The organism is Dyella halodurans, assembly GCF_026283925.1.
Taxonomy (GTDB): Bacteria; Pseudomonadota; Gammaproteobacteria; order Xanthomonadales; family Rhodanobacteraceae; genus Dyella; species Dyella halodurans.
This window is the reverse complement of the sequence record NZ_JAPDPF010000015.1, coordinates 1-56837: the sequence shown is the minus strand read 5'-3', so window position 1 is coordinate 56837 and position 56837 is coordinate 1. Positions and strand designations below refer to the sequence as shown.

At 63.5% G+C, this 56837-nt stretch carries 56 protein-coding genes and 1 tRNA gene; 20 read left to right on the top strand and 37 right to left on the bottom strand.

From position 1 onward, the window contains the following. Positions 1–29: 29 nt before the first annotated feature. The 25 genes from fliJ to OUZ49_RS20305 all read right to left on the bottom strand — a co-directional run bounded on the left by fliJ (position 30) and on the right by OUZ49_RS20305 (position 26548). Complete coding sequence (fliJ, locus tag OUZ49_RS20425) at positions 30–464, bottom strand: flagellar export protein FliJ (RefSeq protein WP_266152466.1); 435 nt, start codon at positions 462–464, stop codon at positions 30–32. Further along, on the bottom strand, positions 461–1825 hold the full coding sequence (fliI, locus tag OUZ49_RS20420; RefSeq protein WP_266152465.1) for a flagellar protein export ATPase FliI: 1365 nt from the start codon (positions 1823–1825) through the stop codon (positions 461–463). The genes fliJ and fliI overlap by 4 nt, the downstream gene beginning before the upstream one ends. Further along, positions 1822–2472: a flagellar assembly protein FliH gene (locus OUZ49_RS20415; RefSeq protein ID WP_266152464.1), complete on the bottom strand. Its 651-nt coding sequence runs from the start codon at positions 2470–2472 to the stop codon at positions 1822–1824. Before OUZ49_RS20415 ends, fliI begins: the two co-directional genes overlap by 4 nt. Beyond that, complete coding sequence (gene fliG, locus OUZ49_RS20410) at positions 2469–3461, bottom strand: flagellar motor switch protein FliG (protein ID WP_266152470.1); 993 nt, start codon at positions 3459–3461, stop codon at positions 2469–2471. The genes OUZ49_RS20415 and fliG overlap by 4 nt, the downstream gene beginning before the upstream one ends. Before the next feature lie 165 nt (positions 3462–3626). Continuing rightward, complete coding sequence (gene fliF / locus OUZ49_RS20405; RefSeq protein ID WP_266152463.1) at positions 3627–5321, bottom strand: flagellar basal-body MS-ring/collar protein FliF; 1695 nt, start codon at positions 5319–5321, stop codon at positions 3627–3629. Positions 5322–5369: 48 nt separating this feature from the next. Further along, positions 5370–5693, bottom strand: coding sequence for a flagellar hook-basal body complex protein FliE (gene fliE / locus OUZ49_RS20400; protein WP_266152462.1), 324 nt, complete (start codon positions 5691–5693; stop codon positions 5370–5372). A gap of 73 nt (positions 5694–5766) precedes the next feature. Continuing rightward, on the bottom strand, positions 5767–7191 hold the full coding sequence (locus OUZ49_RS20395; protein WP_266152461.1) for a sigma-54 dependent transcriptional regulator: 1425 nt from the start codon (positions 7189–7191) through the stop codon (positions 5767–5769). Between the two features lie 374 nt (positions 7192–7565). Further along, on the bottom strand, positions 7566–8123 hold the full coding sequence (locus OUZ49_RS20390) for a PilZ domain-containing protein (RefSeq protein ID WP_266152460.1): 558 nt from the start codon (positions 8121–8123) through the stop codon (positions 7566–7568). Between the two features lie 98 nt (positions 8124–8221). Further along, the gene (locus tag OUZ49_RS20385) at positions 8222–8518 is read right to left on the bottom strand and encodes a flagellar protein FliT (RefSeq protein ID WP_266152459.1); all 297 of its coding nucleotides are present in this window, start codon (positions 8516–8518) and stop codon (positions 8222–8224) included. Then, positions 8518–8946, bottom strand: coding sequence for a flagellar export chaperone FliS (gene fliS / locus OUZ49_RS20380; RefSeq protein WP_266152455.1), 429 nt, complete (start codon positions 8944–8946; stop codon positions 8518–8520). The genes OUZ49_RS20385 and fliS overlap by 1 nt, the downstream gene beginning before the upstream one ends. A gap of 16 nt (positions 8947–8962) precedes the next feature. After that, a complete protein-coding gene (fliD, locus tag OUZ49_RS20375; protein ID WP_266152454.1) occupies positions 8963–10468 on the bottom strand; it encodes a flagellar filament capping protein FliD in 1506 nt (501 codons plus the stop codon). A 196-nt stretch (positions 10469–10664) separates the two neighbouring features. Then, a complete protein-coding gene (locus tag OUZ49_RS20370; protein ID WP_266152453.1) occupies positions 10665–12104 on the bottom strand; it encodes a flagellin N-terminal helical domain-containing protein in 1440 nt (479 codons plus the stop codon). Between the two features lie 470 nt (positions 12105–12574). Beyond that, positions 12575–13975 carry a flagellin N-terminal helical domain-containing protein gene (locus OUZ49_RS20365; RefSeq protein ID WP_266152452.1) on the bottom strand — a complete coding sequence of 467 codons (1401 nt, stop codon included), beginning with the start codon at positions 13973–13975 and terminating at the stop codon, positions 12575–12577. 257 nt (positions 13976–14232) lie between these two features. Beyond that, on the bottom strand, positions 14233–15459 hold the full coding sequence (flgL, locus tag OUZ49_RS20360; protein ID WP_266152451.1) for a flagellar hook-associated protein FlgL: 1227 nt from the start codon (positions 15457–15459) through the stop codon (positions 14233–14235). Positions 15460–15470: 11 nt separating this feature from the next. Further along, the gene (gene flgK, locus OUZ49_RS20355) at positions 15471–17348 is read right to left on the bottom strand and encodes a flagellar hook-associated protein FlgK (protein ID WP_266152450.1); all 1878 of its coding nucleotides are present in this window, start codon (positions 17346–17348) and stop codon (positions 15471–15473) included. Between the two features lie 18 nt (positions 17349–17366). Continuing rightward, positions 17367–18290: a flagellar assembly peptidoglycan hydrolase FlgJ gene (gene flgJ, locus OUZ49_RS20350; protein ID WP_266152449.1), complete on the bottom strand. Its 924-nt coding sequence runs from the start codon at positions 18288–18290 to the stop codon at positions 17367–17369. 20 nt (positions 18291–18310) lie between these two features. After that, on the bottom strand, positions 18311–19468 hold the full coding sequence (locus OUZ49_RS20345; protein WP_266152448.1) for a flagellar basal body P-ring protein FlgI: 1158 nt from the start codon (positions 19466–19468) through the stop codon (positions 18311–18313). Then, positions 19468–20151, bottom strand: coding sequence for a flagellar basal body L-ring protein FlgH (gene flgH, locus OUZ49_RS20340; protein WP_266152447.1), 684 nt, complete (start codon positions 20149–20151; stop codon positions 19468–19470). Before flgH ends, OUZ49_RS20345 begins: the two co-directional genes overlap by 1 nt. An 8-nt stretch (positions 20152–20159) precedes the next feature. After that, complete coding sequence (flgG, locus tag OUZ49_RS20335) at positions 20160–20945, bottom strand: flagellar basal-body rod protein FlgG (RefSeq protein WP_266152446.1); 786 nt, start codon at positions 20943–20945, stop codon at positions 20160–20162. A 25-nt stretch (positions 20946–20970) separates the two neighbouring features. Continuing rightward, positions 20971–21711, bottom strand: coding sequence for a flagellar basal-body rod protein FlgF (gene flgF / locus OUZ49_RS20330; protein ID WP_266152445.1), 741 nt, complete (start codon positions 21709–21711; stop codon positions 20971–20973). 9 nt (positions 21712–21720) lie between these two features. Beyond that, positions 21721–22938 carry a flagellar hook protein FlgE gene (gene flgE / locus OUZ49_RS20325; protein ID WP_266152444.1) on the bottom strand — a complete coding sequence of 406 codons (1218 nt, stop codon included), beginning with the start codon at positions 22936–22938 and terminating at the stop codon, positions 21721–21723. Positions 22939–22973: 35 nt separating this feature from the next. After that, positions 22974–23651, bottom strand: a complete 678-nt coding sequence (locus tag OUZ49_RS20320) for a flagellar hook assembly protein FlgD (protein WP_266152443.1) — start codon at positions 23649–23651, stop codon at positions 22974–22976. Positions 23652–23667: 16 nt separating this feature from the next. Continuing rightward, a complete protein-coding gene (flgC, locus tag OUZ49_RS20315) occupies positions 23668–24096 on the bottom strand; it encodes a flagellar basal body rod protein FlgC (RefSeq protein WP_266152442.1) in 429 nt (142 codons plus the stop codon). Continuing rightward, positions 24096–24494 carry a flagellar basal body rod protein FlgB gene (gene flgB, locus OUZ49_RS20310; protein ID WP_266152441.1) on the bottom strand — a complete coding sequence of 133 codons (399 nt, stop codon included), beginning with the start codon at positions 24492–24494 and terminating at the stop codon, positions 24096–24098. Before flgB ends, flgC begins: the two co-directional genes overlap by 1 nt. Positions 24495–25615: 1121 nt before the next feature. After that, positions 25616–26548, bottom strand: a complete 933-nt coding sequence (locus OUZ49_RS20305; protein ID WP_266152440.1) for a chemotaxis protein — start codon at positions 26546–26548, stop codon at positions 25616–25618. Positions 26549–26717: 169 nt separating this feature from the next. On the opposite strand from OUZ49_RS20305, the gene OUZ49_RS20300 reads away from it, so the two are divergent. The 5 genes from OUZ49_RS20300 to OUZ49_RS20280 all read left to right on the top strand — a co-directional run bounded on the left by OUZ49_RS20300 (position 26718) and on the right by OUZ49_RS20280 (position 30910). Then, positions 26718–28025: a methyl-accepting chemotaxis protein gene (locus OUZ49_RS20300; RefSeq protein ID WP_323134954.1), complete on the top strand. Its 1308-nt coding sequence runs from the start codon at positions 26718–26720 to the stop codon at positions 28023–28025. Further along, positions 28022–28711 (top strand): flagellar basal body P-ring formation chaperone FlgA, encoded by a 690-nt coding sequence (gene flgA / locus OUZ49_RS20295; RefSeq protein ID WP_266152439.1) that lies wholly within the window; start codon positions 28022–28024, stop codon positions 28709–28711. Before OUZ49_RS20300 ends, flgA begins: the two co-directional genes overlap by 4 nt. Positions 28712–28789: 78 nt before the next feature. Further along, on the top strand, positions 28790–29110 hold the full coding sequence (flgM, locus tag OUZ49_RS20290; protein WP_266152438.1) for a flagellar biosynthesis anti-sigma factor FlgM: 321 nt from the start codon (positions 28790–28792) through the stop codon (positions 29108–29110). Further along, a complete protein-coding gene (locus OUZ49_RS20285; RefSeq protein WP_266152437.1) occupies positions 29107–29553 on the top strand; it encodes a flagella synthesis protein FlgN in 447 nt (148 codons plus the stop codon). Before flgM ends, OUZ49_RS20285 begins: the two co-directional genes overlap by 4 nt. A 94-nt stretch (positions 29554–29647) precedes the next feature. After that, the gene (locus OUZ49_RS20280) at positions 29648–30910 is read left to right on the top strand and encodes an EAL and HDOD domain-containing protein (protein WP_266152436.1); all 1263 of its coding nucleotides are present in this window, start codon (positions 29648–29650) and stop codon (positions 30908–30910) included. Positions 30911–31181: 271 nt separating this feature from the next. Here the strand turns inward: OUZ49_RS20280 and OUZ49_RS20275 are convergent, their stop codons facing one another. The 7 genes from OUZ49_RS20275 to rsmD form a co-directional block, all read right to left on the bottom strand. Further along, positions 31182–32198 carry a TMEM43 family protein gene (locus OUZ49_RS20275; RefSeq protein WP_323134953.1) on the bottom strand — a complete coding sequence of 339 codons (1017 nt, stop codon included), beginning with the start codon at positions 32196–32198 and terminating at the stop codon, positions 31182–31184. Between the two features lie 35 nt (positions 32199–32233). Beyond that, on the bottom strand, positions 32234–33076 hold the full coding sequence (locus tag OUZ49_RS20270) for an MBL fold metallo-hydrolase (protein ID WP_266152435.1): 843 nt from the start codon (positions 33074–33076) through the stop codon (positions 32234–32236). 2 nt (positions 33077–33078) lie between these two features. Beyond that, positions 33079–34809: a gamma-glutamyltransferase gene (gene ggt / locus OUZ49_RS20265; RefSeq protein WP_266152434.1), complete on the bottom strand. Its 1731-nt coding sequence runs from the start codon at positions 34807–34809 to the stop codon at positions 33079–33081. Beyond that, positions 34806–35066, bottom strand: coding sequence for a YfhL family 4Fe-4S dicluster ferredoxin (locus OUZ49_RS20260; RefSeq protein WP_266152433.1), 261 nt, complete (start codon positions 35064–35066; stop codon positions 34806–34808). The genes ggt and OUZ49_RS20260 overlap by 4 nt, the downstream gene beginning before the upstream one ends. 684 nt (positions 35067–35750) lie before the next feature. Continuing rightward, positions 35751–36251, bottom strand: a complete 501-nt coding sequence (locus OUZ49_RS20255) for a hypothetical protein (RefSeq protein WP_266152432.1) — start codon at positions 36249–36251, stop codon at positions 35751–35753. A 390-nt stretch (positions 36252–36641) separates the two neighbouring features. After that, positions 36642–37145: a pantetheine-phosphate adenylyltransferase gene (gene coaD / locus OUZ49_RS20250; RefSeq protein ID WP_266152431.1), complete on the bottom strand. Its 504-nt coding sequence runs from the start codon at positions 37143–37145 to the stop codon at positions 36642–36644. A gap of 98 nt (positions 37146–37243) precedes the next feature. Continuing rightward, positions 37244–37825, bottom strand: coding sequence for a 16S rRNA (guanine(966)-N(2))-methyltransferase RsmD (rsmD, locus tag OUZ49_RS20245; RefSeq protein ID WP_266152430.1), 582 nt, complete (start codon positions 37823–37825; stop codon positions 37244–37246). Positions 37826–37890: 65 nt separating this feature from the next. On the opposite strand from rsmD, the gene ftsY reads away from it, so the two are divergent. The 10 genes from ftsY (at position 37891) to OUZ49_RS20195 (ending at position 46561) form a co-directional block, all read left to right on the top strand. Beyond that, positions 37891–39036, top strand: a complete 1146-nt coding sequence (gene ftsY / locus OUZ49_RS20240) for a signal recognition particle-docking protein FtsY (RefSeq protein ID WP_266152429.1) — start codon at positions 37891–37893, stop codon at positions 39034–39036. Between the two features lie 12 nt (positions 39037–39048). Further along, positions 39049–40170, top strand: a complete 1122-nt coding sequence (locus OUZ49_RS20235; RefSeq protein ID WP_266152428.1) for an AsmA family protein — start codon at positions 39049–39051, stop codon at positions 40168–40170. Next, a complete protein-coding gene (gene mutY, locus OUZ49_RS20230) occupies positions 40167–41198 on the top strand; it encodes an A/G-specific adenine glycosylase (protein ID WP_266152427.1) in 1032 nt (343 codons plus the stop codon). Before OUZ49_RS20235 ends, mutY begins: the two co-directional genes overlap by 4 nt. Positions 41199–41223: 25 nt before the next feature. After that, the gene (locus OUZ49_RS20225; RefSeq protein ID WP_266152426.1) at positions 41224–41502 is read left to right on the top strand and encodes an oxidative damage protection protein; all 279 of its coding nucleotides are present in this window, start codon (positions 41224–41226) and stop codon (positions 41500–41502) included. A 47-nt stretch (positions 41503–41549) separates the two neighbouring features. Then, positions 41550–41625, top strand: a tRNA-Phe gene (locus OUZ49_RS20220). Positions 41626–41907: 282 nt separating this feature from the next. Beyond that, positions 41908–43182 (top strand): hypothetical protein, encoded by a 1275-nt coding sequence (locus tag OUZ49_RS20215; RefSeq protein ID WP_266152425.1) that lies wholly within the window; start codon positions 41908–41910, stop codon positions 43180–43182. Positions 43183–43412: 230 nt separating this feature from the next. Then, positions 43413–43850, top strand: a complete 438-nt coding sequence (locus OUZ49_RS20210) for a hypothetical protein (RefSeq protein WP_266152424.1) — start codon at positions 43413–43415, stop codon at positions 43848–43850. Between the two features lie 399 nt (positions 43851–44249). Next, the gene (locus OUZ49_RS20205) at positions 44250–44600 is read left to right on the top strand and encodes a hypothetical protein (RefSeq protein ID WP_266152423.1); all 351 of its coding nucleotides are present in this window, start codon (positions 44250–44252) and stop codon (positions 44598–44600) included. Positions 44601–44862: 262 nt separating this feature from the next. Beyond that, a complete protein-coding gene (locus OUZ49_RS20200) occupies positions 44863–45459 on the top strand; it encodes a hypothetical protein (protein ID WP_266152422.1) in 597 nt (198 codons plus the stop codon). Between the two features lie 190 nt (positions 45460–45649). Beyond that, positions 45650–46561: a carbonic anhydrase gene (locus tag OUZ49_RS20195; RefSeq protein WP_266152421.1), complete on the top strand. Its 912-nt coding sequence runs from the start codon at positions 45650–45652 to the stop codon at positions 46559–46561. A 129-nt stretch (positions 46562–46690) separates the two neighbouring features. On the opposite strand, the gene OUZ49_RS20190 is transcribed toward OUZ49_RS20195, so the two are convergent. Both OUZ49_RS20190 and OUZ49_RS20185 read right to left on the bottom strand, forming a co-directional pair. After that, a complete protein-coding gene (locus OUZ49_RS20190; protein ID WP_266152420.1) occupies positions 46691–47119 on the bottom strand; it encodes a DUF1801 domain-containing protein in 429 nt (142 codons plus the stop codon). Next, complete coding sequence (locus OUZ49_RS20185; protein WP_266152419.1) at positions 47116–47823, bottom strand: DUF4386 domain-containing protein; 708 nt, start codon at positions 47821–47823, stop codon at positions 47116–47118. The genes OUZ49_RS20190 and OUZ49_RS20185 overlap by 4 nt, the downstream gene beginning before the upstream one ends. 239 nt (positions 47824–48062) lie before the next feature. Here OUZ49_RS20185 and OUZ49_RS20180 point away from each other — a divergent pair, with 239 nt between their 5' ends. The 3 genes from OUZ49_RS20180 (at position 48063) to OUZ49_RS20170 (ending at position 51171) form a co-directional block, all read left to right on the top strand. Continuing rightward, positions 48063–49163: a sensor histidine kinase gene (locus OUZ49_RS20180; RefSeq protein ID WP_266152418.1), complete on the top strand. Its 1101-nt coding sequence runs from the start codon at positions 48063–48065 to the stop codon at positions 49161–49163. Positions 49164–49171: 8 nt separating this feature from the next. Further along, positions 49172–49900, top strand: a complete 729-nt coding sequence (locus OUZ49_RS20175) for a LytR/AlgR family response regulator transcription factor (protein ID WP_266152417.1) — start codon at positions 49172–49174, stop codon at positions 49898–49900. 104 nt (positions 49901–50004) lie between these two features. Continuing rightward, on the top strand, positions 50005–51171 hold the full coding sequence (locus OUZ49_RS20170; RefSeq protein WP_266152416.1) for an acyltransferase family protein: 1167 nt from the start codon (positions 50005–50007) through the stop codon (positions 51169–51171). Positions 51172–51299: 128 nt separating this feature from the next. On the opposite strand, the gene OUZ49_RS20165 is transcribed toward OUZ49_RS20170, so the two are convergent. Continuing rightward, a complete protein-coding gene (locus OUZ49_RS20165) occupies positions 51300–51986 on the bottom strand; it encodes a lysozyme inhibitor LprI family protein (RefSeq protein WP_266152415.1) in 687 nt (228 codons plus the stop codon). Between the two features lie 287 nt (positions 51987–52273). Here OUZ49_RS20165 and murI point away from each other — a divergent pair, with 287 nt between their 5' ends. Beyond that, entirely contained in the window at positions 52274–53071 is a 798-nt protein-coding gene (gene murI / locus OUZ49_RS20160) for a glutamate racemase (RefSeq protein ID WP_266152414.1), read from the top strand. Positions 53072–53416: 345 nt separating this feature from the next. Next, entirely contained in the window at positions 53417–53872 is a 456-nt protein-coding gene (locus OUZ49_RS20155) for a hypothetical protein (protein ID WP_266152413.1), read from the top strand. 3 nt (positions 53873–53875) lie between these two features. On the opposite strand, the gene OUZ49_RS20150 is transcribed toward OUZ49_RS20155, so the two are convergent. Both OUZ49_RS20150 and OUZ49_RS20145 read right to left on the bottom strand, forming a co-directional pair. Beyond that, a complete protein-coding gene (locus OUZ49_RS20150; protein WP_266152412.1) occupies positions 53876–55486 on the bottom strand; it encodes an MASE1 domain-containing protein in 1611 nt (536 codons plus the stop codon). 457 nt (positions 55487–55943) lie between these two features. Beyond that, the gene (locus OUZ49_RS20145; RefSeq protein ID WP_266152411.1) at positions 55944–56654 is read right to left on the bottom strand and encodes a hypothetical protein; all 711 of its coding nucleotides are present in this window, start codon (positions 56652–56654) and stop codon (positions 55944–55946) included. Positions 56655–56837 lie beyond the last annotated feature (183 nt).

The following is a 56837-nucleotide window of genomic DNA, read 5'->3' as shown; positions in this document are numbered from 1 at the left end:
CAATAAAGCATGGGGATGCGGTGTCATCATCATGACCATCCCCCAGTGGGCCGACGATGCTGCATGCGCTCGTCGATCTCGGCTTGTTCGCGGCGTTCCTCGCTCTTGCGCTCCTGCTCGCGATAGCGATCGATCACGCTGCCCAGCGCGCGTTCGCGGGAGTGTGCGTCATGCCACTGGTTGCGCACGTGGTCGAGTTGCCGGTGCTGTCGGGCCACCTCGAGGGCCTGCTGGGCGATCACCTGATCGATGCGTTCGACGAACTGGCGACGGTTGAGCAGCGCAGTCACACTGACACCACCCGACGTGTCGGCATATTCCTCGCGGTAGCGACGCAGCTCCGCGAGCTGCTGCTCGGCCTTGGCGACGCGTTGCTGCTGCTCGGCCAGTCGCTGCATCGCCGTTTCCTGGCGTTCGCGCGCGAGGTCGGCAGCGGGTTGCAGGCGATTCGCGCGCGATGTCACGGCGCGCCGCCGGCGGTGAGCAGTTCGAGCCCGGCAATGGCGTCGCCAAGCGTCGTCGGCGCGTCCACCTCTTGCTGCAGGAAATCGCGTAGGCGCGGCCACATGGAGATGGCGTGATCGACCTGGGGGTCGGAACCCTTTTGGTAGGCACCGACGGCAATCAGGTCGCGTTGCTGGCGATACGCCGAATAGACCTGGCGGAAGCGCTGGGCCGCGCGCAAATGCTCACGTGTCACCACCGCAGGCATCACGCGGCTGATCGACGCCTCGATATCGATGGCCGGGTAATGCCCTGCCTCGGCCAGATCGCGAGACAGCACGATATGGCCGTCGAGAATCGCGCGCGAGGCATCGGCAATCGGGTCGTGGCGGTAGTCGTCGCCTTCGGTCAGCACGGTATAGAACGCGGTGATCGATCCGCGGCCATCGGCATCATTGCCCGCGCGCTCGACCAGGGCCGGAAGCATCGCAAACACCGACGGCGGGTAGCCCTTGGTCGCCGGCGGCTCGCCGATGGCCAGGGCGATCTCACGCTGCGCCTGCGCATAACGGGTGATCGAATCCATCAACAGCAGGACGCGCTGGCCACGGTCACGGAACCACTCCGCAATCGCGGTGGCGTACTGCGCGCCACGTAGACGCTTGAGTGGCGGCGCATCGGCAGGAGCCGCCACGATGACCGCACGTGCCCGCCCTTCGGCACCGAGCGTGTGCTCGACGAATTCCTTGACCTCACGGCCGCGCTCGCCAATCAATCCGACCACCACCACATCGGCATCGGTATAGCGCGTCATCATGCCCAGCAGGGTCGATTTGCCGACGCCGGAGCCGGCGAACAGGCCCAGGCGCTGGCCGCGACCGACGCTCAGCAAGGCGTTGATGGCGCGTACGCCGGTATCCAGCGGCGTATCGATGGGCTTACGCGCCATCGGATTGATCGGCTCGCGCTTGAGCGAGGCATGTTCATCCACGTCGAGCGGGCCCATGCCATCGAGCGGTACGCCATCGGCGCCGATCACCCGGCCAAGCAAGGCCATGCCGACAGGCAGACCGCTGCTATGTGCGCAGGGCCGCACGCGCGCGTTCGGCAGCACGCCGTGCATCTCGGTGACCGGCATCAGCAGCAAGCGTTCGTCCGCAAAGCCGACCACCTCGGTATCCAGTTCGTTGCCGTCAGCCGTGGCGACCATGCAGCGCGCGCCCAGCGGCGCCTCGCATCCTTCGGCCTCCAGGGTCAGGCCGACCACCCGGCGCAGGCGACCTTCGACGGTGAGCATGCGGGTGCCCACGGCGCGTTGACGACGGCGCGCCAAACGCTCCTGCCACAGGCTTGCCGGCGAGTGGCCGGGCGGCGGATTCATCCGCGCACCTCGTCGGCATCCGCATCGATGTCTTCCGCCTCGGCGCCAAGCACGGCATCGACCACGGCGGCCATGCGTGTATCCACGCGTGAATCCAGGCGCGAGCGCTCGCTTTCCAGCATGCAATCACCGCGCTCCAACGTGCCGTCGGCGACCAGCACCCAGTCGGGCTCGGCCATGTGCAGCGAGCGCAGCAGGGCAAGATCGTCCGGATGCAGGCGCACACGCAATTTCGCGGTGGCGGATGGCATGGCCAGCACGGCCTGGCGCACGGCCTCGACCACCAGGTCGGGCGAGGTACGCAACTCGTGCGCAACGACCTGGCGCGCCACGGTCATGGCCAGGCGTGCCAGTTCCAGTTCCACCAGTTCATCCATGGAACGCAATGGCCGCGCCGCCGCTTCCAGGATCCGGTCGAGTCGCGCAATGCGCTCATTCAGCACATCGCGCGCCGCGGCCAGGCCCTCCGCGTGCCCGGCAGCGTAGCCTTCATCGCGCGCCTGCTGTTCCAGTGCCTCGAGGTCACGCACGGTAGGCTGTGCCACCGGCTCGACGGGCACCACCTCCTCGACCGGCGGCGCACCCATCTCGGGTGGCAGCCAGCGCTGGAAGCTGATGACGTTGTCGCGATCGAGGACGGCGCTCATGCCACCAACTCGTCACTGCTGCCGGAGAGATTGATCGCGCCCGAATCGGCGAGCTTGCGCGCGATGGCGAGCACTTCCTTCTGCGCGGAATCGACTTCGCTCAGGCGCACCGGACCGGACACTTCCAGGTCGTCGCGCAGCATGTCGGCGGCGCGCTTGGACATGTTGGCGAAGATCTTTTCGCGCACACCGGGCTCGGCGCCCTTCAGCGCGGTGACCAGGCGTGCCGTCGGCACTTCGCGCAGCAGCGTCTGCATGCTGCGGTCGTCCAGGTCGCCGAGATCCTCGAACACGAACATCAGTTCTTCGATCCGCCCACCCAAGCTCGAATCATGCGTGCGGATGGCCGCCATCAGCTCGTTCTCGCGCGTGGTTTCCATCGCGTTGAGGATATTGGCCGCGGCCTTGAGGCCACCGACGCTGGCGGACTTGAGCTTCTTGGTATTGCCGGAGAACTGGCGCTCCATGATCTCGTCCAGCTCGTTGAGCGCGTGCGGCTGCACGCCATCGAGCGTGGCGATGCGCATCACCGCATCGCTGCGCACGCGCGGCGGCAGGTAGCCAATGACTTCGGCGGCCTGGTCGGGCTCGAGATGCGCCAGCACCAGGGCGATGATCTGCGGATGCTCCTGGCTGATCATTTCGGCGATGGCACGGCTCTCCATCCACTTGAGCGACTCCAGGCCCTTGCTGGAGCGGCCCAGCAGGATGCGGTCGATCAGGCCCCCGGCCTTGCTCTCGCCCAGCGCGTTGACCAGGATCTTGCGGATGTATTCCTCAGTGCCGACACCCAGCGAGGTGTGGCGGCCCATGTCGTCATTGAGGCGATCGAGCACTTGCTCCACCTGCTCGCGCGACACATTGGTGAGGCTGGCCATGGCCGAGCCCACCGCCTGCACATCACGCGCACTGAGGTGCTTGAGCACCTCGGCTGCGTCCTGCTCGCCCAAGGTGAGCAGCAGGATGGCCGCGCGCTGCGCGCCGCCGATTTGCATGTCTGCCTTCATAGTCCGTTCCGCCCGCTTGATGGGGTGCCCTTACCGGGTCGATGTGCCGCGGCGATGCGCGCGGCGTTCCTAGGGCATATCGACCATGCGGGCGCTTTCCGAAGCCACGCCATGCCAGCGGCACGCGATGGCGTGATGCGCGAGTCATCAGCCACCATCTTCGATCACCCAATTCTTGACGACCTGCGCCACATGTTTTGGATTCTCGCTGACCATGCGGCGCGCCAGCCCGATGCGCTGTTCGTAGGCGATCGCCGGCGGCACGGCGAGGCGTGCCATATCATCGTCTTCGTCGTCCACGCGCACGGAAATCGTCGACGGCGCCGGCTGCTGGGCCAGCGCGAGGCCCTGCCCCGGTGCCGGTGCACGGTTCAGGCCACGCAGCAGTGGCCGCAGCAGGCCAAACGCCACCAGCAACGCAATCAGCACGCCGATGCCCTGCTTGATCAGGTCGAGCATGCCGGGCCGTTCCCAGAACGCCATCGGCGGCGGCGCGGCATCGCCGGCGACATCCTGATGGAACGGCTGGTTGATCACGCTGACGTTGTCGCCGCGAGCCTCGTTGTAACCCACGGCATTGCGCGCCAGCGTGGTCAGGTGTTCCAGTTCCTGCGGGGTGAACGGCACGCTCTTGTTGCCCTTCTCGCCCGGCACGCTCTTGTTGTCGACCACCACCGCCACGGTGAGGCGGGCCAGCCGGCCGGCCGGATCGCTGACGTGGCTGATGGTGCGATCCAGTTCGTAGTTGCGCGTGGCGCTGCTGGTGGTCTCGCCCGGTCCATTGGACTGCTCTGCGGTCGTCGCAGCACCGGCCTTGCCGGGCGCCTTGCCCGCGGCTGGGCGCGCAGCCGTCGGCTGCGCCACCGCATTCGGCGGCTGGTTGCTCAGTGCCCCGGCAATGCCGCCATCGCTGGCGCTGCCGGTGCGCTGCTCGCTGCTGGTCTGTTCACTGCGCAAGGCGGGGTGTTCGTGACCATAGGTTTCGGTGGCCTTCTCGGTCTCGCTGAAATCCAGGTCTGCATAGACCTGCGCGCGCACCTTGCCCGGCCCAACCAGGGGCGTCAGCAGTTCTTCGATGCGTTGCGCATAGGTGTTCTCGATGCGCGTCGCCAGGCGCAGGCGCGTATCGCCCACCGCGCTGGCGCCACCTGGATCCGTGCTGGTCAGCAGCTGGCCTTGCTGGTCGACCACCGACACCTGTTTGGGATCGAGATTGGGAACGCTGGAGGCAACCAGGTGCACGATTGCCGCCACCTGGCTCGCATCGAGCTGGCGCCCCGGATACAGCGTGACCAGCACCGACGCGCTGGCCTCGTGACTGTCGCGAATGAACGCCGATGGCTTCGGCAGCGCCAGATGCACCCTGGCCGCGCGTACCGACTGCAGGCCAGCAATGGTGTTGCCCAGGTCCGTCTCCAGCATCTGCTGGTAGCGCGTGCGCTCGGCCAAGTCGCTCATGCCAAACGGGGAATCGCTACCCGGCACGGTCGTGCTGGCAGCACTGCCCTGCGGCAAACCCTGCGCGGCGAGCTTCAGGCGAATCGCCGCCAGGTCGGAGGCCGGCACCATGATCGAATTGCCATCAGGACCCAGCGTGTACGGCGTGTTGGACGCCTGCAGCGACTGCGTGACGGCAGCCGCATCCTTCTGTTCGAGGCCGGCATACAGCAGACCGTAATTCGGGCCACGCGACCACAGCACCACGGCCACGCCAAGCGCGACCGCGCCCGCGACACCGAAAAGCAGCAACAGCTGACGCGTTGCCGGCGTGCGGGCAAGCTGTTTGAGATCCAGGCGAGCACCGGCCTTTTCGTCGGTGGTCGCTAGGGCGTTATCGGCCATGAAGACTGCTCGTGCTCTGGGGAAGGGAGGGCGGCGTCATGGAATCGGTCAGACCGGCATATTCATGATGTTGTTGTAGGCGTCGACGAGCTTGTTGCGCACCTGGGTCAGCGTGTTCAACGACAGATCGGCCTTTTGCACGGCGACCATGGTGCGACCGAGATCGGCCCCCGGCTCGCCGCGCTCGAAACTGGCGGCCAGGCGGCCGGCTTCCATCTGCGTGTCACTGACCGAGGAAATGGATTGCTTCAGCAGGCTGGAAAAATCCGTTTGTGCGGGCGTCGCCGCCGTGAACGATTGCTCGGCTGAAGTCGCTTGCGAAGACAACTGGCGCATCTGCGACAGCAGGCTGTTGACGTCGATCTGGGTCATGACGGAATTCCAACGCGTGACGGGAAACTGAGCTGTAAATGCACAAGCCGTGCCATGCCTGAACCTTGCGTCATCAGGCCTGCAAGCTCGGCTGCAAGCCGTACTTGCGCAGCTTCTCCACCAGGGTCGTGCGCTGCATGCGCAACAATTTCGCCGCGTGCGCGACGACGCCACCGGTGACGTCAAGCGCTTGACGGATCAAGCCCACTTCGATGTCCGCCAGGTGATCCTTCAGATCGAGCCCGCCTTCCGGCAACATCACCAGCGAATCGGACTGCACCACCGCCATCGGCTCGGACATCACGCTCGACTGCCCCACCATCAGCGACAGCAAGGCAGTGCCGCGCACTTCCTCGATGATTTGCTGGCCGCGATATTTTTCCGGCAGATCGCTTACCCGGACCTCGCTGTGCGGGTACAGGATGGAGAGGCGTTCGACCAGGTTGTAGAGCTCGCGCACGTTGCCCGGCCAGGTGTAACCGTGCAGCGCATGCATGGCGCCCGCGCTGAAGCGAACACCGGAGAGGCCGCGACGCGACAGGCGCTGGTTGAACTCGGCCACCAGTTCCGGCAAATCGTCCAGATGCTCGCGCAGCGCCGGCATCTCCAGCGGAAACACGCTCAGGCGATAAAACAGATCCTCGCGGAACCGACCATCGGCTATGGCCGCCTCCAGGTTGCGATGCGTCGCCGCAATGATGCGGACGTCGCAGCGCTGGGTGCGGTTGCTGCCGACGCGTTCGAAGGCACGCTCCTGCAGCACGCGCAACAGCTTGACCTGCATCGGCAGGCTCATGTCGCCGATTTCGTCGAGGAACAGGGTGCCGCCCTCGGCCATCTCGAAGCGACCCTTGCGGGTGCTGATGGCGCCGGTGAACGCGCCCTTCTCGTGGCCAAACAATTCACTTTCAAGCAGTTCGGCCGGAATCGCGCCGCAATTGATCGCGACGAACGGTTGGTCGCGGCGGGACGAACACTCATGGATACTGCGCGCCACCATCTCCTTGCCGGTACCCGATTCCCCCAGCACCAGCACGCTGGAATCGAACGGCGCCACCTGGCGAACCAGCGCATTCACGCTGGCCATGGGACCCGAGCTGCCGACCAGGCGCACTTCGCTGCGACGGGCGCCGGCCTGCGCCTGCGGGCCGCGCAAGGCATCGGTAAGCTGTTCATAGCGAAGAGGAAATTCGATGACGCCCACGCGCGCCGCGAACGGCGATGAATTCGCGGCCAGCCGCGACGCCCATTCGGAATCGGCGGCCAGCAGTACCTGCGCATGCCCTGCATCGCCACCCAGCAAGGCGAACTGGCGCTCGGCTTCCACAGCGTCGGCGACATTGCCCACATAAACCGCGCGCCACGCATGGGTCGCCTGCTCCACTTCGGCACAATCTTCACCACGCTGCGGGCGATAGCCGAGGAATTGCAGCGCCGAAACGACCGACTCCGCCCTGCGGTGATCGGATTCGATCACCAGTACGTCGAACTTGCCCATGTATGACTCTCGTGCGTGCTGCTTCATCGGTAGGACCCCTAACCCTCGACTGCGCGACTCGCATGTCGATATTCCGCCGCCGGCTACTGCGGCTCTCAGGAGTCATTCAGCAAGAAGAAGGCCAGCACAGGGCGGAATTTCGTCGTCCGATGGTCAGCGCTCGTGCCGGTCTGCGTCACATGTGCGCGCAAGGCCCTGCGGAATGCGCAAAGGTATGCCGCATGCCACTGAATCCATTGGGCAATTGGCGCGCATGCAAGCGCGTGAAAAGTGACCGGAAGCGGCACCCGACCGAGATCTGCGTCAAAGAATTTTCGCGCCGACTTTTCGTAACGTGATAGCGGTCACATAAAGCAGTCGTCGTAAGAAAGCACTTACACGGAGGCCTGACGACTTTCTGCCACTTTGCGTCGGTGATGGCGAAACACGAGCCGCTCAAGTGCGTCACACGTCGCGTCACCCAGGGATTCGAAGGCCACGAAAACGTGATCACCATCACGTTCTTGCACGAGTCGTGCCGGAAGCTCCAGTGGCAAGGCCATGCATCCGTCGAAGTGCAGCTTCAACCATCCGCTCGCCGCATGGGCCGGCCACAGCGTGGTCGGCAACAGGGCGCCGACCGCGTTGAATCGAATGAACTGGCGCGGCGGCAACTCGGCGCCTCGCTGGAGCAACTGGTCGAGCATGGCCATCATGACGTTGAGCTTGTTGTCCAGGCGCAGCATTTCCTGCGTCATCGGGCTCTCGTCGTCGCTGGATTCACTGCGCCGCTCGCCAAACGCGGCCAGCGTGCCGAGCACGTTCAGGTTGCGCTCGCGCAAGGCGATCAGCTGCAAGTCTCCGATCGGGGAGGATGTGGCCACGCAGCTCGCGTGCAGGCCATCTTCATAGGTGACCCGCTCGGAAAACGCCTGCCAGGAATCGTCTTGCATATGCCCCTCGATCGGTGCGGCTCACGGGCAACCATGCTGGCCGCCCTGCCTAAGGAAATTATGCGCGCTTCTGCCAGGGTTGCCGCAACAACCCCGCGTCAATCGATGGCGGCATGCCAATAGGCATTGAGGGCGCGGTGCGAATGCCGATGCTGGCCAAGCGCCTCGCCAAGGTCATCGCGCGCCTTGGCCACCAGGCTCTTGACCTCCTCGTTGTGCGCCAACAAGGTCTTCATCGTTTCCGCGGCAGACGCGTCGGCCAATGGCAGGAGGCGCAGCAGGCGATCGCGCTCCGCGCTCTGCGTCGTCACCTGATCCCAGGCACCTGCGCGCGCCGAGGCCAGCATGTGCGCACTGACGTCGAGGACATCACCGGGTTCGACCGCGCCGGCCATCACGCTGCCGTACCCGTGCTGGCCTGCGATGCCAGGTAGGTGTCACGGATTTGTCGCCACGCGTCGCGCACCGGGTTGATCAGGTCGATGACTTCGTCCAGCGCCCGTTCGTCGTCGTTGAGCTGCGCTTGCAGCAGGCGGCGGGCGATGTAGTCGTACAGCGAATCAAGACGCGTGGCCAAGGCCCCGCCAGCCTCGTGATCCAGGCTGCCGCGCAACTCGCCCAGGATCGCGAAGGCACGTGCGAAATGGGTGCCCTTGGCGGGCACGTCGCCGCGGCGCATGGCGCCGCGCGCCTGATTGATGCGGTCGACCATGCCGTCGTACAGCATGGTGGTCAGCTGGTGGCGATCGGCGCCTTCGACGCTACCGCGTGCACTGGTGTCCTGGTAGGCCGCGCTGGCGTTGCGCATGTATCCGTAGCTCATCGTCGCTATCCTTGGCTTAGTTCTTCGAGCTGCTGGAGTTGGTCAGCTGCGCAAGCGCCGTGGTCAGGTAGCTGCTGGTGTTGTTGAGCTGGGACATCATGGTGTCCAGTGCGGTGTACTGGGTTTGCAGCTGTTTCTGATACGTCGCCATGCGGGCATTCAGCGCGGTTTGCTGGGTACCGAGCTGAGTCAACTGGCCGTTGAGACTGGTAACCCGTGCGCCGATGACGCCGTTGCTCTGCGTATAGGCAGTGAGGGCCGTATTTAAGGTGGTCGCGTATCCGGTGGTGCCATTGAACAGATTCTGCACGGCACTGGAATTCGTGGACAAAGCGGCATTCAGCTTCGTCGAATCGACGCTCAACGTACCATCCGCCTGCCGCGTAATACCCAGATTCGCCAGCGTGCCAATGCTATTGCCCTTGACCGAGTTGCTCAGCACCGAGGCAATCTGGCGTTGCACTGACGTCAACGTGGCGTCGCCAAGCAGGACGCCGGCCGAGCCACTGGTGGTGTCGTAGCTGGACAGCGAAGACGCCGTGCTTACATAGCTGTTGTAAGCGGTGACAAAACCCTGGATCGCGCTTTGCGCCGCGGTATTGTCCCGCGACACCGTCAAGGTGTTGGTGCCGGTGGAAGTCAGGTTGAGCGTGACGCCATCCATCGCTCCCGACACGGCATTGGTTGGGCTGTCGACGGCGATGCCGTTGATCGTCAACTTCGCATCGACCGCTTCGTTGCTTCCTGCGGTATTCAGCGTCGTGGCCAGGGACTGCAGACCGCTGTCGCTGCCGCTGCTGGCGCTGATCGAAAATGCGTTGGCCACGCCGGTCTTGCTCGAGCTGAGCATCAACTGCTGGCCATTCACGCCATTGATGATCGTGGCCGTCACGCCAGGATTCGAGGACGAACTGTTGATGGCCGAGGCGATGTCCGACAAGGTGTTGGTGGCCGACACGCTGATATTCATCGTGCTCGAACCGACGGTGACGTTCAGCGTACCGGCGCCGACGGCGGCCGTGGACGAGAACGTGCCGCTCGCGCGCTGCTGCGCGGTGGCCAGCTGGCTCACGGCAACCGTGTAGGTTCCGGGCTGCGCGCTGGACATGGTGGTCGCGGCACCAATGCTCGCGCTGCCACCGGTCGGGGTCAGCGTGGCGTTGTAGCTGCTGAACGTGTTGATCGAGGTCAGCGTCGCCAGCGAGCTCTGCAACTGGCTCAGCACCGAGCTGAGCGAGTTGAGTCCGCCCAGGGTGCTGTTGATCTGGTTCGTCTGGTCGGTGATCTGCTGCTGCGGCGCCGCCTGGCGTGCATTCACCAGGGCGGTGACGATGGAGTTCACGTCCAGGCCCGAGCCGATACCCAGCGAAGTGATGGTGCCGCCGGCTGAGCTAGTCGAGGACGAGCTGCTGGAAGAACTGCTTGACGAACTGCTGGAGCTGGAACCGGTGCTCGTGCTGCCGGTGAGCTGACTGAGCAGCGAACTCAAGCTGCTGCCGGATGTGGCGCTGGACGTGGTCATCGCACTGCCTTATCAATTTCCCGAATAGGCCCCGTCGTCTGACGGGGGGCTCCGAGCCCCCGGCAAAACCCTCGTTACCCAAGGACTTTGCCGGTGGCTCCCGTAGCAGCGGGCGGTTGGGATAGCCAACCGCCCGCCGGTAGAACCGGTCGCGCGACGCTGCGACCCGGGAGAGTCGCAGCGTCGCTTGCGTCCGTTACTGCAACAGCTTCAGCACCTGCTGCGGGTTCGAGTTGGCCTGCGCCAGCACCGAGATGCCCGCCTGCTGCAACACATTGGCCTTGCTCATGTTCGCCGTCTCGGCCGCGAAGTCCGCGTCCTGGATGGTCGACTGCGAGGCCTGCAGGTTGGTGGTCTGCGCCGCCACCGTGGAGATGGTGGACTGGAAGCGGTTCTGCACCGCGCCCAGCTGCGCCGCGAAGTTGCTGACCGTCTGCAAGGCCACGTCGACGCGCGAGATCAGGTCGTTCGCACTGTCCACCGTCTGCACGTTACCCGTCGCCAGCGAACCGCCGGTGGCAGCCGTGTTGGTGGACGCGAAGGCCGCACCCGTGTTTGCGTTCGTCGCGTTGGCGCCGATGATCGAGCCAGCCACGTTCGAGGTACCCACGGTATCGCTGATTGTCAGCGCAGAGGACGAATAGAAATTCAGGCCATTGCCGTTGCCGTTCACTGCGGCGCTGACGCCCGAAATACCGGCCGCATTGATCGCGTCGGACACATCCTGCAGGCTCTGCGCGCCGGCCAGGCTGACCTTCGTGCCGTTGATGGTGAGGGTCTCGTTGGACGGATCGCCGGTGGAGGCTACAGCCGTCGTCGATGCGCCCGTGCCTGCAGCGGCAATGTTGGCCGACGGCAGACCCAAGGTCGCCTGAGCGGCACCAGCGAACGTCACACCACCGGTGGGACCGGTAACCTTGAGCTCGCCCGTGGTGGCATCGACTGCCGCGATATTGCTGCCGGCCGCCGTATTGATGGCAGACGCCAAGCTGGCCACGGTCTTGTAGGTGCCGGCGGCGACGCTGACCGGGCCGGTACCGTTGACGTTCACGGTCAGGGCGCCGGAAGCCAGGGTGAAGCCGGTACCGGTGTTGATGCTGCCGGTCGACACTTCCGCCACCTGGCCCACGGCGCTGGCCTTCACGCTGGTGCCCAGGCTCACGCTGATGGTCTGACCGACGGAGGCGCCGATCTGGAAGCTCTTGGTCTTCATCGAGCCGTCCAGCACGTTCGAACCGTTGAACGTGGTCTGGTTGGCGATACGGGTGATTTCCGCCAGGCGCTGCTGCACTTCCTGGTCGATCGACGCGCGGTCGGTGGCCGTGTAGGTGCCGTTGGCCGACTGCACGGCCAGGTCACGGATCGCCTGCAGGTTAGAGGTGACCTGGTCGAGCGCCGAACCGGCGGTCTGCGCCAGGTTGATGGCGTCGCTGGCGTTCGCGCTGGCCTGGGTCAGGCCGCCAATCTGCGTGGTATAGCGCTGCGAAATGGCGAAGCCGGCCGCGTTGTCGGCCGCGCTGTTGATCTTCAGGCCCGACGACAGGCGCTGAGTGGCCGAAGACAAGGCACTCTGCGACTTGGTCAGGTTGTTCTGCGCCATCAGCGACGAGATGTTGGTATTGATAACGAGTGACATGGATTTCTCCTACGGAACCGTTAACCGGTTTGTTGGCTTTGTATATGCCGGCGGCAAGGTTTTCCGTGTGGAATGCCATCCGCCTCAAGGAGTTTTTCGGCCTCTGCTGCGATTACTTGAACCATTCGACGCCACTTCGTGATGCATCTCACCTTACGCACGCGTCGAACGCGTTCCACCTGCGGCGCATCCACCGCCCACGCCCCGCTTTCACAGCCATCATCCATTCACTACTGCGACGCACCGTCGTCGAACGTGACGACGAAGCGCCCTCGATCCAACGCTGCTGCAGAGACCGCATGGCCTTCACGCAACGGCGAAACGTTTGAGCACCCGGCGAAATCCTCGTCTGCCAAGGACTTTGCCGGTGGCTCCCGTAGCAGCAGGCGGTTGGGATAGCCAACCGCCCGCCGGTAGAACCGGTCGCGCGACGCCGCGACCCGAGGGAATCGCGGCGTCGCTTGCGTCCGTTACTGCAACAGCTTCAGCACCTGCTGCGGGTTCGAGTTGGCCTGCGCCAGCACCGAGATGCCCGCCTGCTGCAACACGTTGGCCTTGCTCATGTTCGCCGTCTCGGCCGCGAAGTCCGCGTCCTGGATGGTCGACTGCGAGGCCTGCAGGTTGGTGGTCTGCGCCGCCACCGTGGAGATGGTGGACTGGAAGCGGTTCTGCACCGCGCCCAGCTGCGCCGCGAAGTTGCTGACCGTCTGCAAGGCCACGTCAACGCGCGAGATCAGGTCGTTCGCGCTGTCCACCGTCTGCACATTGCCGGTCGCCAGCGAACCGCCATTGCTCGCCGACGTCGCCACCGTATAGAGGGCACCGGTATTGGCGTCTGTGGCGTTGGTGTTGATGACGTTGCCGCCGGTGTCGCCGACGTTCAGCGCGCCGCTCGAGTAGAAGTTGATGCCATTGCCGTTGCCATTGACGGCAGCACTGACACCCGAGATACCGGCGGCGTTGATCGCATCGGACAGACCCTGCAGGCTCGTTACGCCCGTAGTGCTGATGGCGGTGCCATTAATGCTGAGGCCTTCAGCGCCGAAGTTCGGCAACGCCGAAGTAGCGGCTGCGGCACCCGTGGAATCTAACGTAGCGCCACTTGCAACCGTGCCGGCCAAACCCAGTGCCGTCGCGCCAGCGCCCGCGAGGGTGGTGCCACCAGCTGCACCGGTGATCTTGATTTCGCCGTTGGTGTCCACCGAGGCAACCGAGGTGCCAGCCGCCGTATTGATCGCAGCCGCCAAGCTGCCCGCGCTGCTATAGGTGCCCGTGGCGACACTGGTGCCGCCCACGGTCAACGAGCCCGCCGTCACCTTGAAGCCGATGATATTGCCCGTGTTTACTTCCGCCACCTGGCCCATGGCACTGGCCTTCACGCTGGTGCCCAGGCTCACACTGATGGTCTGACCGACCGAGGCGCCGATCTGGAAGCTCTTGGTCTTCATCGAGCCGTCCAGCACGTTCGAACCATTGAACGTGGTCTGGTTGGCGATACGGGTGATTTCCGCCAGGCGCTGCTGCACTTCCTGGTCGATCGACGCGCGGTCGGTGGCCGTGTACGTGCCGTTGGCCGACTGCACGGCCAGGTCACGGATCGCCTGCAGGTTGGAGGTGACCTGGTCCAGCGCCGAACCGGCGGTCTGGGCCAGGTTGATGGCGTCGCTGGCGTTCGCGCTGGCCTGGGTCAGGCCGCCGATCTGGGTGGTATAGCGCTGCGAAATCGCGAAGCCGGCCGCGTTGTCGGCCGCGCTGTTGATCTTCAGGCCCGACGACAGGCGCTGAGTGGCCGAAGACAAGGCACTCTGCGACTTGGTCAGGTTGTTCTGCGCCATCAGCGACGAGATGTTGGTATTGATAACGAGTGACATGGATTTCTCCTACGGAACCGTTGGCCGGTTTGTTGGCTCTTTAGCTACCGGCGGCAAGGTGCCCTGTGGGGAATGCCATCCGCCTCGGTCAGCTTTTCGACCCATCGTGCGATTACTTGAGCAAACGACCGCCATTTCGTGATGCCGCTCGCTTTTCCCCGCCGACGGATCGATGCCCTGGCACGGCGCCTTCATCGCAAAAACCAACGCTTCGTAGCCCTCCTTCGTCGTCGCCTGGGTGTGATCCGCCTGGTCGGTTACTTGATGTAGTTGAACAGGCTCATCGACTTCACCTGCGCGAACACCTGCTGCGATGCCTGCAGCGCCGTGGATTGCAGTGAGAGGTTGCTGATCGCGGTGTACGCGTCCACGTTCTGCACATCCGACAACGCAGACTGGTAGGTGACGTTGAGATCCTGGTAGGAGCTCTGCTGTGCCTGCAGCGTGTCGAGGCGGCCGCCAATGGCGACCTGTGCCGCACTCAGGGTGGATTGCGTCTGGTCGATCGACTCGACCTGGCGACTCATCACATTGGTCAGCTGGGTATCGCTGCCACCGCTCTGCAGTGCATTGATCATGTTGCTGAGCGTGGTGAAGATGTCCTGCTGGCCACCCGCCTTCACCGACACCGTATCGCCTGCGGCCGGCGTGCCGCTCATGGAAATCGACATGCCATTGAAGCTGATCGCGCCGCCATCCTGGTAGGTGCCGCCCACCGGGTTGCCGCTGCTGTCGAGCACCGGATTGCCGGTGGCATCGGTCGCCGCCCAGGTATTGCCCGCGCCAAACGTGATCGTATAGCCGCCGCCACTGGTGGCTGCGCCTGCGGTCCAGGCCGCCTGATCGGTCACGCTGTTTGCGCCCACCACCAGCGTCCCCGTATTGGCTGCGCCCGCGCTCGCCACGAAGCTACCGTTGCCGGTGGGAATATTCATGAACAGGCCGGCGCCCGAATCGTTGGTGGCGATCTGCAGGCCGGAGCCGACCGCGGCGCGCTGCTGCCCATTATTGCCCTGATAGCTCACCGTGCCGTTCACGCCAACCTGGAACGGCGTCGTGGCGCTGCTGGTGCCAGCGAACAGCGCATTGCCGTTGCTGTCGGTGCTGTTGGCCTGCTGAACCAACTGGTCGCGCATCTGGCTGAGCTGGCTCGCGATGCTGTTGCGATCGGTGTTGGAAAGCGTGCCGTTGATGGCCTGCAAGGCCAGCGTGCGCGCGCTATCCAGCACGCTGTTCACCGAGCTGAGCGTGCTGGCCTCGGTGTTCAGCGACGTCGTCGCGCTATTGATGCTGTCGGAATACTGCGAGTTTGCGGCGATGATGTGGTTGAGGTTCACCACCTGGCCGGCACCCGCGGGATCGTCCGAAGCCACGTTGATGCGCGAGCCGGTGGAGACCTGGTTCTGCGTCGTCGCCAACGCGCTCTGCTGGTTGAGCATGTTGCTGAGCGACTGCTGGTACATCCAGCTGGTAGAAAGGCGCATGGCGTTTATTCCTAGGCGGTCTGGATGGCAGTGAGCAAGCTGGAGAAGATTGTCTGCGAGGCGGAGATCACCTGCGCCGAGGCCTGGTAGGCCTGCTGGTAGCGCACGAGGTCGGCGGCCTCTTCATCGAGGTTGACGCCGGACACGCTCTGCTGCGACGACACCGCCTGGTTGTAAAGCGCGGTCTGCGTGGTGAGATTGGTCTGCGCCTGGCTGCCCACGGTACCGACATTGGTGGTGAGCTGGGCATAGGATGCGATGACCGACTGGCTGCCACCGCTGAGCACACCCACGTTGGACAGCGCAGCCAGCGACAACGCGTTGCTGGTGTCCTTCAAGCCATTGCTGTTCAGCCCGATGGTGAAGCTATCGTTGGCGGCCGGCGTACCCGACGGCGTGACGCTCCAGCCATTGGCGCTGATCGTCTGCCCTACGGCATAGCTGCCACTCGACAGCACGTTGCCCGAGCTGTCGGTGACCTGATAGGTGCTCGCCGAGGGAAAGCTCACCGTGGCATTGCTGGTCAGTGCCGCGTTGGAGGCGTCCTGCACGGTTACCGAGCCGATCTGGCCGGTGCCGGTATTGCCACTGGCTGCCGTCGACGTGAGCAGTGCCGCCGCCGCAATACCGTTCGGGTCGGTCATCGTCACCGCTAGGCTGGTGGCGGCCTGACGCGTCGGCAGGATCTGGAAGCTGTCGCCTGCCTGCGCCGTGGCAGGCACGCTGAAGGTAAGCCCGGCCGCCGACAGCGTGCCGTCAGCATTGGTCGTCAGCGGCACGGCCTGGCCGCTGGTCGTCTGCAGGTTCCACTGGCTGCCGTCGTAACTCATCACGTAGTCGGACGAGGTCAACTGCGACACGTCCGTGATGCTGGCCGACACGCTGCCGCTGCCCTTGTTGGCGCTGCTCGGCTGCACGGTGGGCGACGGCATGTTGAAGATCGCCCCACCCTGCTTGCCGTTGAGATCCATGCCCTTGGCCTGCTGGGCATTGACGCTGCTGGCTAGCGCCACTGCCGACTGGCCAAGCTGGTTCTGCACGCTGTCGAGCACGCTGCTGCGATAGTTCAGCAGGGCGCCAAGGTTGCCGCCACTGAGCTTGTTGCTGATATCGGTGCCGGTCGCGTCGTAAACATCGGTGCGCGTGGGATCGTACGCGGTGCCGCCGGTCGATAGCGCATAGGACTTGTCGCCACTGACCAGGGCCTGCCCATTGGAGGCATACACGCTGATGCTGCCATTCGACTCGCTGACGGTGGACACGCCAACGTAGCCCGACAGCGTCTGGATCATGGCATCGCGTTGATCGAGCAGGTCGTTCGGCGGGTTGTTTCCTGCCTGGCTGATCTGCGCATTCAGCGCCGCGATGCTGCTGGCGGTGGAGTTGATGCTGTTGACCGTACCACTGATCTGGCTGTTCACCTGGCTCTGCTGGGCGCTCAACTGCTGGCCCAGGGTGTTGAATACGGTGACGGCGGCCGTGGCGCTACCCAGCAGGGACTGCCGGCTCGACGCCACACCCGGCGTGTTCGCCACGGTGCTGAAAGCGCCGTAGAAGCTGTCCAGGGCGGTTTGCAGGTTGCCGCTGGCGCTCAAGGTGCTGTTCAAGGTGGAGGCGAGGCTGTTGTAGGTCGTCGCGCCCTGCATGCTGGCATTGCTGCTCCACACCGCACTGGTGAGGAACTGGCTGTACGCACGTTGCACCGAGTCCACATTGACGCCGCTGCCGATGGTGTAGCGACCGCCCGGTGCGGAGATGTTTTCGGTCTGCAGCACCGTCTGCCGGTTATACCCCGGCGTATTGACGTTGGTGATGTTGTTGCCGACGGTGTTGAGCGCGACCTGGGCTGCATTGAGCCCCGAGATACCGGTGGACAGTAGGTTAGCCATGAGTCATTCCTGGACACTTCACTCGGAGGAAGTCGGCCCGCCGGCCAATTTCTTGAGCGCATCGAGCGCATCACGCATGGCGGGGCTGTTGGCGATGGTCGCGATTTTTTGCGCGTAGGCCGGGTCCGTGGCGTAACCACCATCGACCAGGCCGCGGGCGAAGCCGACCACGTCGTCGCCATGATTGAGCGCGCGGGCATAACGCGGGTTGTCGGCAATCAGCTGGGCATAGTCGTCAAACGACTGCGCCGGGTTGGCATAGGAGCGGAACTGGGCGTTGCGCCGTACGGCGACGCCATCCTCGAACTCCAGCGTGGGCACGCTCACCTTGGCGCCGTCCCAGCTGCTGCCTGCCTTCATGCCAAACAGGTTGTTGCTGCTGTTGCCGTCGGCGTGCGTCGGCAGGTGCTGACCCCATTGGGTTTCCAGTGCCGCCTGGGCCAGCACGGCGCGTACCGATACGCCAAGCTTGTCGGCAGCCTTTTGCGCATACGGGGCCAGTTGCTGCACAAAATCCTGCGCATCCTTGGGCAATGACTTCAGCGCCTGCGAGCCCACCGCGCGCGCTGCGCCGGCCACGGATCGCAGCCGCTGCCGCCAATCGTCATCGACAGCAGCAACCGTGCCGGCGTCGGCACCATTGGTATCGGCCATGCCGCCAAGCTGTCGCGTCAGCATCTGCGCGATGCCCAGTCCATTGCCGTGCTGCGACAGCTCGATCGACAACTGCTGATCGAACATGTCGCGCCAGGCGTCGCCTCCCTGGCTGTCGAACAGGCCGTCGCCCGCGCTCGCATCGCGCATGGACTTCAGCATCATCTGGGTAAAGATCGACTCGAACTGCTTGGCTACCACCGGCAGCGCCGACTTGGCGTCGGCTTGCGCACTCTGCCGCAGTGCCGAGAACCCGGACAGGTCGGTCCAGGTGCTCACGCTCTTCATGGCGTCGCCAGGCAGCGCCATCAGATCACTACCAGTTCCGCATGCAGCGCACCGGCCTGCTTGAGTGCCTGCAGGATCGAGATGAGGTCGCTGGGCGAGGCGCCGACCTGGTTCACCGCGCGCACGATGGTGTCCAGGTTCGCGCCCGGGCCAAACTTGAACATATGGCCGCCGTCCTCGCTGACCTGCACATTGCTGCTGGGCACGACGGCGGTCTGGCCCTTGCTGAAGGGCTCGGGCTGACTGACCAGGGGTTGTTCGGAAATGGTGACCTGGATGGAGCCGTGTGCGACCGCCGCCGGCGTCACGCGCACTTCCGAGCCGATCACCACGGTGCCGGTACGGGAATTCACCACCACGCGTGCCGGCGCATCGCCTGGCGTCACCTCGATACCTTGAATCGCGCCCAGCCAGGCCACCCGCTGGCTCGCATCGACCGGACCGCGCACGCTGACCGAGCCGCCATCAATCGCGCTGGCCGTGCCCACGCCGTAGGTGCGGTTCACCGCCTCGGCGATATGCGCTGCAGTGGTGAAGTCCGGCGTATTGAGATTTAACACCAGGTCGCCGCCGCTGTTCGCGAACGACGACGCCACGCTGCGCTCCACCGTCGCGCCATTGGGAATGCGACCGCTGGCCGAAATATTCACCTGCACGCTGGAACCGCTCTTGCCCTGCGCACTGACGCCACCGACCACCACGCTGCCTTGCGCCATCGCATAGACGTTGCCATCGGCACCGCGCAGCGGCGTCATCAGCAGTTCACCGCCGCGGATGCTGCGGGCGTTGCCGATCGAGGACACGGTGATGTCGATGGGCTGGCCCGGCTTGGCGAACGGCGGCAATTCGGCCGTGACGGTGACCGCGGCCGCATTCTTGAGCTGGGGTCGTGCCGTGGCCGGCACCGTGATGCCGAACTGCACCAGCATGTTTTCCAGGCTCTGCGTGGTGAACGGCGTCTGCGTGGTCTGGTCGCCGCTGCCATCGAGGCCGACCACCAGGCCATAACCGATCAACTGGTTGCTGCGCACGCCCGCCACCTGGGCGAGGTCGCGAATCTTGTCGGCGTGTACAGGCGGCGCAAGCGCACCACAGGCACACAGCGAGATCGCCACTCCCTGCAGTACCGAGAGCAGACGACGGGTCCAGCTCGAAGAGGAACAGGTCGGAGCGTTCATCAGTAGGGCATCCACTTGGAGCTGAAGAAGCGCGACAGCCAGCCCTGCGTATTCGCATCGGCCAGCGAACCCTTGCCGGTGTAGCCAATCTGCGCATCCGCCACGCGCGTGGACGGCACGCTGTTGTCCTGGCCGATGTCCTGAGGACGCACGATGCCGGAGATGCGAATCTGTTCCTGACCCTGGTTGATGGTCAGCATCTTCTCGCCGCGCACCAACAGGTTGCCGTTGGACAGGCGCTGCGCCACCGTGACCGTGATGGAGCCGGTCAACTGGTTGCTCTGGCTGCTGTCGCCGCTGCCATCGAAAGCGCGATTGGCGTTGAGCGATGTATCCGCGGTCTGGCCGGCCACCCGAAGCGTCTGGCCGAGAATGCTGGGCGCGCTGATGGTGCTGGCGTCCTTCTTGCTCGTGCTCGTGCTGGCCTTCTTGGACGCCTGCGTGCTCTCCACCAGCGCGATGGTGAGGATGTCGCCCACGCGATGCGCGCGGGCGTCATTGAACAGCTCCATGCCCTGCTCGGAGTGATAGATCGAGCCATCGGTCGGCGGCGCCGACGCCGGCTCCTGCGGCAACGTGGCCGCCCACTGATGATCGTCGCGCGGCGGCTGCATGAGGCAGCCCGCCAACGGGACAAACGCGAGCGCGATGGCGAATCGGGATAGCAGGCGTGGTAGCGACATGGCAGTGCTCACATCTTGTCGGTGAGATCCTGCAGCATCTGGTCGGTGCTGCTGATCGCCTTGGAATTCATTTCGTAGGTGCGCTGCGTCTCGATCATGTTGACCATCTCGGCCACCACGTTGACGTTGGACGACTCCAGCGATCCCTGCATCAGCGAACCCATGCCGTTGAGCGACGGCTGCCCGGTCTGCGGCGCGCCGCTGGAGGCCGTTTCCACATAGAGGTTTTGCCCCGTCGGCTGCAGGCCGGCAGGGTTGACGAAGTCGGCGAGCTGCAGGGTGCCGATGGTGGTCGGCGTTGCCGATGCGGTGGTGGTGGCCGATACGGTGCCGTCGGTGCCAATGGTGATGCTCTGCACGCTGGCCGGCACGGTGATGGCGGGCTCGAGCGGGTAGCCGTCCGAGGTCACCAGCTGGCCATTGGCATCGGTGTGCAGCGAGCCGTCACGGGTGTAGGCCACGCTGCCGTCGGGCATGCTCACCTGCAGGAAGCCACGGCCCTGGATGGCGACGTCGAGCGAACTGCCGGTCTGGGTGATGCTGCCTTCGGTGAACAGCTTCTCGTTGCCCACCACGCGCACGCCGGTACCCAGCATCAGACCCGACGGCGACAGCGTCTGCTCGGTGGTCTGGCCGCCGGGCTGGCCCTTGTTCTGGTACATCAGGTCCTGGAACGCGGCACGCGAACTCTTGAACGCCGTGGTGTTCGCGTTTGCCAGGTTGTTGGAAATGACGTCCATGCGCGTCTGCTGCGCATCGAGGCCGGTCTTGGCAATCCACAAGGAAGAAAACATCGGTTACTCCAGAGTGCGGCTGGCGTCAGCTGGCCTGCATCAACTTGATGGCGGAATCGGCGTTGTCCTCGGACGTCTTGATGGACTTCACCTGCATGTCGTATTGACGGGATAGCGCAATCATCTTCACCAGCTCGGCCGAGGCATTGACGTTGCTGCCTTCGAGCACGCCCGACGCGAGCGTGACCGTGGGATCGGCGTCGGCGGTACCGCCGTCGGCCATGTGCATGAGCCCGTCCGACCCTTGCGTCAGCTGGGTCGGGTCGGGATTGACCAGGCGGATCTTGTCGATCGTGGAGACCGAGTTGGGCCCCTGCCCCAGCGGCACCGTGGAAATGGTGCCGTCGGTGCCGATGCTGATTTCCGTGCTCGGCGAGATCGTGATCGGGCCCGAGCTGCCCATCACCGCATTGCCGCGCGAGTCGGTGAGCTGGCCGTCGGAAGTGAGCTGCAGGTCACCGGCGCGCGTATAGCCTTCCGAACCGTCCTGCGACTGTACCGTGATCCAACCCGCGCCGCGCACGGAAACATCCAGCGAGCGGCCGGTGGTGATCGACGAGCCCTGGTTCGCGCTTTGCCCGATGCCCTGGGCCACCGCATTGATGCGCGAAGGCGTGCCATCGCCCAGCACCGGCACGCTCTGGAACGCCGAGAGCTCGCTCTTGAAGCCGACCGTGGATGCGTTGGCCAGGTTGTGGCTCACCGCATCCTGGGCGCGCATGATCTGCGTCGCCCCGGTCATTGCTACGTAGACGGAACGGTCCATGGCGATCTATCAGTGACCGACCGCGTTGAACAGCGCCGTCGCCAGCGTGTTGTCGGTCGACAGCACCTGCGCATTGGCCTGGTAGTCGCGCTGGGCCTGGATCATGTTCACCAGCTGCGCCGTCGTATCCGCCGTGTTGGAGCTTTCCAGCGCACCGGACTGGATAGTGCCGTACTGGCCTACGCTGGCCGTGCCCATCACCGCCGGACCCGAGTCCGTGCTCGCTGCCCAGTTGGCGTTGCCAAGCTGGCGAAGGCCTTGCATGTTGGCGAAGTTGGCGATGGCCACCTGGCCGATCTGGGTGCTCTGGTTGTTCGAGTAGTTCGCGGTGATGACGCCGCTGCCGTTGATGTCCAGCGAGGTGAGCGTGCCCGCCTCGAAACCGTTCTGCGAGATCGTCCCGGGGGAATAAGCCGTGCCGTACTGGGTGGTGTTGGTCACGTTCAACGACAGCGTCATCGGCTGTGAACCGTTGCCCAGGGTGATCGGGTTGAAGGTCAGCGCGCCATTGGACGGCGTCGCCAGCCCGCCACTGGTGTTGAAGGTCATCGCCTGCGTGCCGGCGTTCTGGCCATCGACATAGAGGTTGGCGTTCCAGGTATTGGTGCCGGTCTTGACGTAATAGATCGTGGCCTGATGCGAGCCACCCTGGGAGTCATACACGGTCACCGGCGTGGCGGCGTTGTAGCTGGTCGAATCGCTGGTGCTGAAGGCGTTCGCCGGCACCGTCGCGCTGGCCGGCAGATTGGAGGTCATCGTCACCTGCGAGGTGGCGGTGGCGTTGCTCTGCGCCGTCACCCAGCTGAAATCGGTCAGCGTGCTCGTGTCGAAGCCACCCGCGCCATTCGGCGGGTAGATCTGCAGACGCGAACCGTCGGGCGTGGTGATGAAACCGTTCTGGTTCTGCTGGAAGTCGCCAGCGCGCGTATAGGTGACGCCGCTGCCGTTGTTGATGGCGAAAAAGCCATTGCCGCTGATCGCCAGGTCCAGGCTGTTGCCGGTGGTCTGGATATCGCCCTGGGTGAACTGCTGGGCAACGTCCTCCAGGCGCGTGCCGCTACCCACCGCCGTGGAATTGAGGTTCAGGCCGGTAACGGCGTAGATGTCCGCAAACTCCGCGCGCGAACCCTTGAAGCCGGTGGTGTTGGCGTTCGCGATATTGTTAGCGATGACATTGAGATCGGACTGGGCCGCGTTGATGCCGCTGAGCGCTGTATTCAGAGCCATGTTCGGTTCCTAGTGAAGAGTGGATGCGTGAAGCGTCAGAGAATCTGCGCGACCTGGTTGAGCGCCACGCCGCCCACGCCAGAGACCTGCAGGTAGGTACCCACCGTGCTGCCACCAAAGCCCACGCCGGTGACCGTGCCGGCCACATAGGTGTCGAGACTGGCCGAGCCGCTGGATGCCGCCAGCGTGTAGCTGCCATCGGCCACGGTGTTGCCGTTGTTGTCCTTGCCGTCCCAGCTGAACTGCGCGAGGCCTGCGCTCTGGTTGCCCAGGGGGATGGTGCGAACGACATTGCCGCTGCCGTCCAGCACGTTCACGCTGACGTTGCCTGCACTGGTCACGTTCACCGCGCCGCCGACACTGTTGGTACCGTCGAAGCTCATCGTGCTGGAAGGCACCAGCACCGAGCGATTCAGCAGGTTGGACGAACCCAGCACCTGCGAGGTCTGCATGGCCGAGCTGACATTGCTGCTGAAGCCTTGCAGATCGGTGTCCAGCTGCTGCGTCGCCGAGAGCTGGCTGAACTGCGCCATCTGCGACACGAACTGCGAGTTGTCCACCGGATTGGTGGGATCCTGCGCCTGCAGCTGGGCCGTCATCAGCTTGAGGAAGTCGGCCTGCGTCATGGTGCTGGACAGCGCCGAGCTGGTACTTGCTGTGCTGGTGGACGTGGTGCTGGTAGTGGTCGCGCTGTTGTTGGAAATCGTCGTCACGAATGGCTCCTCCCGGTTACTTGCCGAGGTCGAGGGTCTTGATCATCAATTGCTTGGTGGTGTTCATCGCCTCGACGTTGTTCTGATACGAGCGCGAGGCGGAAATCATGTTGACCAGCTCGTCGATGGGATTGACGTTGCTGCCGTATACGTAGCCATCGGCATCCGACATCGGATTGCCCGGCTCGTAACGCGCCTGCACGTCGGCCTGACTCTCGGTCACGCCCTTCACCTGCACGCCCACGGCGCTGTCGGCGTCCGCACTCTTGGCGCTGCCGAAAGAACGCTGCACCGCTGCAAACAACGGTTCCTTCGCGTGATAAGCGCCCTCGGGCGTGCTCGAGACGCTGTCCGCGTTGGCGAGGTTGCTGGCCACGGTATTGAGGCGCAGCGACTGCGCCGCCATGCCCGAGCCGGCCACATCGAAAATCTTGAACATCGACATCACTGGCCTCCGGTGATGGCAGTGCGCAGCATGTGAATCTGCGCAGTGATAAAGGAAAGGCTGGCCTGGTAGTGCACGCCGTTGGCGGCGAAGTTGGCCTGCTCGACCTGGGTGTCGACGGTATTGCCGTCCATGGTCGGCTGGCTGGGCGTACGCCAGGCGAGCTGGTCGGCCGCCTGCGCCGCGGGATCGATCTGCCCCTGCTGGGTGATCGTCATCGGCAGGCTGTTGCCGCTGGCACTCGCGCTGGACAACGCCTTCTTGAAGTCGATGTCACGGGCGAGATAGCCGGGCGTATCCGCATTGGCCAGATTGCTCGCCAGCACTTCGCTGCGGCGCTGCCACAGATCGAGTGCCTGGGTGTGCACACCAAACAAGTTGTCGTTGATCGCAGTCATCGCTCACTCCTGCGGCGGGGGCCGCGGGAGGCTTTGAGCAATTAGCGTGCCACTGCTTTTGAGATGCTGCGCAGGCCGCGCTGCTGTTGGGTTGCGGGCGATCCGGGTGGTTTGGTTTTGGTTGGGTGTTTCGCGCCATGTCGGAAATCCGACACGCGCCGTAGCGGGTTCTCGTCGCCTTTCTCCCTCTCCCCTCCGGGGAGAGGGCCGGGGTGAGGGGCGGGTGCTCGCCGAATCGCTGATTGTGCGATTGGTTTTGTCGCATTGCGTGAGGAACTCAGCGACCGGGCTCGCCTGCCGCGGGCTTCCGTCCTCCTACCGGAGGCCGGGTCACTTCTCTTTGCTTGCCCAAAGAGAAGTAACCAAGAGAAAAGGCACCCCGCTTGGCGCTTGCCGAGCGGAGCTCGGCAAGTCCGTGAGGGTCGGCCGGGCTTTTCGACAGGGCATCCTGCCCTGACGAAAAGGGATCGGCATCCATGCCGATCCCCCTGTCGGGCCTGATCGTCCGCCCCTCACCGCCGCACAGGGGCCCAAAAGTCAAAAGCACAATGCTCGAGCAGCTGACGCTGCTCATCGCGGTCGCTTCGCTTTCGCTTTGACTTTGCCCTTGGCTTTGGCTTTAGGGGTTGCTCTTCCGCTCTCCGGGTCCCCTATGGCGCGGCGGGTGGGTGAAGGAAAAGCCCGCAGGGTGGCTCGCAGGGATGCGAGCCAGTTTGTCGTCAGGGCAGGACGCCCTGTCGACAAACCTCCGTAACCCACCCGCGCACCTGCAGGGCGTAGCCCGGAAGGCGCGCCATCGGGGTGGCCTTTCTCTTGGTTACTTCTCTTTGGCCACGCAAAGAGAAGTAACCCGGGCCGCGGCAGCGGCTCGGAAGCCCGCCGCAGGCGAGCCCGGTTACGGTGACCCTAAGACAGAGCGAAAGGCGCTGGATGACTCGCTGCGCTCGCCCCTCCGGGGCCGCCCTTCGGGCGTTCTGCGCGCTTCGCGCTTGTCCCGCTTCCGCGGGGATGACGGTGAGGAGTGTTGCGGACGGTTCGCAGGGATGACCGAGGAATCAGCGTCATCGCGAGCACCCGCCCCTCACCCCAACCCTCTCCCCAATGGGGCGAGGGAGAAAAAGTCAAAAGCGGTCGAATTGTTCCGGCATCAAATCCAACACGGTCTGCGCCAACACATCCGGCTGGAACTTCGCCACGAAGCGATCCGCATTCACCTCGCGCACCATCGACTCATTGAACAAGCCGCTGATCGAGCTGTGCAGCACCACCTTGAGCGGACGCAGCGCCGGCGTCTCGCGAATCGCGCGCGTGAGCGCATAGCCATCCATGCGCGGCATTTCGATATCCGATACCACCAGGGTGACGCCCTCGCCCTCCGGCGCCCCGGCCAGCTCCTGCAGGCGCTCCAGCGCTTCGCGGCCGTCCTGCGCCACCACGCATTCCACATCCATCTGCCGGAACAGGCCTACCAGCTGCTGGCGCGCCACCACGGAATCGTCCACCACCATCACGCGGCGTGGCTGCAGGTCATGCACGCGCGCGATGCGCTGCATCGGTGCGGACAGCGAGGTAGGCGTGGCATTGAGGCTGGCCAGCACATGCTCCACGTCGACCACGGCCACCAGGGAGCCGTCGACCCGCGTCACCGCGTTGACGCGGGTACCGAAGCCCAGCGCGGCTGCCGGCGCTGCCAGCGACTCACCCTCGCAATGCACCAACCGCTGCATGTCGGCCACCAGGAAGCCCTGAATCGAGCGACTGAACTCCGTCACCATCAGGTGCGCCGACGGGTCATCGCGCAGCGAGGGGTAGCCCAGCGCCAGCGCCAGGTCGATCACCGGAATGGTCTGGCCGCGATAGTCGCAACTACCAGCGATCAGCGGATGCGCGTCAGGCATCCGCTCCATCGGCACGCGCCGCATCACCTCGCGCACCTTGAATACATTGATGCCGAACAACTGCGCATCGCCCAGCCGGAACAACAGCATCGCCACGCGGTTGTGCCCCGCCAGCCGGGTCTGCTGCTCCACCTTGTCCATCCACGCGCCGCTCATGCGGACTCCTCGCAAAGCGGCACTGCCGCAGGGTACCGCTGGCGTATCGGCCACAGACAGGCGGGCTTGAGCGCGTCGCATCCTTTCCATGGCACGTCGCTTGCTTCTCAAGTTCGGACGTTCCCCGCCGATGCGGGGGACGAACCCTGCAGGAAGGAATGATCCACCCATGAGTCTGATCTGGAGCCAGCATCTTGCCGAGCTTGCGCGCGCTGCCGCCGCAGGCGACCAGGCGCAGGTTGCACAACTGTCTTGCCGTCATCCGGGTGCCGCGCAAGCGTTGGCGCCGCTGCTGGCGGCCATGTTTACCTCACGCCCGCCCGCTGCCGTGGCCTTGCAGACGCTGGAGCAGCAAGGCCTGGTGCTCGGCGCCGCGCAGCAGTTGGCGCGCGAACAGGGCGCCATGAGCGAGTCCGCCCAGGAGAGCCGGGACGGTGTCGGTCGCTTGACGGACGGCAGCGCCGGGATCTCGACATCACTGCAGCAGATCAACACCGGCCTCGACTACGCCCGCCAGACCGGCGAAGCCAGCGAACGCAGCGTCAGCGAGCTGGATGGCCAGCTGCGCCTGCTGCGCACCGCGCTGTCGGCGATGAATCGCAACCAGAGCAAGCTGGCCGAACAGGTCGCCCAGATCCGCAAGCTGACCGGCGTGGTGCAGGAGATCGCGCACCAGACCAATCTGGTGGCCTTGAATGCAGCCATCGAAGCGGCGCGTGCGGGCGAGGCAGGCCGCGGCTTCGCCGTGGTGGCCGACGAAGTGAAGCAGTTGGCCGAGAAGACCTCCCAGGCCACCGACGAAATCGAGCAGGTCACCGGCTCCATTGGCGAGTTCTCGCTGCAACTGGACGGCGACGTACAGCAAGGCCTTCAGCGCCTCGAGCGCGCGCAGGGCGGCGTCACCCAGACCGGGGCCTCGTTGCAGGACAGCAGTGAAGCCTTGCGCCAGATCAACGAGCGCATCGCCACCATGCACAAGAACCAGGATGCCCAGCACGCCCGCGCGGTTGCCGCGCAGGCAGCCCTGGGTGCCTGGCATCGCCGCGCGGCCGAGGCCAACCGCCAGGCCGAGGCGCTCAGTCGCGCCGCCCTGCTCGCCCATCGCCTCGCCCTGGACTGGCTGGAGACCGAAAGCGGCGTCGATCCGGCCAGCCTCAGCCTGACCGTGCGCGAAGCCGCGCAAGGGCTGCGCCAGGCGATGGAACTGGCCCTGCAGGAGCCGGCCGCGCTTGATCGGCGCTGGTTCGATACCCAGGCCCTGAACCGCACCCTGCAACGCCTGGCCGCAGGCCGCGACGGCCACCCGGCCGCCAGCGCGCTGACCGCTGCCGGTGCGCGCCTGCGCGAGCATGGCAACACCTTTGCCACCTTGCTGTGCGATGGCCAGCTCGACCAGGCCAGCCGGGTGGTGCAACAGATCGAAAGCGAGCGCGAGCTCATGCTGGCCCAACTCAACGTGTTGCTGGCTGACCTATGAGTTTGCGCCCGCTGGTCGCACTGCTGCTGTGCGCCCTGACGCTGCCCGCCCTCGCCGCGGAGCCGGCGCCGGCGGCGCGCGCCAAGGCCGAACAGTGGCTGCGCGACCAGTACGCCAGCACCGGAGTCCGCGTGGTGGCCCAGGCCGCGGCGCTGGACCCGCATCTCAATCTGCCGCCTTGCGCAGCGCCGTTGAGCGCCGGGCTGCAGGAGGGCACGCGGCTGGGGCCGCGCATGAGCGTCGTGGTCCGTTGCCCGCAGGCCGATGGCTGGACCTTGCGCGTGCCGGTGCAACTGCAGGTGTTCCGGCAGGTACTGGTGGTCAACCGCCCCTTGCAGCGCGGCGACGGCGTCCATCCCGACGACGTGCGCAGCGAGGAACGCGACGTCACGCGCCTGGGCTATGGCTATGTCAGCGAGATGGGCGAAGTCGAAGGCCGCACCCTGTCACGGGCGCTGGCTGCCGGCAGCGTGCTCACCCCGGGCGCCCTGGGCGGCCGCAGCGCCGTGCGGGCGGGCGACCAGGTCCAACTGGTCTCGCGCCTGGATGGTATCGAGGTGCGCGCCAGTGGCGTCGCCCTGGGTGGCGGCGACAGCGGCTCGCGCCTGCGCGTACGCAATGGCAGCTCCGGTAAGGTGGTCGACGCGATGGTGACGGCGCCCGGCGTGGTGCTCGCCTTGCCTTAGAGTTCGGAAGATTAAAGTTTGCGGCCACCCGGCCGATCCTGTGATCAACAGGGCCAAAACCGCATAGAGAACGGACCCATGAACACGACCATAGCCAACAACGGTCTACCCAAGCTCCCCCAGGCACCTAGTGGCCAGGGCAGTGCGTCCACGCAGACGGCCGGCGCGGCGTCCAGCGAGGCCGCCAGCACGGCGCCCGGTGCCGACGATCGCGTTCAGTTGACCGACTCGGCCCGTGCCCTGCAGGAAGCCTCGCGCACCAGCCAGGGCGCCACGGTCGACACCAAGAAGGTCGAGCAGGTGCGCCAGGCCTTGGCCAACGGTACCTACCGCATTGACGCCAGCCGCATTGCCGATCGCATGATGACGCTGGACAGCCAGCTCAACGGCAAGTCATGAACAGCGCACTGCAAGCCGAACTGGACCACGCCTTGACGGCCACGGTCGAAGAAATGCGGCTCGCAGTGGAGCAACTCGCCGACGCGCTGCAGTCCGAGCGAACCGCCCTGGCAACTGGCGACGTCGAGGCGCTGAACCAGGCCGGTGCCAGCAAGCACGCCCTGATGGTGCGACTCGAACAGCTCGACAGCGAGCGCGTGCAGCTTGGCCAGAGCGCCCCGGGCGCGAACCATGCGCTGGCGCCGCTATGGCAGCAGGTGCTGCAGTCGCTGCGCGCATGCCAGCAACTGAACCAGCGCAACGGTTACCTGGTAAGCATCCGTCTGCAGCAGGTGCGCAAGGCGCTGGCCGTGCTGACCGGCAACGATACCGAGCCCAGCGTGTACAGCCGTGGCGGCGAGCTGCGTACCAGCTTGCGCTCGCAGACACTCGCCGAGGCCTGAACATCATGATGCGCGCCATCGTTCATGCGCAGCGCATCCGCACGCACGCGGTGCCCCGCGCGATCATCTTCCACTCCCATCACGTCGACCTACCATGAGCGAAGCCGCGGCACTCCCCTCCGCCCACGAAGCTTCAGGTAACGCCGCCAGCGAACACCCGCTGCCGGTCATCCGGTTGCCGATGCTGGACGCCAAGCGCGAACTGTTCGCGTATGAAATCGTTTTCCAGAAGGATGACGAGGACGAAGCTGCGCTGATGCGGCGCGCCCTCGCCACCATCACGGACGGCGCGCTCGCGCGCCTGGTGCGCGGAAACCGTACCTTTCTGCGGCTCACGCGCGAACTCCTGATGGAGGAAACCGACGTACTGCAGCACCAGCCGCGCTTTGGCGTGCTGCTGGAGCCGGAGACGGCTGCCGATGCCGCCCTGGTCGAACGACTGCAACGCATGGCGCAGCGCGGCTGCCCGCTCATGCTCGACGCTGGCGACACCGCGCTGGAATTCAATGCGGCGGTCGAACCGCTGTTGAAATTCGTGCAGTTCGTGCGCCTGGATGCAAGCAAGCTCGATGCGGCCACGTTGCGCTCGCGCAGCGAGTACCTGCATGCACGCGGCACCCATGTCATTGCCGGTCACGTGGATGACCACGACACCTATCACTTGTGCGAAGAGCTGCCGGTGCAGGCGATCCAGGGCCGCTTCCTGCTCAAGCCCGAGCCGGTCGAAGTCCCTGTGCTCACCGCCAGCCGGCTAAGCCTGCTACGCCTGATGAAGGCGCTGGAAGAAGGCAACCCCGGCCCGGTCGAACTCGGCCAGATCGTGCGCGACGACGCCATCCTCAGCTACAAGCTGCTGGGCTGCGTGAACTCGGCCTACTTCGCCCTGCCCCGCCAGCTCAAGTCGGTGCAGCAGGCGGCGATCTTCTTCGGCGCCACGCGCATTCGCAACTGGATCTACACGATGGCGCTCAGCGGTACGGGCGACCGTCCGCCCGAACTGCTGCGCGCCGCGCTGATCCGCGCGCACATGTGCGAAAAGCTGGCCCAGCACATGCCGAACGAACAGCGCGAAATGGCCTTCACCGCCGGCCTGTTCTCGCTGCTCGACACCTTGATGGAAGCCCCGATGGACTTCGTGCTGTGGCACCTGCCGCTGGCACGCGAAATCAGCGGCGCCCTGCTCGAAGGCAAGGGGCCGTTCGCGCCCTTGCTGGAACAGATCTATGCCTGGGAAGCCGGCGACCTGCGCAGCGGCCAGACCCAACCGCAAGTGATCCGCCGCATGGCTGCCATCTACCTCGAAGCCACCCAATGGGCCGACCACGTCTACGCGTTCGCTGACCAGCGGCCGAACTAAGCCCAGCGACCGAACTGAGCTTTGCTCCCTCTCCCCTCCGGGGAGAGGGCTGGGGTGAGGGGCCAACCTGGCGACAAGCCAGCTTCAAAGCCGGCTCATTTGAAAGCCATCCGCGAGCACCCGCCCCCTCACCTCAGATCTCTCCTCTTTGGGGAGATGGTTGGCGTGCTGGCCAATCCAGCGACAAGCCAGCCTCAAAGCCGGCTCTTTTGAAAGTCCGTCGCGAGCACCCACCCCTCACCTCAGTCCTCTCCCCAACGGGGAGAGGAAGTTAAGCGGCGGCCCTTAGCCGCCACACGGCCAGCCCCAAGCCGGCCAGCGCAAGCGCAAACCAGATGGCGCCGGCGACAACATCCGTACCCAACCACAGTACGCAAGCCACGGCGGCCACCACCAGCACGCCCGCGCCACCGGCCAGCATCAGGTCAAGGCGCGTCCTGCGGCCTTCGGGCATCAGCAGCCACACGCCGAACATGCCCAGCAGCAAGGCGGCGACGCGGCGCGCCAGCACGAACGATGGCGCGTCAGGCACGTCCGGCACGACGTCGGCCAGCGTGCGCTCGCCTGTCTGCAATTCGTAGCCCTTGCCATCGAGCGCGTGCGCAGCCGGCACCAGCTCATCGCCGTCCACCTGCGCGAAGATCGTCACCTCTTGCGATGGCACCGTCTCCCAGCTCACGCGCAAATCACCCAGGCGTGGCTGCTCCGGGTGGACGCTCGTCACCAGGTGATCGTTGTAGAGCGAAAAACTGGCGGCGAGGTTCGGCGGCACCGATTTGAAATCCGGCGGCAACGGGTCGCCACCGGGCAACGCATGCACGAGCGTCGGCGAAAGCGCGTAACCACCGACGCGTACCAGGCCCGCATCGAATTGCTTGCCGCGGATCGGGAAACTCTCCGGATTGGCATGCCCCGAAGGCTGCGCGAAACGGCGCGAATCCAGCGGACGATCGACCCAATCCAGCTCGTAGTGCACGTCGGAACCCACGCGCACTTCGCGCCATTGGAACATCTCGACATGACGAATCAGCACCGGCGTCTTGGCACGCTGGCCAAACTCAGGATCGTACGGCTCCTCGATCACCTTCACCGGCCCGGCCACGCGCACCATATAGCCGTGCTGGCCGGCCTGCGGCGGGCCACCCTCGCCCAGGTCGAGAATCTGGCCACCGTGTCGGGCGGCGGCATGACGATGATCGAGCACGCTCTGCTCGGTCATCGCGACCACGCCGACACCGCCCAGCAACAGCAGTGCACCCAGCACGCGTCGCGTCCACTGCTGCATCATTGCTGCGCCCCCCTGCGGCGTGTTCATAGGTGTCCTTACCCTCGTAATTCGCGCTGTTCGTCAGCCGTACCGTAGCGGCCGCGCTCGTCGCGCACCACCCGGGCTACGGCGCAATCATGATCGTGCGTAAAGAACAGCCGCACGTCACGCGCCAGCTTGTCTTCCAGGAAAACCCGCTTCTCGTCGATCAACTTTTCCGGCCAGCGGTCGTAGCCCATGGTGATGGGCAAGTGCACCCAGAAGCGCCCCGGAATCAGGTCGGCGCAAAACACCACGCCAGCCACTTCGGCCAGCATCAGCCCCGGCGTATGGCCATCTGAATAGCTGAAGCGCACCAGGGACCCGAGCGTGGCCGAGAACTCGCCCTCGACCAGTTCGAGTCGTCCACTGGATTCAAGCAACGGCTGCAGCTCGGGCACGAACGAGGCACGGTCGCGCGGATGCGGCTTCAAGGCACGGCGCCAGTGTTCGGCACCGACCACATAGGTCGCGTTAGGGAACAACAGGCGCGGCGCCTGCCCTTCCTCCCACGCTGCGAGCAAACCGCCGGCATGGTCGAAGTGCAGATGGGAAAGCACCACCACGTCGATGTCTTCGTGGGTCAAGCCAGCCTGCGCCAGCGAGTCGAGCAGCACGTGACGGTCTTCCACCACGCCGTAGCGTTCACGCAGCGCGGGCTCGAAGAAGGCCCCGATGCCGGTCTCGAACAGCACGTTGCGGCCGTCCAGATCCTTCACCAGCAGGCAGCGGCAAGCCAGCGGAATGCGGTTTTCCGCGTCCGGCGCAATCCAGCGGGACCACAGCGCCTTCGGCGCATTACCGAACATGGCGCCGCCATCCAGCTGCTGCGAATTGCCAATGAGCGACCACAGTTTCATGTTTACTGCACCCTACCCAGGCCCGACTGGCGGCGCGGATCGCTGGCCGCATCGAGCTTGTTCGATTTCAGGTCCCAGGTGACCACGTTCATGAAGCCCCAGGGATTGCGCTCCTTCAGCGTATGTCCCATCTGCGTCAGCGTCGCGGCCGTGGCGGGGTCGAAGGCACCCGGCTCCACGTCCACGCGATCGGGCATGTACTGATGGTGGAAGCGCTTCTGCGCCACGATGCCTGCCGCATCCTTGCCATCGATGAAGGCCAGGATGCCTTCCAGCACCTGGGTGATGATGGTGGAACCGCCCGGCGAGCCGATCACAGCCACGCGATCGGCGCCAAACACGATGCTCGGCGTCATCGACGACAGCATGCGCTTGCCCGGCGCCGGTGCATTCGCGGCGCTGCCGAGCAGGCCGTAGACATTCGGCTTGTTCGGCACCAGCGCAAAGTCGTCCATTTCATCGTTCAACAGCACGCCGGTGCCTTGCGCCACGAAGGTGGAACCGAGCACGTAGTTCACCGTCAAGGTGATCGAGGCGATATTGCCGTCCGCATCGATGACCGAGAAATGCGTGGTGTGCATGCCTGGATCGGTGCCCTGGCTGGCGGCCAGCATGGACGAAGGCGTGGCGCGATCCAGCAGGATGGTCTGGCGCAGACCCGCCGCGTAATAAGGCGACAGCAGCATGTCCAGCGGCATCTTCACGAAGTCCGGATCGCCCAGGTAGTCGTTATGATCACGGAACGCGCGACGCATCGCTTCGATGACCAGGTGCGTACGATGTGCCTCGTCGAGCTTGGTCAGGTCGAAGCCCGACAGGATGTTCAGGATCTGCGCCACCGCCACGCCACCCGACGAAGCCGGCGGCGCGGTGACGACACGGTAGCCGTGGTAGTCCACGGTGATCGGCGTGCGCTCCTTCACCTGGTAGCTTTCCAGGTCCTTCGCGGTCCACTTGCCACCCGCGGCACGCACGGCGTCGACGATCTTCTTCGCCGTCTCGCCGCGATAGAAACCATCCGCACCGTGCTCACCGAGCAATTCCAGCGTGCGCGCCTGGTCCGGATCGCGCCACACCTGCCCGGCTGCCGGCGGCTTGTCGCCCGGAAGGAACTTGCTGACCGAGGCCGGCCAGCGGCGGATGTCCTTTTCGCGTTCGGCAATCGAGTTGATCAAACGCACATCCGGCTCGAAACCATCGCGCGCGGTGCGAATGGCCGGCGCCAGCGAATCCTTCAGCGGCAACTTGCCGTAATGGGCGGCCAGCCACACCAGGCCGGCGGGTTCGCCGGGGATGCCGGCGGATAGCGGCCCGTTCAGCGCGTTATCGCGATTGGGCGTGCCGTCCGCGTTGAGGTAATCCTTGGTGTCGACCGCCAGCGGCGCGGTTTCGCGCGCATCGATGAAGATCTCATGCCCGTCCGAGGCACGATGCAACACGGCCATGAAGCCGCCGCCGATGCCGGAGCTTTCCGGCTCCACCACCGAGAGCGTCGAAGCGACCGCGATGGCGGCGTCGAAGGCATTGCCGCCCTTGGCGAGCACTTCGAGTCCGGCTTCGGTGGCATGGAAGTTGGCGCTGGCGATGCCGGCATGGCCGGGGCGCTGGGCCAGGACGCGCGAAGACGGGGTTGCGGCAGGCGAAACGGACGGACGGCTATCGGCGGCATACGCGACGCTGGCGGAAAGCAGCAGTGCAAGCAGCGTCACGCGCCCATTCAACGGAAACTTCATGCGTCGTCCTTTGCTGCCATCAAGTGTTGGTATTTCAGGTCGAGCTGCTCATGCGTCTCGGTGTGCTCGGGATCGATGATGATGCACTCGACCGGGCAGACCTCCACGCATTGCGGCTGGTCGTAGTGCCCGATGCATTCGGTGCACAGCGACGGTTCAATCACGTAGAACTCCTCACCCAAGGAAATGGCTTTATTTGGGCAAACTGGTTCACAGACGTCGCAATTGACGCAGGTATCGAGGATTTTCAGGGACATGCCCGTGAGTTTACACGGTAGGCCGCCATGCTGCGGAGCTGGCCGGGCTGGCGCGAGGCCACGAAAGTGGCGCTATTGGCCCGTTTAACGCCTTCCCGATGCGCGGCAATGGGGCGAGGACGCGACGTTTCTAAGCTCGTCATCTCTAAGCTCGTCATCCCAGCGGCTTCTAACAGCCGAAGGGCTGGTCAAGCTGGACAAGCGCGCAGCGCGAAGAACGCCGGAAGGGCGGCCCCGAAGGGGCGAGCGAAGCGAGTCATCCAGCGACTTGCTTCAAGGACCGTTGCCTTGCCGAGAGCGTAGAGGCACTGGATCCCCGCTTTCGTGGGGATGACGCAATGGTGTGGGATGGCTCTCCTCCATTACCCCCATTCCTCCGTCATCCCCGCGAAAGCGGGGATCCAGTGCCTTTAAGGCTCCGTACCATCTTCGCCAAGTCCAAGTCGCTGGATCCCAGCTTGACCAGCCCTTCGGCTGTTAGAAGCCGCTGGGATAACGGCCCGGAAGAAGTGGCGTTTCTGTCCGACGCTGCGGTCGATACGGCGGCCTAAACAGCCCCAAGGCCGCAACCTCAAGATTAGCCCAAGCCACACATCGCCCTGAAAACGAAAAGCCCGCGGCACTTTCGCGCCACGGGCTCCTCTACTTGCTCTTGCGCAAGCGCAATCGCTTGCGAAGCGTCGCTTACATCGCCACGAAGCGCACGGTCGCGCCGGTCGGCTGCAGGGCGGTGTTGACGCGGTCCTCATCGGTCTTGTCGCCGATGAACAGGATGATCACGTCCTTGAACGAACCCGGCTTGGCGTCCTTGAACGCTTCGATCAGCAGGTCGGCGGTCTTGGTCGAGCTCGGGCCGGCAAACACCAGCATGTTGCCCGGCAGCACGCCGCGAGCCACGGTGTCCTGCACCTGCTCGAGCTGGCGCTGGTACTTGGCCTTGTCGTCATCGCTGTCGCCGGCCGGCACCAGGTACGGGAACGGACGGTCAGCCGTCATGCCCTGCATGTTCTTCTGCACGATCTGGCCGAGGTAGGCGCCCCATGCCTTGGTGTCGTTCGGGTCGGTCGGCTTGGAGACAGCCTGGGCCTGCTCGGTCGGCTGCGCGGCCTCTTCCTTCTGGCTGCAGCCAGTGATGGACAGGGTGCCGGCAAGCGCGGCGGCGGCGAGGAAAACATACTTGTACATGGTGGTCACCTTGGATGGCGGAATCTGGGCGCTTTAATCCGTTGGAAGACGGGACCATCCAGCCGCCGTTACGGCGGCACCGTGAAACCGGGAGAACGTGTTGCCAGCCGGAGTAAACCCCTAAGCCATGCACCGTATCGCACCCCTGGTTCGCGGCGAGTGACTGTCCTGTCCGCAGGATGCCCGCGAGGATACACGAGGCCGGCCCGGCCTGACACCGTTGCACGTGTTGCAGTGCGGGGTTGAGCGAGGAACGAGGGATGAGTGGCGAGGGCGCTAAGTGCGCGGCGCGCAGTACCTTGCAAGGCACCGACCGCACCTTCGCGCGGCACGGAGCAGCGAAAACCTACGAGGCTACGCCCTCACTACTCAGCCCTAACCCCCTCCCCATCAATGCCAACGCTGACGCATCGCCTGCTGTACGGCCGGATGCACGAAGCCGGAAATATCGCCGCCAAGGCGGCCGATCTCGCGCACGAGGGTGGAGGAAATGAAGCTGTACTGCTCGGCCGGGGTGAGGAACAGGGTCTCCGCCTGAGGGATCAGATGGCGATTCATGCTGGCCAACTGGAACTCGTATTCGAAGTCGGACACCGCACGCAGGCCGCGAATGATCACGCCCGCGCCGACCTCCTCGACGAAGTGGGCGAGCAAGCCATCGAAACCGCGCACCTCAACGTTCTTCAGATCGGCCAGCGCCAGTCGCGCCAGCGCAATGCGCTCGTGTAGGCTGAAACCCGGGCCCCTGCCCTTGTTCGGGCTGTCCGCCACGGCCACGATGATGCGCTCGAACAGCGGCGCCGCGCGTGCCACCAGATCCGCATGGCCATTGGTGATGGGATCGAAGGTCCCCGGATAAACGGCGAGACGTGTATTGACCGGCGGCTTGTTCACGTGGGGATGCTGCTGGGCTTGAGGGAGGGCTAGCTTAGAACCAGAGCTTGATCCCCGCCTAGGTGTAAGCGACGGCGATCAGCGACCATACGGCCGCGTCAGGCCGCCGCCAAAACGCGCCGGTAGAGCGCGTAACGCACCTCACCAGCCACCCCTTCCCGGTGCGGGCTCCAGCTGGGCGGCAGCACGGGCGCCACGGAGCGCGGCGATTCGACGTAAATCCACGCACTGGCGCTCAGCCAGCTGCCCTGCTCCAGTCGCTGCGCCATCACCGCCCACAGGTCCTGCGCGAACGGCGGGTCCAGAAACACCAGCTCGAACGGCTGCGGCGCCCCTTGCAGGTAGGCCAGCGCATCGACGCCAGCCACCTGCCCACCCTGCGCCTTCAGGCGCGTGAGATTGTCCCGCAGGGCCTGTGCCGCACGCGGATCACGCTCCACGAACTGCACGCTGGCCGCGCCTCGCGACAAGGCCTCGATACCGAGCGCGCCCGTGCCCGCGCACAGGTCCAGGCAACGCGCACCCGCAATCACCGGCGACAGCCAGTTGAACAGGGTTTCGCGTACGCGCTCGGCGGTGGGCCGCAAGCCGGGCAGATCCGGCACATCGAGGCGCGAATTGCGCAACTGGCCGCCAACGATACGGATGCGCCCGGAGGCGCCTCTCACGTTGGCGGCCATGACTCAGGGGCTGGTACAGGTGGGGGTGGTAGCATGCCGCCCATTGTCTTTGAATCGCAGCCGCAATGCTCAAGTTCTGGAAGAAGAAACCCGCAGAAACGCCTCCGGGCCAGCCTGCCGCAGCCACCACGGAAGCCGCTCCGGCGGACGAGCTTGCGCACGATACCGACGCCTTCTCGCTGGACAACACCGCATCCGCCCTGGGCGAAGCCTTGGCCGAAACGCCACCGCCCGCGGCCGCTCCGGCCGAAGATGAAGCCTTCGAGCGAGCCGCCATCGCCGAGGCCGCACCGGCCAAGCGCAGCTGGCGCGAGCGACTTTCCGGCAGCTCGTTCGCCAAGGGCCTGTCGTCGCTGTTCAACCGTCATCCCAAGCTCGACGACGATCTGCTCGACGAACTCGAAACCACCCTGATCACCGCCGACGTCGGCATCGAGGCCAGCACGAGCCTGGTCGAGGATCTGCGCAAGCGCATGCACAAGCGCGAGTTCGCCGATGCCACCGCCTTGCTGGCCGCCCTGCGGCAGTCGCTGATCAGCCTGCTCAAGCCGGTGGAGACGCCACTGGCGGTCACTGGCCGCCAGCCGTTCGTGATCCTCACCGTCGGCATCAACGGCGTGGGCAAGACCACCACCATCGGCAAGCTCGCCCGCCGCTACCGCGACGACGGCCACCAGGTGATCCTCGCCGCCGGCGACACCTTCCGCGCCGCCGCGGTGGAGCAGCTCAAGACCTGGGGCGAACGCAACAAGGTGCCGGTGATTTCGCAGGGCCAGGACGCCGACTCCGCCAGCGTGATCTTCGATGCACTGCAGGCAGCACGCTCGCGCGGCGCCGATGTGCTGATCGCCGACACCGCCGGTCGCCTGCATACGCAAGGCGGATTGATGGACGAGCTGGGCAAGATTGCCCGCGTGCTGAAGAAACTTGACGCCGACGCCCCGCATGAAGTGCTGATGGTGATCGACGGCACCACCGGCCAGAACGCGGTGAACCAGGTACGCCAGTTCCGCCAGATCGTCGGCGTCACTGGCCTGGTGGTGACCAAGCTGGACGGCACCGCCAAGGGCGGCGTGGTGTTTGCGCTGGCGCGCGAGTTCGGGCTGCCGATCCGCTATGTGGGCCTGGGCGAAACCGCCACCGACCTGCGCGTGTTCGAAGCCGAGGCGTATGTGGATGGCTTGCTGCCGTCCAGCCTGGGACAGGGCTGAGGACCGCCGCCGGTGCCGCGCTGGCTGCGCCTGACCTTGCTGATCACCAGCAGCGCCACGCTGCTGCTGGTCGCGGTGGCGCTCACCGCCGTGCACCTGCTGCTGCAACCCGAACGCATCACGGCCGTGTTGCAGACCCAGGCACGCGCTGCCGGCCTGGAACTCAACCTGGCCAGCCCGGCCACACCTGCGCTGTTTCCACGCCCCGCACTCGAATTACAGGGCATCACGCTCAGTGCCCAGGGCGCGAGCATGCCGATCCTGCTGGCCGCCCGCGGCACGCTGGCGCTGACCTGGCGGACCTTGCTCGGCCGTGAAACCGTGATTTCTCAGATGGCCATCGATTCGCCGCGCGTCGACCTCGACGCCCTGCAATCCTGGCTGGGTCGTCTGCCCACCGGCCCGGCCAGCGCGCCCACGCAGATTCCGCGCATCGACGCCGGCGTACGCATCACGCGCGGCAGCCTGGTGCGCGGCAACGAACTGCTGCTCGGCGAGGTGGAGCTTGAAACTGGCCAGCTCGCGGCCAACCAGCCCTTCCCGCTCACGATTTCAGCCAAGGATGCGCAAGGTATACCCACCCAGCTGCGCCTGTCGCTGACGCCCAGCATCAAGGGTGGCGCACTGCAGTTGGACAATATCTCGCTGCGCCTCTCGCACAGCACCACGCTGACCTTGCAGCTCGCCGGTGAAGCGCGCTGGCGCGGCGGTGCCGACGCATCGGCGCTGCTGGCGGGCAAGCTCGATCATGCCGACAGCGGTCAATACGTCACCGCGATCGAACTGATCCCGGCCAATGAAAACACCTCGCTGATGCTGGCGCTCAAGCTCGACGGCCCGGACAACCACGCCGATTTGCGCCTGCCGCCGCTGGCACTGGCCGACTGGTGGGCGCAGCTCGACCATGACGACGGTCCGACCCTGGCCGTGCCGCCCGGCAGTGGGCAGGCCCAGATCGCCAGGATCGAAACCGGCAATATCACCATCGAAGGCCTGACCATCCAGGCCAACTCCGATGTGCCGGCCAGCGCGGCCAGCGCCGCCGCTCCCGCACCGAGCAAGGCCGCACCGGCAAAAGCTGCACCCGCCAAGCCCGTACCGGCCAAGCCCGACCCCGTCAGCACCTCGCCATGAATCCGTTTGCCTCCGCGCTGCTGGCCTGGTTCGATCGCCATGGCCGCAAGGATTTGCCATGGCAGCATCCGCGCGATGCTTATCGCGTGTGGCTGTCCGAGGTGATGCTGCAGCAGACCCAGGTGGTCACAGTCATCCCGTACTTCCAGCGTTTTGTCACCGCGCTGCCCAGCTTGCGCGACCTGGCTGCCGCCGACGAAGACACGGTGCTGGCGTTGTGGTCCGGTCTGGGCTACTACCGCCGCGCCCGCTTCCTGCAGCGCGCCGCGCAGATCTGCGTCGAGCAACATGGCGGCGAACTGCCGCGTGAATTCGACGCGCTCGCCGCCCTGCCCGGCATCGGCCGCTCCACCGCCGGTGCGATCCTGGCGCAAGCCCATGGACTGCGCTTCCCGATACTCGATGGAAACGTAAAGCGCGTGCTGACGCGCTACCTCGGCATCCACGGCCATCCAGGCCAAAGTGCGGTGGAGAAAGTGCTGTGGCAACACGCCGATGCACTGACACCGGCAGAGCGCACGGCCGACTACACGCAAGCGATCATGGATCTCGGCGCAAGCCTGTGCGCGCGTTCGCGTCCGCAATGCGATAGCTGCCCGTTCGCCGACAGCTGCGTGGCGAAGCGCGACGGACTGACCGCGCAATTGCCCAGCTCCAAACCAACCAAGGCCATACCCACCCGCGACACGGTGATGCTGATCCTGCGCGACGCGAAGGGTCGCGTGCTGCTGGAGCGACGCGGCCCGCAAGGCGTGTGGTCGGGACTGTGGAGCCTGCCCGAGGCCAGCGACCACGATGGCGCCTGGCGCGCAGCGCAATCCTTCGCGCGCATCGATGACGCGCAGGCCCTGCCGCCTTTCGTGCATGTATTCAGCCATTACCGCCTGCAAGTCGAGCCGCTATTGTTCGACGCGGCAGCAGCCCACCGCGCGATCGCCGATAATCCCGCCCTGCGCTGGTGCGATGCCGGCGAACGCGCCGCCCTAGGCCTGCCTGCCCCCGTGCGCAGCCTGTTGCTCGACCTTTAAAACAACACCTGATGAGTGGCACCACATGAGTCGTATCGTTCACTGCGCCAAACTGGGTCTCGATGCCGAAGGCCTGGATTTCGCCCCCTGGCCCGGCCCGCTCGGCCAGCGCATCTACGCCGAGATTTCCAAACAGGCCTGGCAGCAATGGCTGGCCCACCAGACCATGCTGCTCAACGAATACCGCCTCAACCCGCTCGATCCCAAGTCGCGCCAGTTCCTGAGCGCCGAAATGGAGAAATTCCTGTTCGGCGGCGACGTGAAACAGCCCGAAGGTTACGTCGCCCCCGACTCAGAGTCTTGACGCGCGGGCCGGCATCCGATTTAATACGCGGCTCACGCAGTACCCGTGGCCGGGTAGCTCAGTTGGTAGAGCAGGGGATTGAAAATCCCCGTGTCGGCGGTTCGATTCCGTCCCCGGCCACCACGAATTCAAAGCCTTACAAGAATCCGCCCTAGGGCGGATTTTTTGTTGGTGACGCCAAAGTGTCGCCGATCCTACACGCCTCCCGCCACTGGTGGTCTGCCACTAGGTGTGCATATCGCAAGCCCATCTCGCAACTGGCCCAACGACCCAGCTCAATGAGCTCTTGCAACGAAGTCCCATTTTGCACAGGCCACGAGACCCAACCTAGGCTGGGAAAGAGAGACTGCGGCCACTAATGTATCCGCAATGACCAGGCACTAGGTCAAGAGGGTTAATAAGTCGATGATCGAGCCGTCTCCGGGTGTTCCTCCTCACATTGCGTTACTGCTCAACGAGAAGTTTTCGTTCGGTGATCCGGTCAATGCCCGGAGGAAGCTCCGTGGAATGTGGCGCGACCTTCAAGACCAAGCCGAAAATTCGCCTCGGGAGGTCAAACTGCAGCCGGCAGGCTTCATGGTGACCATGAATGGCGGGCTCGATCTGTTCAGCGGAGATGGCTCCTGCTCAAACTTCCGTTGCAGGATCGGCTACGCGGACCAGATCGCTCGCAGCATCGCGCTGCTCGCCGACCAGGTAACCATGCAAGACGCATTTTCCGGCCAGATCATGCGAACGGGCCGCACCACCAATCAGGTTCTGAACAAATTGCTTGGGGACATTTTCATTCTCCAGCGAATGACGCCTCTTATTGAAGCAGGCATCCTTAAATTCAGGCCGGGGATGTTTGCTTTTTGTAGCTCGTGTTTTGCGGGTTTTCAGACGGAATGCTCCTCGATAGCCGATCAACTAATCGAAACTTTTGGCAACAAATTCTCGGTGAAGCGACATGCTGACGGTGAGGCATTCGTCGACACAGGGCCTCTATACAATCCCAGTGTCTATGCGCCAGTGCCTGACTCCTTCACCACCAAGGGGGACGCCGAACTCGTTCAAATGGTGGTCGAAGACTGCGTTCGCTCGTCGTTAGTAGACATGTACAGCGCCGAGAAGTTGGGCGGAGCCGTCTTCTCCAACTCGCTCGTTGGAATGGCCGCAGTCCTGAAAGCGGAGAAGCGCCTTGTGGGCGTCGATGGACTTCGAGCGCTGGATGCTCAGCGCGCTGGAGCCTTGCCTTGGGTCCGAGGCCTAACTATCGAACAGACTCTTGAATTACGTAAAGAGGCCGGCAGGGCGTTGCCAAGGCTGAGGGAATTTTTGGGTAGGAATCTAGGGTCCCATCCTATCGGCAGCAATGTCGGTAGCACTGAGGCGGACTATGTTGCAGAGCTCCGTGACCAATCTGAAGAAGTAAAGGCCGAATTGGAAATCGCTACGAGCAAGCGCTCATCTCTGGCCCAAAATGCTCTAGGAATGGCAGGGCTAGGCATTTGCGCTCTTGGTCTGGCGACCGATGTACTGACCAAAGTCGAGGGTGCACTGCAGCTTCTTTCCACTTTAGGAATGCTGCACCAGCTGTCCAGTCCTCATAGCGAACAAGTGAAAGAATTGCGGTCCAGGCCTGGTTACGTGCTTGTGGCTGCTCAAGACATTCTGGCGCATGCAAATGGGCAAGGTTGACGTGGCGAAGCGAGCCTAAAGGTCGACTCCGGACTTTGAAAGGACGAGGGAAGGAAGAAAACCGGGGTCAGAGTGGACTTCCCATGAAAGCTGGTAGGGAGAGTGGGCCTCGGCCCCTGCTTTCAGCATCAATGAAAGGCGGCGGAGCTGAAGTGCATCAGCAGTAGTATCTGTTTGCGCCTAAGGATTCAATCGGATGTACTCGTTCGCTCGTCAGGTAGTGAGGACTCATGTCAATCCGTCTCTCAGAGTTTCCGGAGTATTTAGCGGCTATGGCGGCCGCAGTGGCAGGCAACTTTGAACTCGCTCGCGCCAACCTTGAGGCCCTGATTGTAAAGATCGACGGAAAGTGTGAATCAGAGCAGCTCGCGTACGTGTGGCAACTTTTGGCAGATGTTGAGGGGAGAGCTGGTAACGAGGAGCGTGGCCTTTTGCTTCACGAGAGAGCGCTGGCCATCGACCGCTCCAATCCTCTCATGTTGCTCTTATGCGCCAAAAGCCTGCTTGGCGGGTTTCATCGACCCGATCTGGCGCTGGCGCACATCACAGCGGCGGAGGCCTTGATGTCTTCGCACGATTGGATTAGGCGCGACGACGACATGCCTCGCGAATGGTACGCGAGAGAGATCTTCGCAGTCCGGCAACAAGCGATGCAAAATAAGTCCTAACAAATAGGTCAAACGGACATGCATTTGGGACGCTCATAGTAGTGCGCACGTGGCGTCATTGGGTTCATTGGACGTTGCGCATGGCACCGCGGCCAACCCGCTCCTGATGCAACAGGAGGGCGATGCGGTGACCCCGTAGATCGTCGACGCCAACAACAGCTAAACCCCACACGAAAGCCAGCTTCTGCACCACGCAAAACGCAGTGTCTCCCAAGCCATGCACGGGACTTCTCCGGACGGACACGGCCCACGCCGCATGCGAAGGTCCGCGTGTCGGCGGCCGCGAGGCATCCAATCTGTCCGCCGACGCTTTGCTTCATCGCAAGTGAAATAGCGCGGGCCGAAAGGGTGGCCACCCAGACGACCCGCTGACCACAACCAACTTATGAGGAGTTGATCATGGCTACGGTCGATCATACGGCAGCCGCAGGTCCTTCCGCGCCAAACGCCGTTCCCCGTCCCACCAATCCACTTTGTCGTCCGTTCTGGACGTTTGCGCGCGCCAAGGACGGCGACAAGTTCCGCGCCGCACGGATCGCTGGCTTGTGCATGGGCATCCAGGCGGTGACGCGCATCCTGGTCAATAGCGAGACCTTCCGCATCATCCAATCGAAATGCCACGAGATGGAGCCCGGCAACTGGCCCCTGGACAACGAAGTCACCGAGGGCATGTTCGCCGCGCTCTACTTCCTCAGCGAACAGGCGGAACTCGCCTGCAAGGCGTCGCTGGACGAACTCGGTTTCGAATAGCAAACCGAACAAACTGCTGTAACCAGACCGAAGTCCGGGACGAAGGTAGTTGAGTGAACTTGATTACCCCGAACTCAACTACCTCCGTCCCCATTAACGGGGCCTTTTTCTTCCCGCGACGAATATAGGCAGGAACTTGGTCGTCCTTTAGGGGACACGCCATGGGCGTGACCCGGAATAGAAGGAGCGCGGATCAGGCTCCTGACCATCGTTGGCCGCTCGTGAGCGTTGCGGACCGACATCAAGCGCAGGAAATCAACGCATGACTGAAACCAGCGGCAAAACGAAGTTGAAACATCCGATCAGCACTCAGGCGTGGTTGCTTGCGGGCATCGTAGCCATCACGATCAATACGGCGCTACTGGACCTTGCCGCGCGATGGGGTTTGGACACCGGAAACGGCGTCCTGCTGCGGCTCATCCGCCCATGGATAGGCCCCCTGCTCGACCGTACTGGTTTGGCACATGCGTGGATGGCTGCCGGCCTTCCAGGACCTGATTCCCATGCCTTCATGATGGGATTTCATATCTTCATCGGCATGTTGATGGCCTGGGCCTATGCCTACGGCGAACGCCTTGTCCCTTGGAAACCCTGGACCAAAGGCTTCGCCTATGCCGTTGCCGTGTACGCGGCCAACGCTTTGGTTGTATTCCCACTCCTGGGCGAAGGTATTGCCGGAGGCCGCATTCTATCGGGCATCGGGCAAATCTATTTCGCCTTCGCGCATACCAGCTTTTTCGTGATCTTGGCCTTGTGCTATGACCCATGGCAACGTTTGGCCGGCCGCGGTGAACACCTAACTACAGAGACCCTGATATTGCCCCCCAGTGGAAGATCAGCCCACGCCGCCAGAAAGTAGAAGACAGAATCGGGGGAGAGTGCACTCTTCTGAAATAACTGCACTCTGATCCCGGTTTCGCAACAGGTGACTGTCCATGCCATGGCCTTCAAGTGGATAGGGATAGAAGCGCTGCTCGTACCTGGGCTTCCCCAAATTTTCACCGTCGTTGATCGCCTTCTGTAGGAATGAGACGAGTACGAGCGCGGCGATGAAGCTCGCGGCGTATGCCCTGTTCAAAAGATGTTTCGGGCTTGCATCATCGGTCACACATGCAGACCTAAGAGACCGTAGACGCAGGCTTTCACGCTGGTTTCATCGCCAGCAGGATCTATTTGTGTCACTACCTTGTTGGGGCCTTCCAATGGACAAGCTTCCTGACGTTTGCTGTGGGTCTGTTGAAACCGATGGTCAACGTCGAACGCTCCTCAAGTCAGCGCTGGGCTTTGCCGCGGTAAGTGCCATTGGAGGCTTGCAGTGGATGGTGCCGGGGCTCGCCGAAGCGGCCACGCTTACCAAGGAACAGCGTGATGCGATGACTCCTGACCAGGTCATTGCGATGCTGAAGGAAGGTAACGAGCGCTTCCGCACCGGCAAGATGCAGGAGCACGATTATCTCAAGCAGAAACGCATCAGTGCAGGCGGTCAATTCCCTGCCGCCGTGATCCTTAGCTGCATCGATTCGCGCGCGGCGGCCGAAATCATTCTCGACACGGGCATCGGCGACGCCTTCAATGGCCGTGTCGCCGGCAATATCGCCAACGATGATTTGCTGGGCAGCATGGAGTTCGCCTGCGCGGTGGCCGGTGCCAAGGTCGTGCTGGTGATGGGTCACACCGCCTGCGGCGCGGTGAAAGGTGCCATCGACGGCGCCAAACTTGGGCACCTTACGGCCCTGCTCGACAAGATCAAGCCGGCCATCGATGCCACACAATTCAGCGGCGATCGTAGCGGCAAGAACGATGCATTCGTGGATGCGGTCGCGGCGACAAATGTGCGCAACACCATCAACGAGATCCGTCAACGTAGCGATGTGCTGGCCGGGCTAGAGAAGGACGGCAAGATCAAGATCGTTGGTTCGATGTATCACCTGGTTGGCGGCAAGGTGGAGTTTCTCGACTGACTGGCCTCGGTTTTGGAGATATGCGGGGCGTCAAAAGCCGGGGTCAAAGTGCAGTCATTTCGAAAAAACGCAGTCTGACCCCGCTTTCGCACCTCTTTCGCACTCGCAGTGATTTTTCTGGCGGCCATGCTAGATGGCTGTCTGATCAACGCCATATCGTATGGCTGCCTTGAGCGTCTCTATCCTTATATCGCTCAGCGCTTTGAACTTGATGCAATACCCGGTGATCTTTGCCTTGCCGAGGTCCTTGCCGTACGCCTGCGCCAAGTACTTCCTGTCTTCGATACCAAGAATGTAGACGGAAATGCCGATGGTGTTTGCACTGATGCCAACCTGGTAGAACTCCCTGGTATTGCCGTTGGCGTACTTGATCGTCTGGGTTCCGTATCCGACGTTAGGGTTGGAAACGGTTTTACCTGAATCGTCTTTGCCATCCAGGAACCACAATCTGCACTTCGGCATCACTTCCAGAATGATGCGGTGCAACTCCTCCATATCGCTGCGCTTGGGTTCGGGCTGAGCGGCGAAATAGGCTTTGATTTGTTCGTCAATGCTCATACAGGCCCTCTTGCTTCCGCTGCGGCAAGCGGCCGCCCTTCCCTCGCGCCCATGATCAGGAGCCAGAGCATGGCGGCCAGCTCGGCCAGGAATACCGGCTGGAGGTAGAGGAACAGATGGTCCTGGTAGTCCGGAGCGAGGAACCAGGCCACGCTCAAGGCCACCCAGGCGACACCGTCAAGCAAGAGCCAGTATCCGAGCCAACGCGGCAAGAAGCCTGAGCTCACCACCAGCGATCCAAACGGCAACAACCACAGTCCCCAGAACATCTGGTTGATGCCATTCGCTTGCCCGTGCATCCGGATCAGCAGCATCCCGACAGCCGTGCGCATGGGGTCGTCGAAAGCGGCGAAGGGTTCGCCACCACGAAAGACGAGCAGCGCGGCCGCATTGAACAGCACCGTCAGCAGGCCGAGGGAAGACGAAACGAGTACCAGGGCCACCAGTTGTCGCGCGCGGTGGCGATCCACACCTACAAATAGGCGATACAGCGCCAAGCCCAGTCCGACGAATATGAAAGCGCCCAGCGTCTCGGCGAGCATGCCCCAGCGAAACAGCGTCTCGTGGCCGAGGACCCGGGCCGCGGTAGCCGCAGCGTCATTGCGCACGACCGTCTGCGACGGGACATAAAGCAGGTAGAACGGCCCCAGGGTGAAGCCCAGATACCACAGACCCGCGATACGGGCCGTCCTCTTCAGCGTCATGATGCGAACCTCCAACGTTTGGAGCGGCTACGCGAAATGGCCTACAGAAGCTTGGGCAAGATTATGTCCAAACCACCACGCCGTCTCCAGCGGAGACGCTGAGCCAAGCGCGGCCGGACCGTCGTCAGCTTGACGCCTGGACATGTCAAACCTGCCCCTGCGACCGCTCTACCCCTCCCATGTCCCGCTTGCCCCATAGACAGCGCCTGCCGCCGTGGGGGCGGCTACACTCGGCCACCATGACCGAGCCATCGCACCTGACAGCCGACCCCACGAACCACAGTGCGACGTTTGCCCCCAAAACGTTGGCCGTGCTGTGGGCGGCATTCTGGCTGATGATGATCAGCGTCGCACTGCAGGACACGCTGCGTAATCCGCTCATCCGCTGGTGGGAACCCGTGCTGTGGGAGGGAAGCTCGGCACTGGTCGCGACCGCATGGCTGCTGTTGGCTGTTCGGGTCCGCGGGCGCTATGCGCCGTATCTGGACAGGCCCTTGCTCTGGTTTGGTTGTTATCTGCGATGGCTGCCACTGGTCGTCATTACGTGGCCAACGCTGGTTTACGCAATACGGAATGGTGTCTATGTCGCCGTGGGCCGTACTTACGAGCACCCGGGCTGGGGTTTCGTCCTTGTGTATGAGAGCGTCAAGCTCACCATTTTCACGGGACTGTGGCTCGGGATACTGTTTGGTGTCGATTCCTATGGGCAGTGGCAGCTCCAACGGCGGCGCTTGTTGCAGACGCAGAAAGCGCTGGCCGAAGCGCAGCTTGCACAGCTTCAGGGTCAGCTACGGCCGCATTTCCTGTTCAATGCACTAAATACGGTCTCTGCCTTGATGCATACCGACGTGGCACGTGCTGACCGGCTGGTGGCGGCGCTCGGAGATCTGCTGCGTATCAGTCTTCGGTCTAGCGAGCACGAGATGACGCCGCTGGCGGAAGAAATCCGCACGCTTCAGCTGTATGCGGACATCATGAGCGAGCGGTTCCACGATCGAGTCACCCTGAACTGGCAGATTGATCAGACGCTTCTCGACGTCCGCGTTCCGGCACTGGTGCTGCAGCCCCTGCTTGAAAATGCGTTCAAGCATGGTGTCGAGCGCACGGTGGCGCGCGTACGCATCACCGTCAGCGCACGACGTGAAAATGTATCGTTGGAGATCGGCGTGCACAACTCAGGTTCCCTGCTTGCGCCCGAGCACCATGGCGGAGTGGGACTGCGCAACTGCCAGGATCGACTCCGCATCATCTACGGCGACTCGGCTTCGCTGCGGGTCCACGACGAAGACAACGGCGTGGCCGCTCGCATCCTGATACCGCTGACGGCTGCCGCTCCATGATTCGCGTGATGATCGCCGACGATGAAATGCCGGCTCGCGAAAAGCTCGCCCGCTGGCTGGCGGAGCACGCGGACATCGAGGTGGTCGGCTCGGCCGAGGATGGCTTGTCTGCGGCACAGTGCATCGAACAATGTCGGCCGGACGTGGCCTTTCTCGATGTCCAGATGCCGACGCTGTCCGGACTCCAGGTGGCCGCGCAACTTGACCCATCGAGCGCGCCGCTGATCGTCTTCGTCACCGCCTACGATGCGCATGCGGTGGAGGCGTTTGACCTCAATGCGGTCGACTACCTGCTCAAGCCCTATGACCGGGACCGATTGGAGCGCACGGTGCAGCGCGTCCGGGAACGGCTGCAGGACGATGAAACCGGCGCCACTGCGGTGGCGATCGGGCGGGCACAGGACCCTGGCTGCGAGCGCCTGCTCGTGCCGAATGGAGAACGGCTGGAACTCATCGAAGCGGCATCCGTCGAATGGCTTGAGGCAGACGACAACTACGTCCATGTGCACACGGCCAAGCGCTCCTATCTTTTACGCAGGACCCTGAACGACCTGCTGTCCCAGCTGGGCGAGCAGCGCTTCATGCGGATACATCGGTCTACGGCGGTGAACCTCGGTTGCATCGCATCGCTCACGCCCCTCTTCAAGGGCGACTATGACCTCCATCTGCACAACGGCCGCATGCTGCGGCTCAGCCGGCGGTATCGCGAGGCGCTGTTCGCCCGCATGGGCCGTTAGCGTCCGTCTCGCCACGCCGGCGTCTCCATCCGCCCCAAATCTGCTGCCGACGGGTTCCTGGTAGGCCACCCTCCCTCTCATCGTCGAGATGGGAGGCTTGGGCCATGCTTACTGGCAATGCATTGAAAGAGCGCTATGACTTCCTGGACTGGTTGCGAGTCATCGCGATCTTTGTGTTGTTCTTCTTCCACACAGGAATGATCTTCGTCGGTTGGGGTTGGCATATCGTCAACAATCAGACCATTCCCTCCCTGCAGTGGCCGATGGATATCGCCCATCGCCTGCGTATGCCGCTGCTGTTCGTCATTGCCGGAGCGGGCATGTGGTTTGCGCTGCAGCGACGTAGCACAGGGAAATTCCTGAAGGAACGCACGATCAAGCTGCTCTTGCCGCTCATCGCTGGCATGTTCCTCATCGTGCCACCGCAGATCTACTACGAACGACTACTCCGCGGGCAATGGTCTGGTAGCTATCTGGCCTTCTACGCCCAGCGGGTACTGCAGTTCATACCCTATCCGACAGGCGATTTCAGTTGGCATCACCTGTGGTTCATCCTGTATCTCTACGTGTACGTCTTGGTGCTGCTTCCCGTCATGCTCTGGTGGAGGCGAGTCACGCCGCCCCTGGCACCAGGGGTTTGGCTGTATGCGCTGGGGGTTCCCCTTGGCCTCAACGAAGCGTTGCTGAAGCCGCTGTTTCCTGAGGCACATACCCTGGTCAGCGACTGGTACATCTTCAATCACTACCTGCTTCTGACTGCCTATGGATACGTCATGGCTTCCATACCGGGCGTGTGGAAATGGCTGTCTGACCATCGCCGGTGGTCGCTGGCCGCAGGTATCGCGTCGTTCGCTCTCCTGATATTGCTGTTCAACGTAGGTGTGATCGCCCACGGGTCGGCAGCCGACGGCATCGGGGCCAATATCTTCACCTGGTTTTGGATGATGGTGTTTCTGGGCTACGGCTATCGCCACCTATCCTTCGCCAACCCGTTACTCATCTGGGCGAGGGAGGCCAGCTATCCCGTCTACATCCTGCATCAGACAGTGATCGTCATGCTCGGGTACTACATCATCCAGTACCCCTGGACGCCGTGGACAAAGTACTTCGTCGTCCTTTCCCTGAGCATGGGCGCATGCTTCGTGCTCTACGAGGGATCTGTACGGAGATTTGCTGCGCTACGCCTGGTGTTCGGAATGAAGTCGCAGCCTGCGCGCCACCGCGCAGTGTCGGCACTGGCGCGTCGGGCAGTACGTGATGATATGCAATAGACGGCGATCGAGACGGTAGTCGCACTTATTGGCGACGTGAGCCGGTCGACACAACACACTGAAGACTGCGCGGGCAGGAATGTTGCAACGACCGGCTGAACCCGTAGTCGGAAGCGGATATCCCCAAGCTATGGCAAGGCAACGCCAAGAAGTTCCGTCACATATAAGTAAGGCCCCCCTTCTTCGGCCTTGATCGTGCCAGACCACCAAGAACCGGGGTGCTTGTTGCAGACATACGCGACTTGTTCAACCGGCAAACTCTTCAGTCGTGCGGGAAGTGACGCGCCCTTAAAGGTGATAACCCCATCGCGAAGCTCAGTTTCCGGCGATTGGCATGCGGCAAGGTCGAGGAATCCAAATACCTGCACCTGCTTTCCGACAAGAAGGGCGCCGTGCTTGTGCACATACTGGGGTTCAACAAAGCTGTAATCAGCCAAGGTTGATTGGAGCTTCTCGGGTGATGCCACCAGTGCTCGAAGCACCTGATCGCGGCTTTGCAGCTTTTCGCGGACGCAGCCGTAAACGCCATCGGCGTAGTGATCGGACGTAGGTCCGTTGCGGCAGTCATTTCGCTCAACCAACCAGAAATGCTGACCTTGCAGAAAGGTCGCCAGGTCCTCACCATTATAGGTCTTCTTCAATGCTTCAAACGAGACGGCGATCGATGCGTCAAAGTCTTGGAGATCGCGATGCTCACAGATAATCGTCTCCGGCGTGAACTTCGCCTCGCCGCACTGAATCGCTGAGGTCGTTTTTCCGCTTGAGCCAGCAACTTGTTGTGCAGCTATCAAAGCAATCGAAAGAAGAATTACCACTCGCCCACCTGATCCTTTTCCATTCGAACTACGGGCAGCTTCCCACCGACTGATTAGGTCCGCTTCGGGTTGCGGTTTCAGCCGGTCGTTGCAACACTACCGCTGCTCGCGCAGTCTTCAGTGTGTTGCAACGACCGGCTGAAACCGCACGTCAATGGCGGACCTTGGCTGCGTCATTGGAATATGACCCATCCAGCGCTTCCATCGCCAGTGACTTCCGTCGTTGGCTCGGCGCTGTTGCTCCTGTAATGTGCCCATAAGGTATTTCGTGCCAAAGGGGACGCACGTTGCTGGGCATTCTTGATTCGGGCTTGGGTGGCCTTTCTGTCCTGCAACGCGTCCGCGCACGTTTGCCGCATGAGGACATCGTCTACTTCGCAGACCAGGCGAACGCACCGCTTGGCGTTCGCCCCGCTTCTGAACTCGCCGTTTTCTTTCAGCGTTATGTGAATCGACTGAATGAGCTGGGGGTGGACGGCATCGCGATGGGCAGCAATACCCTTTGCGCTATCTCTCGGGAGCACGGATGGCCACGGAGTCGAGCGCCTATCGTCGAAATGATCCAGCCAACCGCTTCCGCAGTCGCGGAAACGGGCAAGCGGAACGTCGGCGTCATTGCCACGGGGGCAACGGTTCGATCCGGCGTATATGGCCAAGCCATACGAGAGGCATTCCCTGCAGCCATCGTGCAGGAGGTCGCCGCCTCAGAGCTCGTCGACCTGGTCGAGGCCGGTTTTACCCAGGGAGGAAAGGTCCTGTCCTCGCTCAGGAGGGTTTTGGCGACGTTTTCTGCTCCGATTGATTTGCTCGTGCTTGGTTGTACGCACTTCACCTGGCTCGATCAGGCGATTGCCGAGGTGTTCGGACCTGAGGTGATGCTCCTGGACCCGGCGGACATTGTGTCGGGAAAGGTCACGGCGATTCGGGGCCCTGCTGTCGAAAGCGTTGCAACGACAAGAGGAATCACGCGATTCATGACGACCGGAGATGTGGCCCCGTTCAAGCAGAACATCGAGAGCCTGATGGGCCCGCTGCACACGAACGACACGGTCGTTCAGACGCACAAGGTCGACATCGGCAAGTGAGCAACCAGAAAGATTGTGACCTGTGCTTGTGGCTCGGTGTCAGATGATTTTTCTTGTACACGAGGTCAGTCGTCAAAATCCAAGGACAGCTATCGGTCGGAAGCGGACCTGCCGGCCCATGTTGTCTACAGAGACCGATTTCGCCCCTTCACGATGCCCACAATGGGGACGTCTCTAAGACGCCGATCAGATTAGATGCGTCCCCACCTGGTCACTTTTGTCAATGACAAGCGTGACGTGCCTCACACTCTTATCACGATCTGATCGGGTCTCCATCAAACCGCCCCCCTGGCGCAATGCTACATTTCCCGTGCCAACTGGCACCGTCCAATTAGGGGAATAACTATGTCGAAGACGATATTGGGCCGCGTTTGCGCCGGCCTCCTGGTCTTGGGGCTGTCGAGCAGTGCGTTCGCGGATCCGCCGTCTACCGGCCTCGGGCAGGCATGGCCAAACGCTACTGATGTAAGTTCGAGCCCCAACTTCCACGCCTATGTTTTTGTGCTGGGCGGCGTGAAATATGTCCAGATCAATGACCTCAATGGCAACGTGCTTGCGGCCATAGGCATGGCAAACGGTCAGTTTCTGACGTTGCCGATCGGCCGATTTGCCCAGTTCGTCCGCACTCCGCAGCAGCCTGCCGCGGTTGCCACCACTGCCACTCCGGTGAGCTCGCCCACTACGGTCTACCAGGACGCCACAACGCAGGTAACGACCACGCCGCAGAGCGATGGGACGATGCAGGTCAGTGCCCTAGCCACGTGCTCGGATCCGATTGTTTGCAACACGCACATTCAATAAGGCTTACGGCCCGGCAACCATCGCAACCGCCGGGCCAGCTTCATCAAATAGGAGGAGCGAAATTCGCCGGCCATGCGACATGACTCTCTCTCTGGCGCGACCACCATACGTGGTCGCGCGATCTTCTATCGCCGACCATCCTGCGCCGCTTGCCGAGCGAGTGATTCGCGGAATTAGCTCATCCCATTTGATGCCCGCCAGTCGTTCTTCGTTCGCGACGAAGGTCAGCGCCACGACGACAGCGCTGCGTATTGACTTCTCTCCGCACCAGATGCGCAGATTGATGTCGCTGGCATTCTTGCGCAGGCATGCATCCGCAACAGCTTCGGCTACAACACGAAGAATCGCCAGTTGCAAGTGCCCAGATAAGCTACTTGGTACCCCTTTAATATCGCACCGGAATTTCACGCCGGCCTCTTCAAGGACACGGGCGATGGCACCTTCACGCAGAGCAGCGGATAAGCCACGTTCTCGCCACGCCAGGGGATGGAGCGTGTCGGCCAAGCGGTAGAGCTGATCCTGTGCGATTGACGCTTGGCGCAAGAAGGCGCGTTCGTCGGTGACAGGATGCGGGTGACGCAATCGTCCGGCCACGATCTGATATCCGGACTGCACCGTCTCGCGAATTTGATCGAGCGCCATCGAGGTAATGCGCAGGTGCATCTCACCCACCTGCACGTTGCGCTGGGCCAGGGCCAGCGCGCTACGCGCGTCCAGACGATCCTGCTCTGCACGCTGGTTTAGGACGCTGATGTGCGCGCCAAGCAGCAGCATCGACGAGATCACGAAGGCAATGACGACCTGCGCCTGTAGCGTATCGTGATCGTAAAGGGCCGGCATCAGGGCGACCACCGCGAAACTGCACGCTGTCCCACCGATCGCCGTCCCTCCCCAGCCGTGGCGCATTGACAGCCAAACCACCGGGAGGAACATGGCAACCTGGGCGATCTGGCGCAAATGCGGCGCCGACAAGCCCAACCAGATCATCAGGAGCAATGCCGGCAGCACCATGCATACGCTCTCGATCACATTGCGGTTTTCCGCGATGCGAGCACTGAACTCACGCCAGTGAAAGTTGGGCCAGACCTGCCGGACAAACAATACCGTCGGCGTCACCGTCAAGACGCCCAGATAATTGCCGAGCATCCACTGTGCGAGCTGTTTGTCGTAGTGAACGACGTAGCCAGGCGGCAATTTGGTGATCGAAAGAGTGATCAGGTTATAGGCCGTCAATACCAACGACACGGCAAGTGACAGTCCTAGCAGCCCCCCCATATTGAGGCCCCGAGCCGTGGGATACAGTCGCCAACGTTGCCGCGCCAAATAGACCACGGGCGCCATGATTGCGGTGGCGGGAATGACGTTCGTGATTGCCCAGGGCAAACCCCATAGCTCTACGCAATCCACGCTCATCGGCAACAGGGAGGCAGCCTCGCCGACGATCAAGGCCGGCCAGTCGCGATAGCGCATCAACAGCAGCACGCATAAATGCACGCCGGTCAACAGCACCCAATGCGGCACGACCGCTCGCCGCAGTAGAGCCATCACCAAGCCGTAAACCACCGCTATGACAACCTGGCGCAGCCAGGCTTTGGCCCGTGGTCCCTGCAGCATTGTCCCCCCCCGTGAGTTGCCCACTTGGCAGATCGCTCCCGCACCGGCGCCCTCACACCGGGTAGCTCTGAAAGCAAGCATTGTGCGTCAGTACGGCATGTTAGTGCATGGAGAGCCCCGTGCATTTGAAAGCGGCCAAAATGTGACCTGGCGCACAGAAGCAGTCCTCATACGGTACCGCCGCGTTGGTTCCTTGGGGACTGCAGGCTAGCGACAGCGCGTGTATGACGAAAAGGTGTCGGTTCGTCATCGTTGGTGGCGCCTGGGTCCGCTCCGGGTCGGGAGCGGAGCATCCAAATTCCGGTATTAACCACGCTCATTACATCGTCTGTAGGGTTCGGCGCACTCGAACCACGAAGCAGGCCAACACCACGGGGACCGTGACGAAAGTGATCGCGGATTGGAACGCCCGCCTGCTGTGCAGGCCCACTTCGTATGGCGGCACGTAGGGAGAGAGTCAGAACAATGACAGCTCAGCCTCCCAGTGGCCCCCGGAGAGGACAAGCCTTGCTTGGCCTTCCCCTGAACCGTGTAGCGCACGTGCCACGTTGGGGAATGCTGTCTGCACGGTATCGTCGCTCGCCCAAGCGGGTACATCCACAGCTGCAAAGGTGAAACCGACCTCTGAAACTGTTGCACCCATGACTTTGCTTGGTTCGGTGAATTGAACGACCTCACCTACCTTATACCGCCCAGCGCAGAACACCGTGGAGTTGGGAAGGAGAAGTGCGTCGCGACCGGCGTTTGTTAGTGAGTATTTTCGACCCGGCCCCATGCCGCCCAAAGGCTGCTTCACGCGCACCTCTTCCCTGGCAAGCAGGCCGACCTTGACGAGGGCCTCGAATGGAGCCGATACGTGCCGATTCCACCTTTCCGTCTGTTCTTTGTCAGCGGCGTCATTGGGAAGCGCGAAACTCAGCGACACGGGAAAGGGGCCGTTGCCGCCAAACGGGGTGACCGGGACACGAGCTTCAACGCACTCCTTACCCAGACTGGCGTTTATCGCCTGCGCAAAGTTGATCTTGTTGGCGTCAGTCGATGACGTGACCGTACCGTTGCTGGGGGTTGGTGCAGGCACGAAGCTGGCTTTGCCGGAGTCGGCGGCGGAGCTACACGCACTCAGCATTATTGCCGTGGCCACACCAAGTGCGAGCAAGTTGATTCTCATATGCTTGTCCTTCCATGAGCGGACCACGTTTGGGGCTGATGTCGAGGAGAGTATTTGGCGGTCTCTAACATCAAGTGCAACACCCCCTTCGAGGTGATGCATGGGTCAGAACTACAGTCATCTGAGCGCCGAAGAGCGAGGCGCGATCATGGTGGGCAAGGCGCGCGGGGAGAGCGCCCGGCA

Excerpts from the sequence above, each read along its gene's own strand:
- flgG (WP_266152446.1), bottom strand. The coding sequence starts at position 20,945 with ATGTTTTCTTCCTTGTGGATTGCCAAGACCGGCCTCGATGCGCAGCAG.
- OUZ49_RS20170 (WP_266152416.1), top strand. The coding sequence starts at position 50,005 with ATGCTTACTGGCAATGCATTGAAAGAGCGCTATGACTTCCTGGACTGG.
- OUZ49_RS20385 (WP_266152459.1), bottom strand. The coding sequence starts at position 8,518 with ATGGCCGGCGCGGTCGAACCCGGTGATGTCCTCGACGTCAGTGCGCAC.
- fliS (WP_266152455.1), bottom strand. The coding sequence starts at position 8,946 with ATGAGCTACGGATACATGCGCAACGCCAGCGCGGCCTACCAGGACACC.
- flgK (WP_266152450.1), bottom strand. The coding sequence starts at position 17,348 with ATGGCTAACCTACTGTCCACCGGTATCTCGGGGCTCAATGCAGCCCAG.
- OUZ49_RS20195 (WP_266152421.1), top strand. The coding sequence starts at position 45,650 with ATGAAGCTCGCGGCGTATGCCCTGTTCAAAAGATGTTTCGGGCTTGCA.
- OUZ49_RS20260 (WP_266152433.1), bottom strand. The coding sequence starts at position 35,066 with ATGTCCCTGAAAATCCTCGATACCTGCGTCAATTGCGACGTCTGTGAA.
- fliE (WP_266152462.1), bottom strand. The coding sequence starts at position 5,693 with ATGACCCAGATCGACGTCAACAGCCTGCTGTCGCAGATGCGCCAGTTG.
- OUZ49_RS20215 (WP_266152425.1), top strand. The coding sequence starts at position 41,908 with ATGATCGAGCCGTCTCCGGGTGTTCCTCCTCACATTGCGTTACTGCTC.
- OUZ49_RS20300 (WP_323134954.1), top strand. The coding sequence starts at position 26,718 with ATGAGTCTGATCTGGAGCCAGCATCTTGCCGAGCTTGCGCGCGCTGCC.
- OUZ49_RS20275 (WP_323134953.1), bottom strand. The coding sequence starts at position 32,198 with ATGATGCAGCAGTGGACGCGACGCGTGCTGGGTGCACTGCTGTTGCTG.
- OUZ49_RS20155 (WP_266152413.1), top strand. The coding sequence starts at position 53,417 with ATGTCGAAGACGATATTGGGCCGCGTTTGCGCCGGCCTCCTGGTCTTG.
- fliD (WP_266152454.1), bottom strand. The coding sequence starts at position 10,468 with ATGACCACGTCCAGCGCCACATCCGGCAGCAGCTTGAGTTCGCTGCTC.
- OUZ49_RS20390 (WP_266152460.1), bottom strand. The coding sequence starts at position 8,123 with ATGCAAGACGATTCCTGGCAGGCGTTTTCCGAGCGGGTCACCTATGAA.
- flgM (WP_266152438.1), top strand. The coding sequence starts at position 28,790 with ATGAACACGACCATAGCCAACAACGGTCTACCCAAGCTCCCCCAGGCA.
- ftsY (WP_266152429.1), top strand. The coding sequence starts at position 37,891 with ATGCTCAAGTTCTGGAAGAAGAAACCCGCAGAAACGCCTCCGGGCCAG.
- OUZ49_RS20210 (WP_266152424.1), top strand. The coding sequence starts at position 43,413 with ATGTCAATCCGTCTCTCAGAGTTTCCGGAGTATTTAGCGGCTATGGCG.
- flgE (WP_266152444.1), bottom strand. The coding sequence starts at position 22,938 with ATGGCTCTGAATACAGCGCTCAGCGGCATCAACGCGGCCCAGTCCGAT.
- OUZ49_RS20370 (WP_266152453.1), bottom strand. The coding sequence starts at position 12,104 with ATGTCACTCGTTATCAATACCAACATCTCGTCGCTGATGGCGCAGAAC.
- flgF (WP_266152445.1), bottom strand. The coding sequence starts at position 21,711 with ATGGACCGTTCCGTCTACGTAGCAATGACCGGGGCGACGCAGATCATG.
- fliF (WP_266152463.1), bottom strand. The coding sequence starts at position 5,321 with ATGGCCGATAACGCCCTAGCGACCACCGACGAAAAGGCCGGTGCTCGC.
- OUZ49_RS20150 (WP_266152412.1), bottom strand. The coding sequence starts at position 55,486 with ATGCTGCAGGGACCACGGGCCAAAGCCTGGCTGCGCCAGGTTGTCATA.
- flgB (WP_266152441.1), bottom strand. The coding sequence starts at position 24,494 with ATGACTGCGATCAACGACAACTTGTTTGGTGTGCACACCCAGGCACTC.
- OUZ49_RS20190 (WP_266152420.1), bottom strand. The coding sequence starts at position 47,119 with ATGAGCATTGACGAACAAATCAAAGCCTATTTCGCCGCTCAGCCCGAA.
- OUZ49_RS20365 (WP_266152452.1), bottom strand. The coding sequence starts at position 13,975 with ATGTCACTCGTTATCAATACCAACATCTCGTCGCTGATGGCGCAGAAC.
- OUZ49_RS20145 (WP_266152411.1), bottom strand. The coding sequence starts at position 56,654 with ATGAGAATCAACTTGCTCGCACTTGGTGTGGCCACGGCAATAATGCTG.
- flgA (WP_266152439.1), top strand. The coding sequence starts at position 28,022 with ATGAGTTTGCGCCCGCTGGTCGCACTGCTGCTGTGCGCCCTGACGCTG.
- rsmD (WP_266152430.1), bottom strand. The coding sequence starts at position 37,825 with ATGGCCGCCAACGTGAGAGGCGCCTCCGGGCGCATCCGTATCGTTGGC.
- flgL (WP_266152451.1), bottom strand. The coding sequence starts at position 15,459 with ATGCGCCTTTCTACCAGCTGGATGTACCAGCAGTCGCTCAGCAACATG.
- OUZ49_RS20205 (WP_266152423.1), top strand. The coding sequence starts at position 44,250 with ATGGCTACGGTCGATCATACGGCAGCCGCAGGTCCTTCCGCGCCAAAC.
- OUZ49_RS20225 (WP_266152426.1), top strand. The coding sequence starts at position 41,224 with ATGAGTCGTATCGTTCACTGCGCCAAACTGGGTCTCGATGCCGAAGGC.
- flgH (WP_266152447.1), bottom strand. The coding sequence starts at position 20,151 with ATGTCGCTACCACGCCTGCTATCCCGATTCGCCATCGCGCTCGCGTTT.
- OUZ49_RS20185 (WP_266152419.1), bottom strand. The coding sequence starts at position 47,823 with ATGACGCTGAAGAGGACGGCCCGTATCGCGGGTCTGTGGTATCTGGGC.
- OUZ49_RS20395 (WP_266152461.1), bottom strand. The coding sequence starts at position 7,191 with ATGGGCAAGTTCGACGTACTGGTGATCGAATCCGATCACCGCAGGGCG.
- flgJ (WP_266152449.1), bottom strand. The coding sequence starts at position 18,290 with ATGAAGAGCGTGAGCACCTGGACCGACCTGTCCGGGTTCTCGGCACTG.
- OUZ49_RS20415 (WP_266152464.1), bottom strand. The coding sequence starts at position 2,472 with ATGAGCGCCGTCCTCGATCGCGACAACGTCATCAGCTTCCAGCGCTGG.
- OUZ49_RS20280 (WP_266152436.1), top strand. The coding sequence starts at position 29,648 with ATGAGCGAAGCCGCGGCACTCCCCTCCGCCCACGAAGCTTCAGGTAAC.
- OUZ49_RS20345 (WP_266152448.1), bottom strand. The coding sequence starts at position 19,468 with ATGAACGCTCCGACCTGTTCCTCTTCGAGCTGGACCCGTCGTCTGCTC.
- OUZ49_RS20200 (WP_266152422.1), top strand. The coding sequence starts at position 44,863 with ATGACTGAAACCAGCGGCAAAACGAAGTTGAAACATCCGATCAGCACT.
- OUZ49_RS20305 (WP_266152440.1), bottom strand. The coding sequence starts at position 26,548 with ATGAGCGGCGCGTGGATGGACAAGGTGGAGCAGCAGACCCGGCTGGCG.
- fliI (WP_266152465.1), bottom strand. The coding sequence starts at position 1,825 with ATGAATCCGCCGCCCGGCCACTCGCCGGCAAGCCTGTGGCAGGAGCGT.
- flgC (WP_266152442.1), bottom strand. The coding sequence starts at position 24,096 with ATGTCGATGTTCAAGATTTTCGATGTGGCCGGCTCGGGCATGGCGGCG.
- OUZ49_RS20180 (WP_266152418.1), top strand. The coding sequence starts at position 48,063 with ATGACCGAGCCATCGCACCTGACAGCCGACCCCACGAACCACAGTGCG.
- OUZ49_RS20285 (WP_266152437.1), top strand. The coding sequence starts at position 29,107 with ATGAACAGCGCACTGCAAGCCGAACTGGACCACGCCTTGACGGCCACG.
- ggt (WP_266152434.1), bottom strand. The coding sequence starts at position 34,809 with ATGAAGTTTCCGTTGAATGGGCGCGTGACGCTGCTTGCACTGCTGCTT.
- OUZ49_RS20175 (WP_266152417.1), top strand. The coding sequence starts at position 49,172 with ATGATCGCCGACGATGAAATGCCGGCTCGCGAAAAGCTCGCCCGCTGG.
- mutY (WP_266152427.1), top strand. The coding sequence starts at position 40,167 with ATGAATCCGTTTGCCTCCGCGCTGCTGGCCTGGTTCGATCGCCATGGC.
- OUZ49_RS20255 (WP_266152432.1), bottom strand. The coding sequence starts at position 36,251 with ATGTACAAGTATGTTTTCCTCGCCGCCGCCGCGCTTGCCGGCACCCTG.
- OUZ49_RS20270 (WP_266152435.1), bottom strand. The coding sequence starts at position 33,076 with ATGAAACTGTGGTCGCTCATTGGCAATTCGCAGCAGCTGGATGGCGGC.